The following is a 53,120-nucleotide window of genomic DNA, read 5'->3' as shown; positions in this document are numbered from 1 at the left end:
GGTAACGCCTTTAATCGCTTCGGTGATGCTTTTCAGCGCTTCGACGTAGGTGGGCAGAATCGCCGCACTCATTTCCCGATAGGCGTTGGCTTTCTGAGCGAGCAGCTCCAGCTCGACGCCCTGGGCGGTGTTCATGCCTTTGTCGTAGAGCTGGTCGATGCCGTCAGCGCCGGCATTTAGCTTGGCGTTTTTGTGGATTTGCTCGCGTTGCAAATACATCTGTGCGAATAGGTTGGATGCGGTGCGGTTGGAGAAGATGCTGCCAATGCTGTCCAGTACCTGCTTTTTATCCGTGATGCCTTTGGCGGCGAGCTGCGGCAGCAGGATTTTTTCCATCCATTCAAACTGGTTTTCCCGGAATAGCTCGCTGCCCTTGATTGCGCCGACATCGAGAAAGGCAATTTGTCCGGCCTTGTCGTGCTTGACCTTGGCCGGATCGACCAACCCTAATTTCTCCAAATTATTGGCCGCACGCTTGGTGGTTTTTCCCTGGTAGATGTTGGAGTAGGCACTCATCATCGCTGTACCGACGCGGTGGCCACCCATTTCCTGCACCAGCGGTTCCATCTGGTAATAGAACGCCTCGTCCTTGATACCTTTGGCCGCAACGCCACCGGTTTTGATCACGTTCAGCCATTCATTCGGCCCTACACGACCACCCGTGGCGGTGAGGATGCGTTGCACAATATCGGCTTGGTTGATGAACGCCTCTTTGCTTGCCAGGCCACCACGCAGCTCGATCACCTTGAGCATGTCCATGAACTTGCGTTCGTTCTCGGAGCCTTCTTCCTCGCCATATATGGCGTGGTTCGCGAACTTCATTTTTGCCAAAGTCGGGGCAACCATTTCGGCTTCATGCTCATCGGCGAACACAGTCATTGCATCCCGTACCAACGTCAGGTTTTCCGTAACGCTGGTGCCGTAGGTCTTCATGCGCTTGGCAAACTCTATTGCTTTGCCGGTGTCTTCTTTCCCCAGGCCCAATGCGGCGACGCGGTTCTCTTCAAGTGCGAACTGCTTGCCTTCCTGCAAGGGGGCGTACAGCCCACGACCGATGGCATAGCCGGTGCCCATTCCAGCGGCGCCGGCCATCGCAGTATTCCCAGCGAACTGTCTGCGTCTGCTGTAAGTGCTGTCGAGTCGAGCTCGGGCCTTTGCCATTCGTTCCTGAGTGGCGTTCAGCGCACGCAGGCGCCGGCCTTGCTCACTGATGCTGTTATTCGTGGCACTGATCTGGTCGCGCAGCTGACGTTCGTGGGTGCTGAGATTCTTGGTGCTGATGCCGGCGTCTGAAAGCTTGGAACGCAGCCGCTGAAGCTGCTCGCTCTGCTGTTGGTGTTCTTGTTTCAGGCGCTGTGCTTCGCGCACCGCCGCCCGGACGTCCCTGGTCATTGCTTTGGTCGGTACGCCGGTTGCGGCGAATTGCTGGCTGAGGGCCTTAACCCGTTCGCGGGCTGCGTCGAGGGACTGTTTGGTCTCGTCAGCAGCAGTCTTTTGGGAACGCCAGGCGCTCACGTCTTTCTGCTGGGTGTTGAGTTCCTTTAGGCGTCCACGAGCTGCTTTCAATGCGCGGGCGGTTTCAGTGCTGGCCCCTGTGATTTTCTTCAACGGGCCAGTGGCTTTGTCGATGGTGTCAAGCAACACGCGCAGTCTTAAATCATTCGCCATCGACACAGCTCCGAAGTCGCGCCCGTTCGCGCCAGTCCATCAATTCCTGCAGGCCCAGCTGATCCATGTCAGCTGGTGCCCAGTGAAAAACCACGGCCAGATCGGCCATAGCGTCCTCTACGCAACGAGGGATGCATCCGTTTTCACCGACTTCTGCAACAAAAAACCGATGACCTTGCTACCAATGGCGACAAGGTCAGCCGGGTCGAGGCCTGCCGCTTCAACTGCGGTAATACCCGGGTTGCTGATGCGTGGGATGACCTTGATCAGGCTGGCGACATCCAGATTCAAAAGGTCGGACAGGCTCACGCCGCGCAATTCGCCGGAGTTCGGCTTGCGCAGGGTGATGCTCTCGATGCTGTTGGTGCCGCGACGGATTGGAGTGTCGAGGATGACGGTGTTGTCGTCGGCCAGTTGCTGCACATCGGGTTGTTCGGTGGCTGCTTTGGTGGTCATTGAGAAAACTCCGGGTGGTTAAGGTTTGGTGTTTGATCTAAGGCGGGTCAGATGCCCATGGCGGTGCGGTGCTTCTCCAGCATGTCCACGCCGTTGACCTTCTCTACGAAGTTGAGCAGGTCGATTTCGATGATTTCTTCGCCATCCACGGTCAGCTTGTAGTAGCTGCAGGTGGTGGTCATGGAGTGTTCGGTGTCCTCACCGGGCTGGGCATCGCCCATCTCGATGGTTTCGTGGCGACCGCGCACGACCACTTCCACGTTGCTGACTTCACCGGTGTCGTCCTGCTGGTAGGGGCCAGAGAAACGGAGGGCTACGGTGTTGGCGTTGACGGCGCCGAACTGGCGCAGAGAGATCAGATCGAGGCCACCGGTCTTCCATTCGAACTGGATGCCGTCGTCGGACATGCCCAGGTCAGCTTTGACCGGACCATTCATGCCGCCGCCGCGATAGCCTTCCATCTTGCGGCCAAGGGAGGGCAGGGTGAGGGACTTCACCAAGCCAAGGTAGCTGTTGCCGTCATTGAACAGGTTGAGGTTTTTGAGCTTGCGAGGCATTGCCATGGCGGTGTTCTCCGGGATACGTGTTCAGGGTGAACTCCCCTCGCGGGGAGGCCCGGTTTAACTGTTGATGCCCTTGGCGAAGTCGATCAGGTAACGGTCGGTGATTCGCTGGCGGAAGGTGAGGTCTTCAAGCGGTGGCACGGGGGTGTAGTCGTAATCCACCCAGAGCTTGCCGGCCTTGAGGGTGTCTTTGGTGTTGATGTCGTCCGGGTACCAGCAGCTGCCGCCGATCAGGTAGCCCTGGGACTTCAACTCGCGCATCTTGGCGTTCACGCCTTCGACTAGGTCGCGTACCAGGGAGGCGTGCATCGGGCGGTCGATGGCCCACATGTGCGCTTCGGCCATGGTGTCCGCGAGGATCTGCGCGGTGCGGGTGTAGTTTTCGAAGGCGAACAACGGATCATCGCTGCAGGTGCGGCTACCCCAGAAGCGGAAGCCGTTGGCGTTGATCAGGGTGGTGACGTCGTTGCTGTTGAGGTAGTTGGCGTCGGTGGCCGGGTTCTGCAGATCCCAGAACACGTCAGCGCTGATGCCGGTGACGCCGCTTACGGCCACGTTGGACAGGGTTTTGTGCCAACCTGTCTCCTGATCGATCTTGGCGCGCAGGCCCAGCGCACGGGCCACTGCCGAGGCGGTGGTGGTCTTGTTGGCGACGGTGTCCCAGTTCTGGAAGTCCGGCCAGATCACCATCATCTCGCGGGCGCCGAAGTTCTCGCGGTAAGCAACCACCTCTTCCTTGGTTTTGCAGCCCCAGGCGCTGACGTAAGCAAAGGCGCGAAGGTCTTTGGCGATGGCGCCGAGGGCGGTGGCCACCGGCAAACTGTCCAGGCCAGGCACGCCGAGAATGCGCGGCGTCATGCCCACGCGGGACTTGGCGGCGAGCAGGGCTTTCATGCCGGTGTACTGGCCGGTCGGTGTGGTGCCGCCGATCAGGGCGCTGGTGGTGGCCGCTTCGTCGGCGCCTTCCTTGACCCGTACCACGATGACGTAGGGCTTGGTCTGGTCGGCGATGCCTTGCAGGCTGGCGGCCAGGGTGCCCTTTACGCCGGCTTTGCCCACGGCGGTCTGCACGTTGGTGAGCAGGACGGGCGTGTCCAGGGGGAAAACGAGAGGGTCCGCATCTTCAGCCGTGCAAACCATGCCGATAACTGCGGTGGGAATAGTGCGAATGGGGCGGGTGCCGTCGTTGAGTTCGATGACCCGCACGCCGTGGAGATAATCGGCCATGGGTTATGCCTGCGCTGTGATGGAATGACAGTGCAGAGGTTGCCGCGCGCGCGCCGAATCGGCGAGTGCATGAGGTTGTAGGGGAAGCAGCTACAGGGCGCAGATAGAAAAAAGCGCCCCGAAGGACGCTATTGAGTTTGCTCAGTCAGCCACGGTGGTGCTGCCGGCCTGTGATCAATGAGGGGAAACTCCCCGGATTCGGGCCAGTTGCGGAGCGCACGGCGGTACGCCTGAAGCTCGCTATACTGCCTGGCAGCCAATGTGGTTTCTGAGCCTTCTTCCTGCTCGTCGCGATGGCGTGCCACGACACCATCCGTTTCAAATAGGCGCTGATCCCGCCAAGCACGTTCAACAGCAGCCAATACCTCATCACTGGGCGGCGGCGGATCAACCAGCACCGGGAGACCGTCATCACCCCAGGTAATAATCTTGCCTTGCGACTCCCCCGTGAGCAGCTCTGCGTGATACTCAGCAGAGATCTCTATCGCATCGTCAGGAATCAGGCTGGCCCCATGGATCTCGGCATCGTAAAAGCCGCGAGTAGATTTTGATGCAAACATAGATTTTCTCCTTAGCAGCCGAGGGCGAACCAACTGAACGGTTGCCCAGCGAAGGGCGAACCACTGCCCGCCCTGATAGTCATTGAGGACCGGGGCGTATCTGTCGCTTCAAGCGTGAAGGAAAGCCAGCTGGCTGCTGCGCCCGAACCAAATGACCCGCCCCTGGATAAGATCGCTGTGGGAAATACAATTGGGAAAGTTACGGCGTCGGCTGTGTAATTGGTTGATAGCGCGCTGGTAGTTCTGTAGCCCCATTGAAGAATCAGGCCGCTTGGGAGTTTCTGATAGCCGTTGCCCCCCAAAGAAGCGGCAAAAATTGATGCAGTTCGTAGCGTTTCGCTGCCGAAGTGACAACGCCATACGCCGGATTCACGTATAGCGATGAAGTCTCCGCCGGGAGAAAGCGTGTAAGGAACTGTCACGGCCAAGTTGCTCATTGCCAACTGGTCACCAGCGGCAACAGTTACGCGGGAAGTGGTGGACTGTGGCCCCGCAGATATCAACACCGCCGCGCCATTGGGAACGGATTCCGTCGCCGGCAGTGTCACGGTTACGCCGGTCGCTAACTCCAGGCGCTTACCGATATCGCTGACAGTCAGCACCCTACTGACTGTAATGCTGATAGATCCGCCAAAGCTACCTGCCGAACGTGCAACAAACTCAGTCGTCGCGAGCGATTTAGAACTGTCGAACAGTGGTGGTGTGTTGGCTGAGGGATCAACGAGCGCTGGCGAGTTGATCGGTGCAAACCCTTGCGTCACGTTCTGGAAAGTCAGTAGGGTGGTGCCCAGAACAATGGCCCCGTCGGTGATCAACTGCCAGCGTGTGTCCGCCAATGTGGCGCCCTGCTCAACAGAGACCAGCATCGCCGACGTGACCTCTGCGTTCGAGTCCGCATCCGCGGTGCGCGCCCAAGCACCAGCGGAGACAACATACAAACCGTTGTCCTTTGCGCCCGCCTGGTTTTTCACGAGTACACGATCACCCGCTACCAGGGCGACGCCATCGACAGCCTGCAGGCCGGCGAGCGCAATGTTCGCTGTGGTCGCGGCGCGTACAGATTGCTTGCTGTCGAGCTTGTTGATTTCTTCAAGCACCTTGCCGTCAACATAGGCCCGGGTCGCCAAGACGACACTGGGGTCGATTTTCAGCTCAATGTTTGCCGTGTTGCTGACGATCAGGTTCATCCTGATGACTTGCGTTCGGCCAGAACCCTGGCTTAGCAGTGGCTTGAAGCTGGGGGCGCAATTCGCCACGGCTACCAAGTCGCCCGCAGTGTCATAGAGCCCTATTTCACGTATCCACCAGCCGCCGACCTCTTCAGGAATAACCTGCTCGGCAACGATGATGTTGGCGTTGTTTGGGTCAACCTTCACTTGATTCAGCGGGGCGCGTCTGCGTTCTCGGATCAACTGTGTTTGCTGCTCGCTGGGGACCGGTAAGGTGTCATTGGCATCGCCAACCCCCATTTGCGAAAAAGTCCAGGGAATGCCCAAGGCGTCAGCATTGGCCTGCTTGGCCTTACCTACAGCGGTGAGAATGGCGAAGAACTGGCTGTTTTGGTCTGTCATGGGTAGATATCCATGGTGTCGATGTGGTGTTCACGACCGCCCAGGCGAACGTATCCGCTGACCTCGATGTCGCGTTGCATTGGGGGGTACACGTCAATTTCGTCGCCATCGGTGATGCAGACGCCGATATGTACCGGGCCGGTGGTTTCCAGACTGATCGCCAAGCCTGTCAGATGGCGGGTGAGCGGTTTGGCGTCGTCGATCAGCCAGGTCAGTTCCTGGTACATCTCTTCGGTGATACCGGTTTCCAACACCCCGACCTTCAAGGCGAAAGTGGCTGGCACCCCTTCGGGGCTTGTTTGCCACCACTCCAGCACCTCGATCAGGTAACCGAGCGGCTCCACTACGCGGCGCAGAGCGCCGATGGTGCCTTTGCGCGAATGGACGTAGTGCGATGAGCGAATGGCTGCGCGCTTCGCGGCCTCCGTCCATTTGCTGTCCCAGCGATCAACCGAGAAAGCCCAAGCCAGATAGGGCAACAGGTCGACAGGGCAGGTGTCCGGGTTGCAGAGCTGTCGCAAAGGAATGGGGACGCGCTGGATCTGCGCGAGTGCCTGAGCCGCTTGGCGCTCCAGCGGTGTAGCGTTTCCCGGTAACAGCTGCTGCGCACCCATCACTCAACGCCTCGGCTCAATGTGATACCGGTGCAATACGGCGCCTGAGCTTTGGTTGCGACGATGTCCGCCCAGCCCTCAAGCTCGACCTTGCGCACACCTTCGACGTGGAGCGCGGCATGTAGGGCAGATTCCGAAACTTCCATCCCCAAGCGGCGCCGTTGATGAACGTAGGCCAGCAGGCGCTGTTGTGCGGCAGCCAGGATAGGTTCCGACTCCGGGCCGTTCGACAGCAGATAAAGCTTGGCCTTGACCTGGTAATTCAGGATCTGCGCGCCCTGGACAGTGAGACGGTCGGCCACCGGCCGGCGGTCATCGTCGCTCAGGTAAGCGTTGACGACGGCAAGCAGCTCGGGGGGCGCCGTGCCATCGCCCAGCAATGACTGAACCGTGACCACGGCGACGGCAGGCGAGGGGCTTTCGGCGGTGGCGTCGGCTACCCGACCGTCCGCTGCCCTGGCGTGGAAGATGTAGCTGTTGCGCGGGCCGGCAGTGCTCAACCCTTCCCAGGCCATCTGCGCGCGTTCACGCAGGCTTTCGTCGCCTTCCATCAGCTTTGGGATCGGAGGCACAGCGTTGGCTTTGCCTTCCTGTATCACCAGGCGCTTGACGTTGAAGTTTGCGGCTAACTGTTCCAGGTCAGTGCCCCGCGCGGTGGCGAGCAGGTTGGCAAGCGACGCTTCGTTGACCCGCTGACGCCATACGGTCTCGCGGTAGGTGTTTTCCTGCAGCAGCTTGGTGAGCGGCTCCGACTCTATCTCCAGGCGTGCCGCGATCTGGGCCTGCTCGTCGGCCGGCCAGAGGCTGATCATGTACGCCTTTCGCTCGGCCAGGATCTGTTCGAAGTCGATCTGCTCGACGATCTGCGGCGGCGGCAGCTGGCTGAGGTCGATGGCGGCGAAACTGTTCATACACTGCCACCCAGCTGCAGGGGCACGCTGAGGCTCAGCGGCTCATTGGTGTCCACCACGGTGCCCTCCAGATCAATCGAGGCCTGGCCCTGCATGTTCGCTCCCGCGAACTGCACACGGCTCAGGCTGATGCGGGTTTCCCAGCGCATAAGGGCCATGACCGTGGCGGCGTATACGCGCAGACGGTTGACGTCGTTGAAGGGGTGATCCACCAGCTCTGGCACCAAGCTGCCGTATTCGCGGCGCATGACACGCGTGCCAATGCGAGTGGTGAGAATGTCGGTGATCGACTGACTGATGTGCTCGCGCTCGCTGATGGCGCCGCCGGTATGTCGGTTCATGATGGGATGGGCGCCCCGGATTGGTCGCCGCCGGCCTTGACGCCGGTGTGCGGGTGTTTGACCACGCTGACGCCCGCTGCAACCACGTCAATCGACACGTCAACCCGACCGGTGACGGTCTGATTGCCGGTTTGGTTGTAGTCGCCTTTGTGCGTGATGTCGCCGACCAGGTTGATGCCGCCGGTGCTGATCAGGTTGGTGGTGCCGCCGTCGGCCAACGTGGCGTTGAGGTGGTGGGCCACGCTGTCGTATTCGATCACCGTGCCGTCGGAGTAGGTACGACGGTGGAGGCCGGCGCGGTTGCCGTTGGCCGGGATGTGGTCACTGAACACGCCGGTCACGACAATGCCGTTGGCGAGCTGGCCCGATGGGCTGAGTAGGATCACCTGCTCGCCGACGGTGGGCGGATCCCATTCGCGGTCGGCTCCGGCGCGCAATGCGAGCCAGGGAAGCCAGGCCGTGGTCAGTTTTCCGGTTGAAACCTGCACGCGTGGGGGCTCCATCTGCACGGCGGCGATGACGCCGAAGCGGATGAGGTTTTCGAGCAGGCGGGCGAGGGCGGCTAAGTCGTTCATGGCGCCGATGGTGGCGCTACGCGCGTGCGTGCGCAGCTTCCGCGCCTTGTAGGGAGGGGGCTTACAGTGTCAGGTGGGCCAATAAGCTGTCGCGTATCAAATCGAGGTCTTCGTCCGTAAAGCCCAATACTTCACGCTGTTCATAGCGCACTTCGGGCGCGTCGCGCTCCGCGCGGTCCTTCAATCCGAACTGGTGAACCCTGGCGATGCGGGAGATCCGCCCGGTAAATCCCACCGTCACGGCGTTGCTGTCGCCTCGGGCCTTCATATAGGTCGCGGTACGCAGTTTTTTGAACATCTCAACCTTACGCCGGATACGGCCTTGCTTGCCGCGCAAGTCCCGCTTTTTCCGTGGTGCGAACTTGCTGCCATCCGGGTTTTGCTGTGTCAGTACCCGCATTTGTTGGCTGCGCCGCAGTTCCTGGCCGATGGAGCGGGCGAGCTGATTGCGGGCGCCTGGCTGGAGCTGCTCCAACAGGCCGGACGCCCAGGTCTCCAGTGCTTCCAGCTTATTTGTCATCGGGCACCATCCATTCGCTGGCGTTGCCTTGGGAACCCGGTATCCAATTCGAATCGAGATAACCAGCCACTCGTTGTGGCTCTCCGACATGGCGAACAGTGGTTTTACCTTGCTCATCCGTGCCTACCACCACCCGTTCCGTCAGGCGCAATGTAAGGCCGAGATCGACTTTCTCTTTATCAAGAATGTCGGCTTCGAACTGAATACCGGTTTGCATTTTTTCGTAGTTTTCCAGCAGCTCCGGTTGGTTGACGCTGATCCAACCCAGTACGGGCAGCATCACGCTGTCAGGGTGACCCGCGAAGGCGGTCAAGATGATCTGCAGATCGTAGCTGTATTCAAAGGAAAGGGTCGCCGCAGCGGTGCAGCGCACCTTGCCGTTGTCGATGAAGATCAGCAACAGGTCAGGGTTGTGCCGTAACTCGGCTACGGTGGCCAACAGGTGAGCGCGCAGGCTCTCGTGCTTATTCATGGTTGAGCCTGCTGGTGTTTGTAGACCATGTCGACCTGTGCGGCGCAGTCGGCCCAAGCGGCTTCGGCGCGGTCCTCGTCGGTGAGCAGGTCACCGTTGCTGGCTGGGTTTGTCGCCGGCAGCTGACACGGCACCACGGCCGGACAGCCAGTCACGGTAAGCTGCGGCGCCGGTGAGGGCGGGGCGTTCACGCAGCTGGCGAGCAGCGTCAGGCAGAGGCTGAATAGCCCAGTTGCGTAGTTCGTCGTTTTCAAGTTTCAGCTCCTCTATGGTTCGTGCGCGCTTTGCCAAGGCCTGGCGCAGTTGATCCTGCTGGGCGCGCAGAGTTGACTGGTTTTCGCGCTCTTGCTTCAGGGTGGCGGTGAGCGTGTTGGCGGTCGCCAGATTGCGGTCGGCGTCTTCGCGGGCCGTCTTGGCCGCACTCTTTGCCAGGTCTGTTTGGCTTTGGGCGGTGTTAATGCGCTGTTGCTGGCCCCAGATCAGCAGCGCCAGGGCACCGAGCAGGGCAATGCCGTACAGGGCCTGGCGCAGGGTGTTCATGACAGGAACTCGCCCAAGATAAATGCGCGGAACTCCTCGGGGGTGTAGGTGGCTCTGCACTCAGCCAACCAACTGTCTGGCTTCAGACCGAAAAACCAGAAGTGCCGTTGAAAGTGCAGGTTATTGAGTTCTATCAGTCTCAGCAGCAAGTCATTTTCCGGGGTGTCGACCCCGAGCTGTCTTACCTTCTTTGCAGTTGTTGCGTAGTAAGCTCCGGCCCGAATCTTGATTGACTTCAGCCAGTCGAACTCGTCATAAAACCAGACTGCGCGCCCGATATCGGTACCGGGAGGAGGGTTTTTACCATCTGAAAGAACAATGACACCCGGTGCCAAGCCAAGCTCACAGTTAGCAAGGGGAGTGACAAAAATTACAGTCCTACCCTGACCATAAAGTTCGTTAGCAAACTGGACCAGGCGTTTGGTTTTGCCTGTTTGGCGAGGTGATATTTCGAGGTAGGCGGGTTTTTGGTTCATGCGCGGTACCAGCCGAGTTTGTTCATGGTAGCGGTGTCGAGCTGTTTAATCGGGCCGCGTACGATTACTGCCCTTGCGTTGTTCATCAGCTGGATGCACTCGGCCAGCCGCACCATGTCTTCCTGTTCGGTCGATTCCGGCACCACCAAAAGGTCACCGTCCTGCACCCTCAGTTTTTGAACCGCTTCGAAGTCGATCATGCTGCCACCCCTTTCCCGCACTCGCAGCTGGCGTGCCGCTCATAGGCGCGCTGGAGCTTGGTGTCATAAAGATTTCTCAGGTAGTCAGGCCCGTTGTAGAGCCGGGCAAACTCGGCCCATTTGCGGGCTTTCAGCGCCTTGTGCAGCACCGGGTCGGTTTCAATGAAACGGGTGAAGGCGTCGAACTGCTGAGATTCGCCGGCACTCATCGCCGCCACGAAGGCGTGCACGCTCGCGTAGCCAAGGCGCTCCCAGTGATAACCCATGATCTGGAAAGCGCCCCAGGATGCGGATTCAAGTGCGGCCGTGTCGTCGATCAGGCGGGCCATGGCTAGGCGTTGGTGCTCGGCGGTACCGCCGATATAGCCACCGGCCTTCGGGTTGACCAGGGCGGGGTTGGTCGCGGCGAGTTCGTCGGCATGGCGTTTGATCTCTGCGGGGTCATCACCCGTCTGTCGAACCTTGGCGAGCTGGCGGTACATGACATGCCGTTCGAACAGGATCACCGGCTTGCCGTTGTTGAGGAAACCTTTGCCCTTTGACTCTACTTCATTGACCGCGTAGATGCTTGCCAGCGGCACGCCCAGGCGTTCGGCAGCGGCTACGAGGTCGCTATTGCGAAGCAACTCGGCGCAGTCGCCACCGGCCAGGCTGGTCTGGGTCTTGGTTCCGGCAACGCCATCGGCTACCAGACCAACTTTCACCTGGTACGCACGGACGGCCGTCTCTGTAGCGTCACCATAGTGGCCGTCGGGCACCAGTTTGGCGCCGTGCCTGTTGAGGTTCTTTTGCAGGATAAGCACCGCCTGCGAGCGGTCGCCGTGGCGAAGGGTGGTGGTCATGCACTGGGCCTCAACAGGGCGGCGACGTTGCCGCGTGAACGGAAAATCAGGGTGCAAAGCAATACGATGGAGACGGCTTGCCAGAGGCTGGTGGGCTGGCGGTACAGCAGTATTTCCAGGCCGCAGATGCACAGTGCCGAGCCGAAAAGGCTGGCGAGTAGTGAGATGCTGCGCCGATACCTGGATGCGCCTCGGGTGTAGCAGGCCAACCGGAAGGCGCTCAGCAAGTAGGCGATTGCCGTGATCAGTTGCACGGCCAGTTCGATGTTTGGCATGTCAGCTGCCCCCTCGGATGCGACGCCAGATGTCCCAGATGTCCGCTTTTTCCACCCACACCATCAGCTTGATGCTGATCGGGATGACCACCAGGGCGCAGAGGAACGCGCCGCCGCCACTGGTGATGAACGGGATGGCCTGCAAGGCCATCGGCGCGAACAGATAGCCCACGCCGGCCGACAGAAACAGCGAGCCCAACCGCTGCCAGACCTTGAGGTCATGCTTGGTACTGGTCACCAGCCACGCGCCGAGAATTGCGCCGAACAGCGCCTCGCCGTCGATTATCGGCGTTACGGTTGCCAGGCCCAGGCCCATAAGCAGGCCGGTCACGGCGCTGGAAGTCGGATCAGCCATGGTGTGGGTTTCCTTGGTTGCAGGGAGTCAGTCCCATAGGTTCACCATCTGCCGCTGGGGCGCGCTGGTTTGGGCTTCGGGCATGTTGACGGGTAGGCCGTGCGGCAAGACGGGGCCGTGGTCAGCCAAGCCTGGATTCGCCTGTAGCACCGCTTCGGTGACGCCCGCGGTTCTGCCGTAATACCGCCAGCACAGCGCGTCGACGGTCTCGTTTTGATTGGCGCGGATGGTGACTGGCATCAGATCAGCTCCACGGTGGTGCGGTTTTTTTCGAGAAAATCACGGACTGCCCAGCGCAGGTCGCGGCGGTAGTCGTCGATGGTGGGTGCAGTCTCTTCGGCTTTGGCATTGCCGGAGTTGGTGGCGCTGTAGTCGCGGTAACGCTCGCACACCTCGGCACCGGTAGCGGCTTCGATGGCGCGACGGTAGAGGTGGGCCTTTACCGATACGTCCTCGATGCGGTCACCTGGGACGGAGTCCAGCGTTGTGTAACCAGCCGCTTGTTGAATGGCGCGCCAGTCGCTTAACTCGCGGTTGAGATTGATGGCGGCAGCGATCACGGCGGTTTCCAGGCGGGCCGGGGTGACACTGGAGTCGATGCGCAGAGTAGCGCGCAGGTTGTCCAGATCAATCGACGGCCAGAACGGGTCGGTGTTTATGTGGCCGCTGGCGACGGTGCCGCTGGCAACAAATGCGCTCATGAGACTGCACTCGAAAATAGATCGCCGGTGGTCGGGGCTTCACGTTCAGGAGGAGCGGCCTGGCCGATCCGCCCCGAGCCGGCGGGGTGCGTGGGGACGCTCAGTTAGCTGCAGGAGCAGCGTATTTTTTGAGGAGACGCTCGACGCGCTCCAAATCCTTCTTGCCACCGCAGTTGGTGTTCAGCTCGATAGCTCGGGACAGATATTTTTTCGAGGACTCCAGGTGACACAGGGCGGCCACTTTGCTTTCCGACGTGTCGTCGTCGGAAACCATCTCCGCGAAAGCCTTGCCCAGGGCCAGATGCAGCTTGGCTTTAGCCTGGTCGGGCATGTCTTCTTCACCCGCGATTTGCTCAGTGCGCAGCAGCAGCTTCACGTCGAACGTGCCACCGGCCTTCTGCGCCTTCAGGGCGACTTCGGCAATTTCTTCGGCAACGATGGTGCCGGTAGTGCGTTCGAAGCGGTCAGGCATGAGCAATGCGTGCTGGATGACGTACTCGGCAATGTCCAGGGCGCCGGCAAAGTCGCCGGCATCCATTCGCCAAACCATCAAAGTGGTTAGCACCTGGTCCTGCGCGCCTTTGCCGCCTGCCAGCACGCCTTCCACGTATGGGACGTATTCGGGCAGCAGTTGCTTTTTCAGCTCTGCTTTGCCCTCGGTGGACTGCACCTGTTTCAGACGCAAGTAATCCTGCTGGAGCTTCGCCAGGTGCAGTTCGTAAACAGTGGAACCTTCCATGGTCATGGCTGGGCCGGCCACAGCAGCCGCTGCAACGGCTGCTGTGACGCGCTGGAAGTGACGACGGCAAGGGTTGGTCATGGTTGCTCGCCTTAGCTCAGGGTGATGTTTTCGGCCATGGCTGCGCAGCCAAGGTCTTCGATCACGTAGGCTTCGTTGACCGACTCGTAGTTTTCAATACGGTCGCGTTTGGCGTTATCCACCACCGTGCGGCGGCGGGTGCCTTCCTGCCAGTAGATCGACAGGTTGTCGAGGCGGGTAACCAGCAGGCCGTTCGGCGGGAAGTGAGGCACTCGCACTGCTGGCAGGTTGCCGATGCGCTTCTGGCTGGTGACGATATCGGCCGCAAGCATTTCGGTCGGCGCTTGGGTTTTGTTGATGATCGGGAAGTACTTGTCGGCCAGCAGCTGGCGACCGCAGATCACCACCAGGTCAGTGTCTTCCTGGTACCAGGGCTCGATGAACTCGTTGACCATGCTCACGACCAGGGCGTCGATGTTTTCGAAGTCTTTGCCCGCGCCGATCTGGATCTTGCCGCTGCCGTCGACCACTTCTTTCATTACGCGTGCAGGGTTCTCCAGGCGCATCTTTTGCAGCCATCCGACGTTAACGTCCTGCAGCAGCTTGTTGATGTCCGGTTTAGAGGTCGCCGCACGGCTGGTACCGTTCCAGCCAATCATGATCCGGTTGAGCGCCTGGGCCCGGATGATGGCGTCACGGATACGCGCCTGGAAGTCTTTGAACTTGGCCCATTGATCCAGCTTCTGGTAACGCAGGCCCGTATCGAAGTTGGTTTGGGTGCAGGTGTAACTACGGTTGTCGAGGCCGGTAGGGTCACGTGGCTCGCGGTCTTGCTGGGTGGTATCGGTTGTGCCGGCAATAGTACCGTCGATACCGATGCCGATTTTTTCGCCCGACTGCTCAGCCACGCCGTAGACGTTGATCGAGCTGAGAAACGCGCTCGACTCTTGCATCCGGGTTTCCAACGTCTGTGCAACGGACGGAGCAGCTGTGAATTTGGTGGTGACGTCGCTCACGCCGTGCAATTGGGCGAGTTGTTGCAGGTAAGCGTTGAAAAGAACGCGAGTATCGTTACGCATGGTGTTCTCCGATGTTCCTTGGCTGGGTGTTGTCCGTGATCTGGATTAGCAGTCGGTGACGAGTGCGCCGTCACCGCCCGTAGCCGGCGGGCGAACGGAGTACTGCGGTTTCTGGCCGGTGGTGTCCGGGGTTTTTTCGAGCTGTTGAACCAACGCAGTGAAGTCGGCAGACAGCTTCTCGTGAGCGGTCTGCAGCTTTTCGCGGGCGGTTTTTTCGGCGGTAAAGGCTTCGCCCTGACCGGCGACATGCTCGGCCATGGCCTCAACAGCCTGGCCGAGTTCAGTGAATAGGGCGGCATCCTTGCCTTCCTTGTCCTTGCTCTTGCCGATTAGGTCGAGAACGCGACTGAAAAGCCCTGCGACTTTGCCGCCTTCGTCCTCGACTTCTTCGAATTCAAGTTCAATCTCGACGACCTCTGAGAAGAGGTTGCCGGGATCGCGTTTGCGACTGGTCAGCGGGTTCATGTCCGGATGCTGGGCGCTGAACGTCAGCATCTCAGTGCCCAGGCTGGCCGGGGTATCGGTAACGGCGATGCCGTCCAAATAGGCGCGGCCGGTGTCGGCGAATTTCGGCCGAATCTCGATGCTGGTGTACAGCTTCTGCCGTGCTTTGTTCATGGCGATCAGGTCGGAGGTCGGTTCGATTTGCGCGAACAAGGCCAGTTTTTTGGCCCCGGCAATCTCGACCTCTTCCGTCTTCAGCGCGACGACATCGCCGTAAGCGCGGAAGGGACTATCCGGCAGCAAGCTGCGCATGTGCTCAATCCAAACCCGCGCACCGTAGGTGTTCTGGCTGTAGGTCTCGGCAGCGTCGACCAGCCATTGGCGTTCGATCTGGCGACCATCGGTGGTGGCGCCTTCAACGGCGACGCGGAAGAACTTGGAACGTTGTTTCTTGGCTGGGTTGTCGGTTTTGCCGGCCATGCGTGAATCCCTCAGTGCGGTGGCAGTCTGCCTTGGCGATGAGCGCATGTTGTTGAGCGCGGGCGCGACGGGCAACGAGGCGCTGTTGTAGATCGTTGATCTACAAGGGGCGGAGGGGGAACTGTTCGCGCGCGGGCGGCAGCATCTGCGCCATGAATGCCATCGTCGAACTACCTACCGATCACCGCCGCCACGCCAAGCACCTGTATTGGCAGGGCTACCGCGTGTGCGAGATCGCTGAGTTGATCGGGGAGAAGGAAAAAACGCTGCACAGCTGGAAGGCGCGGGACGAATGGGACCGCGCGACACCGCTGGAGCGTATCCAGGCGGCGACCGAAGCCCGTCTGGTGCAGCTGATCCTGAAAGACCCGAAGTCAGGGTCCGACTACAAGGAAATTGACCTCTTGCACCGCCAGCTGGAGCGGCAAGCCCGTATCCAGCGCTTCAACGACGGCGGTACCGAAACCGAGTTGAATCCGAACTTGGCGAAGCGCAACGAGGGACCGAAAAAAGCGCCGAAACGCAACGAGTTCGACGAAGAACACATTGAAAAACTGACGGAAGCGTTCATCGACGGCTGTTTCGGGTACCAGTTGGATTGGTACAAGGCCGGCAATCAGCGAACCCGCGCAATCCTCAAGTCACGGCAGATCGGCGCGACCTACTATTTCGCCCGTGAAGCGCTGATCGATGCGCTGACGACAGGCCGTAACCAGATTTTCCTGTCGGCCTCAAAAAATCAGGCGCACATTTTCAAGGCCTACATTCAGGCCTTTGCCCGTGAGGTAGTCGGCGTTGAGCTGACGGGCGATCCCATTATTCTGGGCAATGGCGCCGAGCTGCACTTCTTGGGTACCAACGCCCGGACGGCCCAGGGCTATCACGGCAACTTCTACTTCGACGAATTTTTCTGGACGTTCAAGTTCAAGGAACTGAACAAGGTCGCCAGCGGCATGGCGATGCAGAAGCAATACCGCCGAACGTACTTTTCGACGCCCTCCAGCATGGCCCATGAGGCCTATACGTTCTGGACCGGTGAGCGGTTCAACAAAGGCAAGCCGGCGGCGCAACGGGTCAAAATCGACGTCTCTCATGATGTTCTGCAGCAGGGCCGACTCTGTGAAGACCGGGTATGGCGACAGATCGTCACCATCCTGGACGCGGAGGACCGTGGCTGCGACTTGTTCGACCTGGACGAACTGCGCCAGGAATACGATGCCGAGGCTTTCCAGAACCTGCTGATGTGCCAGTTCATCGACGACGGGGCCAGTATTTTCCCGCTTGCGATGCTTCAGCCTTGCATGGTGGACAGCTGGGATCTATGGGCCGAAGACTACAAGCCATTTGCAGCGCGTCCGTTTGGGGACCGTCAGGTCTGGGTTGGCTATGACCCGGCGGAGAACGGTGACAGCGCCGCACTGGTGGTAATCGCTCCACCAACGGTTCCCGGCGGCAAGTTCCGAATTCTGGAGAGGCACCAATTCAGGGGCATGGACTTCGCCGCTCAGGCGGAAGCGATCCGCCAAGTCACCAGACGTTACTGGGTGACCTACATCGGTATCGACATCACGGGCATGGGGTCCGGCGTGGCGCAGCTGGTCAAGCAGTTCTTCCCGAACATCACCACGTTCAGCTACTCGCCCGAAGTCAAAACGCGCCTTGTGTTGAAGGCGTACGACGTCATCAAGAACGGTCGCCTGGAGTTCGATGCTGGATGGACGGATATGGCGCAGTCGTTGATGGCTATCCGCAAAACAGTCACCGCCTCCGGGCGCCAGTTCACTTATACGGCCGGTCGCACCGACGAGACAGGCCATGCCGACTTGGCGTGGGCGACCTTCCACGCCCTGCATAACGAGCCTCTTGAAGGGCAGACCACGGCGAATACCGGATTTATGGAGTCCTATTGATGAGCAGACGTAAGCGCGAAACCCAACTGACTACTGTTCTGCCAGCTGCTGAAGGGGAGGTACTCCCGCCGGAATCCGGCCCGGTCGAGGCATTCACCTTCGGTGACCCGGCGCCTGTGCTCGATAGCAGGGAGATCCTCGACTATCTGGAGTGCTGGGCCAATGGGCGTTGGTTCGAAACACCTATGTCCATGGATGGGTTAGCCAAAACGACCCGCGCCAGTGTGTACCTGCAGTCCGGCCTCAATTTCAAGCGCAACATGCTGGCCCGCACGTTCGTTCCTCACCGGCTGCTGAGCCGTCAGGCCTTTGAGCAGTTCGCCCTGGACTGGCTTTGGTGCGGCAACTGCTACTTGGAAAAGCGCAACAACATGCTGCGCAACACCATGGGCTTGTTGCCGCCGTTGGCGAAGTACATGCGTCGAGGCGTCGACATGGAAACCTATTACCAGGTGCGCGGCTGGAAGGATGAGCACGAGTTTGCACCAGGTTCGATTTGCCACCTACGTGAGGCCGATATCAATCAAGAAATTTATGGGTTGCCGGAGTGGCTGGCTGCGCTGCAGAGCGCGCTGCTCAACGAAAGCGCCACGCTATTCCGTCGCAAGTACTACAACAACGGCAGTCACGCCGGATTCATCCTGTACATGACCGACGCGGCGCAGAAGGAAGAGGACATCGACTCATTGCGCACCGCGTTGAAGAACTCGAAAGGGCCTGGCAACTTCCGAAACCTGTTCGTGTACGCGCCCGCTGGCAAGAAGGATGGCATCCAGCTCATTCCGGTGAGCGAGGTGGCCGCAAAGGACGAATTCAGCTCGATCAAGAACATCAGCCGCGACGATCTGCTCGCGGCGTTGCGCATTCCACCCCAGTTGATGGGCATCGTGCCGCAGAACGCGGGCGGTTTCGGGTCGTTGCGGGAGGCTGCTGAAGTTTGGGCGGTGAACGAACTGGAGCCGTTGCAGGCCAGGTTGGCCCAGGTGAACGAGTGGCTGGGTGAAGAGGTTGTCAGCTTCAAAGAATTTGAGCTTCCAACGGGGGGAAAGTAGTACCCCCGCGCAGTAAACGAGGCGACGAGCTGGTGCGCTAACACCCGCTCGACGCTGAATCACTCGAACACTCCGAGTGCTCCAACCAAGGCCTCGCCCCACTGCGCAGGGGGTGCGAAGCCTAAGCGAATCCAATTTCCAAAACAAGGATCACTTATGAGCACACCTATTATCCCGTGGATGGGCGGCAAGCGCCGCCTGGCAGATCGTCTAATTCCACTGTTTCCGCCACATGAATGCTATGTCGAGGTCTTTGCTGGCGGCGCCGCGCTTTACTTCATGCGTCCACAGGCTGCGCCGGTTGAAGTTCTCAACGACATTAACGGCGACCTGGTGACGCTGTACCGTGTCGTGCAGAACCACCTGGAAGAGTTCGTACGCCAGTTCAAGTGGGCGCTCAGCTCCAGGCAGGTGTTCGAATGGCAGAAGATGACCCGGCCGGAAACCCTTACCGATATTCAGCGCGCAGCTCGGTTTTTCTACCTGCAGCACCACGCTTTTGCTGGCAAGGTCAGTGGGCAAACCTTCGGTACCGCCACCACTGGCCCAGCCATCAACCTGTTGCGGATCGAGGAGAACCTGTCTGCTGCCTGGCAACGGCTATCGGGTACCTATGTCGAGAACCTGGGCTGGCTTGAGTGCGCCGAACGCTATGACCGACCGCACACCTTCCATTACATGGACCCGCCTTACTGGCAGACCGCCGGCTATGGCGTGGACTTCCCCTTCGAAAACTATGAGCGGATGGCCGAGTTCATGCGGCGTTGCAAGGGCAAGGTGATGGTGAGCATCAACGATCACCCCGATATCAGGCGGGTGTTTGAGGGGTTCCACTTCGAGACGGTGGACATTCGCTACAGCACGACGAATCAGCGGCAGGGGAAGGCTGATGTCAGCGGAGAGCTGGTCATCATGAACTGGGAGCCGGCGGCATTGGGAGGGCTGTTCTGACCAGGCAGTATTGGTAGAGCATCGTGACTTGCGCATACGGGTCATAGACCCCGGCTGGCACTCGCGCGGCAGGCTTTAACTGCACATCGCCTCGATACTCTCCGATACCTTCTATGCATAACATTGAGCCGCCTCATGAGGCGGCTTTTTGCTGCTTGTGAAAGGGGTCTTTGGGGTAGAAAAATCCTGCCCGGATAAATGAAGTTCCGCCGTTCTTCAGCATGAAAAAACCCAGCTCAACATAGCATTTGAACACTGTCACGGCAAGGTTAGATGGCTGTTCGGGCCAGTAAATGCTGGGCTTTCATGGGGGAGAGTCTGCCACCAGTGGCGTCGGAGAGGGGCGATGGCCTGGCGCTGGGGACCTGGCGTGCCACAAATCTGAATGTGGGGGACTGGCGTGCTACACGGCGAGCCAGTGACGTGGTCCTGCACCTGGCGCGCGCCGTCGTCCCCCCACCTCGCCTGCGGGCTAAATGGGTCGTTTTTTCTGCGACCCTGCGGACCGCTCAACACGGCACCGGCTGGGGGGCTGCTCAGGGTAGTGGGGTGGTCAAAAGCCTGCGGAACCCTGCACCGAGGGGGTATTTCGTTGAAGGCTTCTGGAGGCTCTGCTGTTGAGGGGGAGGGGGGGAGTTTCAAAAAGAGTAATTTCAGTAATCTCCCCAAAGAAACGGTCTGGAGGCCACGTATTCCGTGGGGGTTGAGATTACAAAAAGGAGTAACAGAGAAGTAATGGAAAAGGTAATTTTCTATCAACCTATTGATTTTAAAGGGTTTTATTAAAGTAGAGAATTACATTTATAAAGAGTAATCAGATTACTTCAATATTACTTAAAGATTACCTTTTGCTCGTAATACAAAATCCTTTAATTTCAACGGCTTGAGCGTAAAAAATGGTCAAGATTACTTATGTTACTCTTTTTTTTGCCCCCCTCAAGGTTGGGGATGTCCCTTCCTGGCCTCAGCCAAGGGTACGATCATCAGATGCGACTTTTTTCGTCCTCAGGAGATAGATATGGACATGTTTGAGGCGTTGGGGAAGATCCGCGACGGCGTCATTACTGGCACCAGGGGATTGGACCATGACGATTACGGGCTTATCTGCAATTTGGTGGGTGAGGAGTTGGTTGGAGGGATGAAGACAAACAAGGGCTATGTGGGACTCAAATTGACCAAGAAGGGCGAGGCCTACCTCGCTTTTGGCAGCACGCCTTTATCCGATTTCACAACGCGGAAAGCACCCTGGTGGATGAAATGGATACTGGCCGTAATTATTCCTCTCGCGATTGGGCTGCTCGTGAATTACCTCTCCAAACTCTCTGGTTGGACCTAACAAGATCGAAGCAACAGTGGGTGGAGTGGATTGGAGCGAACGCCAATGACGTAACTGATCACGCCACTCCTGAGCCTTCGTCCAATCGAGATTCATATAAGGGTGGTACGAAAGTGGTACGGAAAGTTTTGAGTTGGTCTGCAGGCCCCGTAGTTAAAGGTGTGCAGGATTAAACGTTCCAATCCATCATGGGGGCGACGGAGAAGCGGCGGGAGAGTGGGGCGGTTTGTAGGGACATGGGGGATCTGAGTCAGCGAGGCGAATGGCTCGCAGTTTATCAGGAACGGCTCTTGGGTGCCGGAGAGGCAAGTTTTGCGTGCATTACCACTTCGAACGAGGGCGTTGCCGTGTGTGGAATACGCCAAGGATCTGCAGTCGATCACCCCGCACTCTATACGGGATCAGATAGGACCAGTTGGGAACTGCCCATTCGCGAGTATGTTTCACCCGACCTTCGCGTCCCATGGAAGGAAACTGAGCCAGCCTGTCGACACTGGTGAAAATGGCATCCGAGAAGTCGTCGGCGGCTTTTGGATTTTCGAGAGCGATATAGTTCGCTTCGTCTTCCAGATTTTTGAGCGCTTTTTCAAGCCACTCAACCCGCATTCCTGCTCCAGCGCCTGGCGCGCATGGCCGCCACTTGGTCATCGGTGGCGAATTTGCCTTCGTCGGCTTCCTTTACTGCCAGCTCGATTTGGGCGGTCAGCGTTTTTTCGTGCTCGATATAGTCGCGAAGAACGTCCATCGCCAGGTAACTAGCTGTCTGGCCGTTGGTTTTGGCCAGGTCGGCGAGAGAGTTGGACAGGTCTTCCGGCAGGTTTAGGGATATCCCAGTCATAGCGGCCTCGATGGTGGACGGTTGTGGGGCATCTTACACCTTGGTGTGCTTGGTTGACTCAGCAGTCCGTCGTGAGGTGTATCTGGAAGTGAATTGCTTTTCGCGGCCTACTCAAAATTAGGTACCGTGGTCTGGCTTCGATATCTGCCCATAGGAGTGACGCGGTTCACGTCATCGGCTTTCGTAACGCCAACAAACTAGGAGGGCAAAAATAATGACCAGAAACTCCCGTTCTGAAAGGGTTGACGCAGTGAACCCGGAATGGCCGGCTGAGGACTTTTCTAAGGCCAAACCAGCGAGCGAGGTGCTTGTGGGATTGTTTGGTAAAGCTCAGGCGAAGGAAATGCTCAAGCCCAAGCGGGGCAATCGGCAGTAACCAAAGAGCACTTCAAAGTTCGTTCTGATGCTGACGTGCTGGAGCGATTCTGGGCTTTCGGGCTAGGCTGGCAAAACGCGAATGAATGCCGCTTGGCCGATTGGCTCAAGACGCACACGCCAGATGAACTGAAGGCCTAAGGTAATAAGCCACGAATTTGGCTTATTGCTGTCTCGTGATTAGCTTTTTTCAGCGATAGCATAAATAAATCTGTCCCTTTTTTGTTTAGGTGCCTGATCAAGTTTGAGACCGTTTTATTGCGTTGGCGAGCTGTTCGGCGTTGTTGCGCAATTCAATGAATTTTTCGTTTAGCTCGACATGACCTGGATTCCAAGAAAGGACGCCATCGACATAGCTTTGACCAAGAATGAGATCATTTAATGAGCCCATTCCGCCATAGGCTGACAGTAGATACTCAATCCCAGAGTAATCAGAATCCAGCAATAGTGCCCTTGCCTTACGCATCCAAAAGCTCCAGTGGGTGTCTCCATCGCTTTCGAGCACGATTGCAAGCTGATCAAGAATGCAGGTCAACTCTTCAGTTTTCGGTCCCATTTCTCGACATCGTCCAAAGTGAAACGCGGCATGGGCGGGATGATCCGCTGTTGAGTGTTTCTCGCCCGCTAGCAACATAAGCTACTGTTTCGCCATTAGAGTGTCCACGGGCTGCTTTCGGCCGTTATCTGCCTAATGCCGAAGGCGGCTAGTCAGGGCGGAGGTATGGATCGAAAGGAGTCCAGTGGTACATAAGTGGTGCGAGCTAAAGCTGGGTTAGCTGTAGGCCTTTGTTTTAAAGGCTCTTTGGCTTAGTAGTTCCAATCCATCATCGGTGTAACGGATAAAGCAATCTCCTGGAACAGGTCCAAACTTCTAGGAAATATCCCACACTTTTCTCAGCTTGCCCCTCAGACCACCCCTAGCTAACCTCCTTAAGCCGCTGCCAATCCAGCGGCCGGATGTGGAAGTCCGACCAAGCTGAAGGCGCTCAATCGCCCATAAACACCTACCGGCGTTTTTTTACGTCTGTATGATTGCTTATGGCGGCTGTGCGCGGGGCACTTCGGTGCGCCGGGTCCTTTAGCCCTGGTCTTCCACACCTGCGTACAGCTGCCACCCCTCATGTGGAAGTGAGATAGGCAGTTCCTTAAACGCTAAAGGAGCTTCGCCATGTACAAGGTCACACCTAATCCGCCTTATGCTTCAAACGCTGCATCTTCTGATCCAAAGCTTCAAGCCGCAGCCCAGCGCGCAATCAACCATCACTTGCCCCCATCCGACGACGCTGCTCCCACCGAGCGCCCAAGCGACAACCTATTCCTCGTAAACCCAACCATCGACCCCGAAACCCTCCTGGCCAACGCCGCCGAAAACCTCGCATCCGCCAACGAAATGGCCGCCACCTTGGCGTTCGATCTCGACGACTCCCAGCGCGCCGTCGCCCTGGGCATCCAGCAGTTAATCGAGTTGAGCTCGCTGCTCGTTGACCGAGCCCAGGAACAAGTTGCGCCTGTGACCGTCTCAGTCAAAGCCTGACAACCAACCCTGCCGCCTTACCCAAGGCGGCAACCTGAACTCATGCTGTCCCACAGCAAAGTTTCATAATTCCCTGCACCGTTGAGGTCTACGATCCCCTACTGAGAGAGGACCCCAGCGCCTCCAGCCCATAGGGAACTGAAACCATGATCTCGAACCTCGTCAAAGTTGTAATGATCACCGGCACGTTGCTGTTGAGCGCTTGTTCATCTTCATCGAGCGTGAACAGTGACCCGTGCTTTTCAGGCGGGTGCCAGGCATTTGGCGACCATAGCCCCAACAAAGCCGCGAAGATGAATTTTGGTGGCAGTGGGCTGGGGAGTAGTTATGGGGAGTATGGTTCGGGGCTGTTGCATGATGATTGATGGGGTCGGGGCAACCTGCCAGTTAAGCGTCATCGCCTTCTGTAGGAGCGAGCTTGCTCGCGAAAAACGTCAACGATAACGCTGGCTTCCTGAAGAAACGCGGCGTCTGTGAGTTTTTCGCGAGCAAGCTCGCTCCTACAAAAAGCTTCAACTGGCTGGAAGCCCCACCTACAGTTTGATCCAGTAGGGCGTTATTGACCGCCTTTCATCCGCCGGGCAATCAGGTAGAGGCCCAGCCCCACCAGCGCTGTAGCAGCACCGATGTAGCCGGTACTGGTCCAACCCAACCCTGCCGTAATCGCCATCCCACCAAACCACGGCCCCAGCGCATTCGCCAGGTTAAACGCCGCATGGTTGGACGCTGCCGCCAGGCTCGGCGCTTCGTGAGCGATGTCCATCAACCGAATCTGCAACGGTGCCGCCAACGCGACCATGGTGCCCACCAGCCCCATGCTCACCAGTACGCCCCACAGCGACGCCGCGGCGAAGGGGAAGAACAACAACACCGCCATCGACCACACCAATATCAAGCCCACCGCCCGGAACTGCATGCGATCAAACAGTTTGCCACCGGCAATGTTGCCGATGATGCCGCCCACGCCAAACGCGGCGAGACCGAAGGGGATCCACTGCGGTGAAACCTGGGTCACTTCGAGCATGGTCGGCGCCAGGTAGCTGAATACGCAGAACATCCCGGCAAAGCCAATCGCGCCGATGGACAGGGCCATCCATACCTGGGGTTTGGTGAAGGCGCGCAGTTCCTTGCGCGGGTCGCTGCGTTGTTCGTCGTGGCGGTGGGGCACGAATTGCCAGACCAGGGCGATGGTGAGCAGGGCGATCACGCTGACCAGGGCGAATGCCGAGCGCCAGCCCAGGTGTTGGCCGAGGAAGGTGGCGATGGGGTTGCCGAGCAGCATGGCCAGGGTCAGGCCCATCATCACGCGGGCTACGGCGCCGGCGCGTTTGTCGGTGGGCACCATGCTGGAGGCGACCACGGCGGCGATGCCGAAGTAGGCGCCGTGGGGCAGGCCGCTGATAAAGCGGAAGGCCACCAGCGAGCCGAAGGTGGGGGTGAAGGCGGTGGCGAAGTTGCCCAGGGCGTACAGGCCCATCAGCAACAGCAGCATGTGTTTGCGCAGCAGCTTGGCGCCGAGGATGGCCAGCAGTGGGGCGCCGACCATGACGCCCAGGGCGTAGGCGCTGATGGCGTGGCCCACCTGGGGTTCGCTCAGGCCCAGGTTCTGGGCGATGTCGGGCATCAGGCCCATTATGGCGAATTCGCCGGTGCCGATCGCGAAGGCGCCCACGGCCATGGCCGCTTCCATTTTGGCGGCGCTGCGCGCGGGCAGTACCTGCCCGGGTGTTTGCTGGATAGTCATGGGTAACTCTGTGTGAAAGGTGTGCACGAAGGACAGTCGCCGATGCTACGCAAGCCGCGACGAAGGTGTCTAGAACCGTCATTTTCGGCAGAGTTCCACGCCTGTGACCGCAGGTCGCGGCTGCCAGGCTTGACAGGGGCGCATTAAAAGCCGCGATTTAGGCCTGTCAATTGGCCAAACGGCGCATAAACGCTGTTTAGCGTGATATTCTGCGCGCCGTCTGGGCTAGTCTTTCCCTGGTGCGTACACCCGTATACGTCCCAGCGGTTGGCTGTCGCCCAGGTAGCTGAAGCCAATAATGATAAGAAGTCAGCGCAGAAGGGACATAACAGTGAGGTCGATCCATCGGCCTTGTGTGCCCACCCTGCAGCCTTTATGTGACTGTGCAGACCCCGCGGTACGTTGCCTGACGTAGCGTGAACGAGGGTTACTCATGATCGGGGGCGGTAGGGCGGATGGCGTTTTATCATAGGTGCTACTGATGTTTAAAAAAGTAAACACTGCCCTGCTGGGGCTGGCTTTGTCGATGGGGATCACGTCCGTTCACGCGGAAGAGGCAAAGAAAGTCGATGTGCTGCTGATCGGCGGCGGCATCATGAGTGCAACCCTGGGTGTCTGGCTCAATGAGCTGGAACCGGATTGGTCGATGGAGATGGTCGAGCGCCTCGATGGCGTGGCCGAAGAAAGCTCCAACGGCTGGAACAACGCCGGTACCGGTCACTCGGCCCTGGCTGAGCTGAACTACACCCCGGAAGACAAGAACGGCAACGTTGAGATCCCGAAAGCGGTCGAGATCAACGAAGCGTTCCAGATCTCCCGTCAGTTCTGGTCCTGGCAGGTTCAGCAGGGCGTGTTGAAGAACCCGCGTTCGTTCATCAACTCCACTCCGCACATGAGCTTTGTGTGGGGCGATGACAACATCAAGTTCCTGAAAAAACGCTACGAAGCCCTGAAGGCCAGCCCGCTGTTCGCCGGCATGCAGTACTCCGAAGACCCGGCGCAGATCGCCAAGTGGGTTCCGTTGATGATGGAAGGGCGTGACCCGAGCCAGAAAATCGCGGCCACCTGGAGCCCGATCGGTACCGACGTAAACTTCGGCGAGATCACCCGCCAGTTCGTCGCTCACCTGCAAACCACGCCGAAGTTTGACCTGAAGCTGTCGAGCGAAGTGCAGGACATCACCAAGAACGCCGACGGTTCGTGGCGTGTGAGCTACAAAAACCTCAAAGACGGCACCAAGACTGAAACCGACGCCAAGTTCGTGTTCATCGGCGCCGGCGGCGGTGCCCTGCACTTGCTGCAGAAGTCGGGCATTCCTGAAGGCAAGGAATACGCAGGCTTCCCAGTCGGTGGTTCGTTCCTGGTGACCGAGAACCCGACCATCGCCGAGCAGCACCTGGCCAAGGCCTACGGTAAGGCTTCGGTAGGTTCGCCACCGATGTCGGTTCCGCACCTGGACACCCGCGTGCTGGATGGCAAGCGTGTGATTCTGTTTGGCCCATTCGCCACCTTCTCGACCAAGTTCCTGAAAGAAGGCTCGTACCTGGACCTGCTGACCAGCACCACCACCCACAACATCTGGCCTATGACCAAAGTCGGTATTCGTGAATACCCACTGGTCGAGTACCTCGCCGGCCAACTGATGCTGTCTGATGATGACCGTTTCAAGGCGCTGCAAGAGTACTTCCCGAACGCCAAGCAGTCCGACTGGCGCCTGTGGCAAGCCGGCCAGCGCGTGCAGATCATCAAGCGTGACGAAGAGCAAGGCGGCGTGCTGAAGCTCGGTACCGAAGTGGTCAGCTCTGCCGACAACACCATCGCCGGCCTGTTGGGTGCATCGCCAGGCGCGTCCACCGCGGCTCCGATCATGCTGACCGTGCTGCAAAAAGTGTTCAAGGACAAGGTAGCAAGCCCGGCCTGGCAGGAAAAACTGCACCAGATCGTGCCAAGCTACGGCACCAAGCTGAACGACAGCCCTGAAGCGGTTGCCAAGGAATGGGCCTACACTGCCGGTGTGCTGCAACTGACACCACCGCCAGCGATCCCGCAATTGGCCGCTCCACAGGCTACCGAGGCTGCCAAGCCTGCGGCTGAGCCAAGCAAGCCGGTTTCTGACCTGGCGCTGTAAGCCTCACCCACGAAAAAGCCCGCTGAACCGGTGACGGTCAGCGGGCTTTTTTGTGGGGAAATGTTCAGGAGAGCGGCGGGTGTCGCTCCACCGGGGGCAGCTCAACCGCACGCTCGGCCGCCGCCAGCGCAGCCTTCAAGCCAGCCTGGTCCAGGCGCACGCAGTACGCCGGTTTGGCCCGCTCGAATCGCCAGCTTTCATCCAGCTCACCAGCGTCGACGGCATCGAACCCCAACTCATCGAGCAGCTGGGTCACGACGGCCTTCGCGGTGGCGTCATCCGCCGCGACGGGCAGCGCCCGCCGATCAGGTGCACCGTGAGGGCGGGCGTCTTGCGTCAGGTCGGGGGCGAAGATCGCGTTAAACACTTTCACCACGTGTGAATGTGTCAAATGGTCGGCCAGCAAGCGGCTGGTAGTCGTTTCAAAGCGGTCCAGCTCTGGGATATGCCCATCGCGGTCGGGGTAGTAATTGTTGGCATCCATCACCGTTTTACCCTCCAGCCATTGCGCGGGCACGCTGCGGTAGTGTTGAAAGGGAATCGCCACTAGCACCACATCGCCGAACCGTGCGGCATCGTCTGCGCTGCCAACTTGCACACCGAGTATGCCGCTTACCACGCTGCTCATGGTGTGCGGGCCGCGGGAATTGCTCAGCATCACCTCATGCCCGGCGGCCAAGGCCAGTTGTGCCACAGCACGCCCAATGAAACCTGCTCCAATTACGCCAATCTTCATGTGCTTGCTCCGATGGAAGTACGAAGTGGCTATGATGATTGGCAACCATTTGGCGATAAATCGCAGTAGTGGCGCGGCTGTTGTTACTGGGGGTAGGGAATGATGGATCGTTTATCAAGCATGAATGCCTTTGTGATGGCTGCTGAGCTCGGTTCCTACGTGCGTGCCGCTGAGCGCTTGAATATGTCACCGCAAATGGTTGCCAAGCATGTCACCGCCTTGGAACAACGCTTGGGCGCGCGCTTGCTTAACCGTACTACGCGAAGGCAAAGCCTTACGGAGTTGGGGAGCGCTTACTACGAACGTTGCAAGCACATCCTGACGGAGACTGAGGCGGCGGATTCCCTTGCGCAAATCATGAACGACACCCCGCGTGGCAAGCTGAAAATCACCGCCCCGGTGACGTTCGGCTCCTACAGCCTGATGCCGTTGATCACCGGATTCTTGCGTGACAACCCGGATGTGCAAATCGATCTGCACCTTACGGATCGTTTCGTCGACCTGGTGGAGGAGGGCTATGAGGCGGCCTTTCGTATCGGCCCCTTGGGGACCACCGGCCTGACCGCCCGGCCGCTGGCGCCGTATCGCCTGGTTGTCTGTGCGGCACCGGCCTATTTGCAGGCGCGGGGCACACCGATGACGCCGGCAGACCTTGAGCATCACGAATGCCTGGGCTATGCCTTCTGGTCACGCCCGGCAGATCGTGAATGGGTGTTTTACCAAGGTGCGGTCCCGCACAGGGTGCAGGTAAGCAGCCGTTTGCAGATCAACGAAAGCAGGGCGCTGATGTCGGCGGCGCTGGATGGTTTCGGTATCGTGCTCGGCCCTGAAGACTTCTTGCGCAGGGCACTGGCCGAGGGCCAGTTAGTGCGGGTGCTGCCGGACTTTGACGCGCCAAGTCGATCAATGCATTTGGTCTACACCGCGAATCGGCAGCGCACGGCTAAGTTGCGGCGGTTTGTCGACGCCGTATTACAACGTTTTGGCTCGGTTTAAACGCGCGAGCTCTCTCACCTGTTCATGCAGATGCAGCGCCAGCAGTGCCCGTTCGACTTGAGGCCGGTGGGTTCAGCAATCTGACAGACATTTCCTGTTAAAAATAATCAAAGCCCATGCAGGAGCCCGGCTGGAATAAAGGCGGATTACTTTCTGATGCAGGTGCAGGGCGTTCGCGCCCGAGGGTTTTGTATGTTGTTACGTTATGCAGCATTGGCCGCCATGGTGGTGGCGGCGTCCGGGTGTGTACAAGAGCGTGTAGTACATGAACGCAGGCCGGTGCAACGTGAGTATGTTGAGGTGGTGGCGCCGCAGCCGCCTCCGGTGCAGGTGATAGAAGTCGAACCGGCGGTACGCGAGGGTTATATCTGGTCACGCGGTTACTGGCGTTGGGAAGGCGGGCGCTATGTGGCGGTGCACGGCCATTGGGAGCCGGTGCGCCAGGGCTATCGTTATGTACACCCGCACTGGGTGCAGCGTAATGATGGCTACCACTGGCAGATCGGCGGCTGGATACGCTGACCTAACCTCCTTCTCTGTAGGAGTGAGCTTGCTCGCGAAAAACGTCAACGGTTACGCGGGCATTCAGGTTGCACGCGGTGCCTGTGATTTTTTCGCGAGCAAGCTCGCTCCTACACAAACAAAGCGGGCTAGCCGAGCCGTTTCATTCCCGCTGCCTTGGCCGCGTTCAGATCAAAGGTGGCGGTGTACTCGCAGCCCGCCGCATGGCCACAGCGTTCAACCAGGCAGTCGGCAAAGTCGGCTTTGCCTGCGGTGAACTTGCGCAATGCCTGCCAGATGATATCGGCGTGCTCGACGGTCAGCTCCCGCGTGTGCAGCAAGGTTTCCAGCACCATCACCACCTCGCTTTTGGCCGACTGGTAGCAGCACTGCAACACCCACACCAGCTTCGTAAGCGTCACCAGACTGACAAAGCCTGGCGAGGTGGCGGTGAGCGATTCGATGAGCTGGGACGCCTTGGCTGATTGAACCGGGTCGTCCTGGGTCACGTAACGCACCAGCACGTTGGTATCCAGGCCGATCATCCAGCTGTTGCTCCCTGGGCCGCGATGGCGCGGTTCATGTCTTCGATAGACACGGCATGGGCAGGCTTGCGGATCAAACCTTTGAGGTCCTTGACGGTTTTGCTTGCGGCAATCATGGAAAACTTGCCGTCTTCCATTTCAACGAATTCCACCCGGTCGCCTGTTTCCAGGCCCAGGGCCGTCCTGACCTGGACAGGGATGGTGATTTGCCCTTTTGAAGTGAGTGTGGCGGTGGCCATAGTGAAGATCTCCATCGTGATATTCCTTACCTTAGGGTAAGGGATGACAGAGGACAATATCCGTTGGTCCATAGGTCGCTCGCTGAGGTGGGTGAGTCTGAGTAATAAAACCCTAGTCCGAACACTCGCACCTCACACGCCGGGACATGCCCCAAACAGATACAAACTATGACCGACCGCCGCTAGCTCATTGCACCACGCGGTAGCACGGTACATACGCCGCGCCGCCTGGCAACTTCATGCGGTGCTGGGCCACGAATGCCTTCAGCAGCTCATCCAACGGTTTCATGATCGCCGGGTCGCCGTGGATCTCATACGGGCCGTTCTCCTCGATCAGGCGAATACCCTTGTCCTTGACGTTACCCGCCACGATCCCCGAGAACGCCCGGCGCAGGTTGGCCGCCAATTCATGGGGCGGCAGTGCGTGGCTCAGTTGCAGGCTGGCCATGTTTTCGTGGGTGGGGTCGAACGGGCGCTGGAAGCCTTCGTCGATCTTCAGCAGCCAGTTGAAGTGGAACGCGTCGTTACGCTCGCGGCGGAATTGCTTCACCGCCTTGAGGCCGGTGGTCATCTGGCGGGCCACTTCAGCCGGGTCGTCGATGATGATCTGGTAATGCTTCTGCGCCGCTTCGCCCAAGGTGGCGCCGACGAACGCGTGCAATTGTTCCAGGTAAGGCGCGGCATGTTTCGGCCCGGTGAGCACCACCGGGAACGGCAGGTCGCGGTTGTCCGGGTGCATGAGGATGCCGAGCAGGTACAGGAACTCCTCGGCCGTGCCTGCGCCGCCGGGGAAGATGATGATGCCGTGGCCGACACGCACGAAGGCTTCCAGGCGCTTTTCGATGTCCGGCAAAATCACCAGCTCGTTGACGATGGGGTTCGGCGCTTCGGCAGCGATGATGCCTGGTTCGGTCAAGCCCAGGTAACGGCCATTGGTGATGCGCTGCTTGGCGTGGGAAATGGTTGCGCCCTTCATCGGGCCTTTCATCACGCCGGGGCCGCAACCGGTGCACACGTCGAGGCTGCGCAGGCCCAGTTCGTGCCCGACTTTTTTGGTGTATTTGTATTCTTCGGTGTTGATCGAATGGCCGCCCCAGCACACCACGATCTTCGGCTCGACACCCGGGCGCAGCGTACGGGCGTTACGCAGCAGGTGGAACACGTAATCGGTGATGCCTTGGGAGTTGCTCAGGTCGATACGCTGGCTATCCAGCTCGTTCTCGGTGTAGACGATGTCGCGCAGGGCGCTGAACAGCATTTCGCGGGTGCTGGCAATCATTTCGCCATCGACGAAGGCATCGGCGGGGGCGTTGAGCAGTTCCAGACGTACGCCGCGGTCCTGCTGGTGAATACGCACTTCAAAGTCTTTGTAGGCGTCGAGGATGGTCTTGGCGTTGTCGATATGCGCGCCGGTATTGAGAATCGCCAGGGCGCATTGGCGGAACAGGGTGTAGATGCTGCCGGTACCGGCTTCGCTCAGTTGCTGCACTTCACGTTGGGACAGGGTTTCGAGGCTGCCCTTGGGGCTGACGGAGGCGTTGATGACTTGACGTTGGGGCATTCTGATTCCTTGAAAGCATAGCCACCGCGCCCGCTAGGGGGCGATGGCTTGAGAATGGTGAGCGCCAATTAAGGTCGCACGAGACGGTTATTTACCTCAGGCGCAAGGCCCAGCGCAAATGCCGTCCAACACCATCATGCCGCAGAACTTACTGAATCAGCTTCCAGTTTTTGTAGAAAACCCGACGCAGGGTAAAGACCAGGCCGGCAAACCCTGCGATCACGGCGTTGAGCACCGAGGGCAGCAGGGTCGGGCGCACAATATCAATGAACAGGCAGTAGCGTTTGGCGTCGTTTTTGTTGAAGGAGGCGTGCATCAGCGTGTCATCGAAGATAAACAGCGGGTCGTCGTGCCAGTAGTGCTTGTGCTTGCCCACCTGGATGTACACGCCCTCATGGTGCGGTGCCGGCGCCATGTTGTAGAGCACACGGAACATCATGCGCAGGGGGCCGAAGTGGAACGAGGTCGAGCGGTTCTCGTTGAACACCGAGACGCCGATGGTTTTCACGAACGGCAGTTTCTTGCGCAGCTGCGGGATATCCAGGGTGGTTTCGATCGGGCGACCGTACCACTGGAAGAACAACATGCCGCGTTTCTTCTCGGCCATGCGCTCGTCCAGGTAGCTGATGATTTCATCCTTGCGGGCCATGGCGTCGTCGATCACCTGTTGCAGGTCTTCGCGCCAGGCCGGTGGCAGGTCGTTCATGGTGTAGACATGCCGGTTGCGGCTGCTGAGCAGGTCGAGCAGGGTGTTGAACGGTGCCAGCACCCAGGTATTACGACCGTTGCCGATAAAATACTTCTTGATGGTGTCGCGGTCGTACAGGCCGTTACGCAGGAAGTCATAAACGCCGCAGCACACCACCAACAGCAGAAACACCAGGCAACTGCGCGGGAAACAATAGATCAATAGCAGAACGCCGAGTACCCACGCCAGGGATACCAGCTTCTTGCCGACAGCATTTTTGCTCATGAAACGAGGCTCCAAAGCCGAAACATATTGAAACAATCTCGTCATCATAGGGGTTTATGGGGCCGGCAGGCGTTTTTAAATAGGGTGAAATTGTGAAGCTGCTGCACAATTTGTAACCGTTGCCGTGCAGGCTCCGACGTTTTGTGGATTGAATTTTGAGAACAGAAGATTTGCGACTATCGTGACGCTTCGGTTTTTCAGGCGTCATAGACCGGTACGATTGAAGTTGAATGGCCACTATTGGCCTTCGGCACCTTGGAAGAGGCAGAAATTTTTATGATCATCAAACCGCGGGTTCGTGGCTTTATCTGTGTGACCGCTCACCCTGTTGGCTGTGAAGCGAACGTCAAAGAGCAGATTGACTACGTAACCAAAAACGGCGTCATCGAGGGCGGCCCTAAAAAGGTACTGGTCCTCGGTGCCTCCACCGGCTACGGCCTGGCCGCGCGCATCAGTGCTGCGTTTGGCTGCGGCGCCGACACCCTGGGCGTGTTTTTTGAGAAAGAAGGCGAAGAAGGCAAGCTGAGCTCCGCCGGCTGGTACAACAGCGCGGCGTTCGAGAAGTTTGCCGTGGAAAAAGGTCTGTACGCCAAGAGCATCAACGGCGACGCGTTCTCCGACGAGATCAAGCGCCTGACCATCGAGACCATCAAGAAAGACCTGGGCAAGATCGACCTGGTGGTCTACAGCCTGGCCGCGCCACGCCGTACCGACCCGCAAGGCGTGGTGCACAACTCCACCCTCAAGCCAATCGGCAAGGCCGTGACCCTGCGCGGGATCAACACCGACAAGGGCGTGGTGGTCGACACCACGCTTGAGCCTGCGACCCAGGAAGAAATCGACGGTACCGTGAAGGTCATGGGCGGCGAAGACTGGCAGCTGTGGATCGACGCCCTGCGTGACGCCGATGTATTGGCCGAAGGCGCCAAGACCACCGCGTTCACCTACCTCGGTGAGAAGCTGACCCAGGACATCTACTGGAACGGCTCCATCGGCGAAGCCAAGAAAGACCTGGACAAAAAAGTTTTGACCCTGCGCGAGAACCTCGCTGCGCTCAAGGGCGACGCCCGTGTGTCGGTGCTCAAGGCGGTGGTCACCCAGGCCAGCTCGGCGATCCCGATCATGCCGCTGTATCTGTCGCTGCTGTTCAAGGTGATGAAAGAGCAGGGCACCCATGAAGGCTGCATCGAGCAGGTCTACGGCCTGTTCAAGGACAGCCTGTACGGCAGCGAGCCGAAACTCGACGCCGATGGCCGCCTGCGTGCCGACCTGGCCGAGCTGGAACCGAAGGTCCAGGATGCCGTGGCCGCGCTGTGGAACCAGGTGACCGACGACAACGTCAACGAGATCAGCGATTTTGCCGGTTACAAGGCCGAGTTCCTGCGCTTGTTTGGCTTTGAGGTCGACGGCGTGGATTACGACGCGGATGTGAACCCGACCGTCAAAATCAACGGCCTGATCCAGGCTTAAAACGCGGTCAATAAGGTGGGAACTGGCTTGCCCTGATGCCAGTCAGTTAACGCAAATCCCCTGTGGGAGCGGGCTTGCCCGCGAAGGCGGTGTGTCAGTCGCAGCATCTGAGGCTGTACGACCGCTTTCGCAGGCAAGCCAGCTCCCACATTTGATCTTCGTTGTTTTGAGCATTGCGTTCGCTCAATGAGGCCATGCCTCCTCCCACCTGTCTTTTCAGACACTTCTTACACCTCGGCGCGCGCCTCCCTCTTGTAGATCTGTCAGACTCCAGCAGCTATCAAGCCATGCTAACGGAGGATCTGATGACGATTCGTGCAGTAGTTTTTGATTTCGGCGGTGTCCTGTTCGACTGGAGCCCGCAGCACCTGTACCGCAAGCTGATTGCCGACGACGTTGAGCGCCAGTGGTTCCTCGACACCATCTGTACCCAGGACTGGAACACCGAGCAAGATGCCGGTCGCTCCCTGGCTGAAGCCACCCGCACCCTGGTTGCCCAATACCCCGAACACACGACCCTGATCCAGGCTTATTACGAGCGCTGGCCCGAAATGCTGCGGGCTGAATTACCCGAGGGCGTGGCGATTCTCGAAGCGTTACATCAGGTTGAGATGCCGCTGTTCGGGCTTACCAACTGGTCGGCTGAAACCTTCCCTTACGCCCGGGCCAACTATCCATTCCTGACGCGTTTTCGCGACATTCTGGTGTCCGGCGAGGTGAAGTTGATCAAGCCTGACCCGGCGATCTACCACGCCAGCCTCACCCAGGTGCGTGCGCACCTGCCGGATGTCCAGGCCAGTGAAGTGGTGTTTGTCGACGACGTCGCCGGCAACATCGAGGCTGCCATTGCGTTGGGCTGGCAGGGCATTCATCACGTATCGGCCGAGCGCACCGCTGCGCGTTTGCGTGAGTTGGGCGTGGCGTTCTAGCGCGCCCATTTCTCCATTACAAAGTCGACGAACGCCCGCAGCTTGGGCAGGCGGTAGCGGTCTTGGCGATACATCAGGTGCATGGGGCGGCTGGGCAGTTTGTAGGTGGTCAGCAAGGCCACCAGCTTGCCGCTCTCCAGGTCCGGTTGCACCAGGGCATCGGCCAACATGCTGATGCCCATGCCGTTGATGGCGGCCTGGCGCAAGCCTTGGGAGCTGTTGATGGTCAATGAGCCAGACACCGGCACCTCCACTTCACCTTCATCGCCGGTCATGCGCCAGAGTTTATCGGTGTCGCGCCAGTTGTCGTTCGCGGGGTAGGCGAATGCCAGGCAGTCATGCTGCTGCAGGTCATCCGGGGTTTGCGGTGTGCCGCGTCGCGCCAGGTAGGCAGGGGAGGCGCAAAGGGTGAGGGTATAGGCCTGCAGAGGCCGGGCGATCAGGCTGGAGCTTTCCAGTTCGCCGAGACGGATCGCCACGTCAAAACCGCTGTCGACCAGGTCCATGCGCTCATTGCTCATCACCACGTACAGGTCGATAAGTGGGTAGCGCTGGGAAAACTCACTCAAGGCCGGCACCAGGCGTTCGGTGCCGAACACGGGGGGCGCGGTGATGCGCAGGCTGCCTTTGGGGGTTTCGCTGTGGACCTGCTCGGCCAGCAGCTCGGAGTCGGCCACCAGCCCCAGCACTTCCAGGCAGCGCTGATAATACTGCCCGCCAAATTCGGTGAGGTTTTGTTTGCGCGTGGTGCGTTTGAGCAAGCTGACGCCAAGCCGTTGTTCCAGCGCTCGCAGATGGTTGCCCACCATGGTGGTCGAAATCCCGCATTCCTGCGCGGCGGCGGTCATGCTGCCGGCCTCGACGACTTTCACGTACACCGACATTGCCTGGAACAGATCCATTATCAAGCCCTGGTTTAAAGTTATTGCAGCAATTCTGCGTTTATCCAGCGAGGGTGGTTAACCATACTTGATCCACCCCAACGATGCACTGGAGCCGCCACCATGACCGCCGCCTGCCTGATGAGCACTTATCAACCCCTGGCCCTGAGCTTCACCCGCGGCCTAGGCACGCGCCTGTGGGACCAACAGGGCCGCGAATACCTGGACGCCGTGGCCGGCGTAGCGGTGACCAATGTTGGCCATTCCCACCCAAGGTTAGTGGCCGCCATCAGCGAACAGGCCGGCTTGCTGCTGCACACCTCCAACCTCTACAGCATCGACTGGCAACAACAATTGGCCCGGCGCCTGGCCCAACTGTCCGGGCTGGACCGCGTGTTCTTCAACAATTCCGGCGCGGAGGCCAACGAGACGGCGCTGAAGTTGGCGCGTTTGCATGGCTGGAAAAAAGGCATCGAACAGCCGTTGGTGGTCGTGATGGAGAACGCCTTCCACGGCCGCACGCTAGGCACCATGGCTGCCAGCGACGGGCCTTCGGTGCGCCTGGGGTTCCAGCGATTGCCCGGCGATTTCATCAAGATTGGGTTTGGCGACATGGCGGCTCTGGAGGCGGTCACCGCGCAGTTCGGTACACGCATCGCGGCGGTACTGCTTGAACCAATCCAAGGTGAAAGTGGTGTGTTGGTGGCGCCACCAGGCTACCTGAAAGCCATGCGCGATCACTGCACGCGCCACGGCTGGCTGATGATGCTCGACGAAATCCAGACCGGCATCGGGCGCACCGGCACCTGGTTTGCCTTCCAGCACGAAGGCATCGTGCCGGACGTGATGACCCTGGCCAAAGGCCTGGGCAATGGCGTGCCCATCGGCGCCTGCCTGGCCCGCGCTGCCGTCGCTGAGCTGTTCACCCCAGGCAGCCATGGCAGCACCTTTGGCGGCAACCCGCTGGCGTGTCGCGTCGGGTGTACGGTGCTGGAGATTATCCAGGAGCAAGGCTTGCTCGAGAACGCTGCGCGCCAGGGAGAACACTTACTGGCCCGGTTGCGGATGGAGTTGGAGGACCACCCGCAGGTGCGGGCGATTCGTGGCAAGGGCTTGATGATCGGCATTGAACTGGCCAGCCCTTACCGCGACCTGGCCCAACGGGCAGCGCAGGAGCATGGGCTGTTGATCAACGTCACGCGTGGCAAGATCATTCGCCTGTTGCCGCCACTGACGCTGGAGCGCAAGGAAGTGGAGATGATCGTGCGAGCCATCACCCGCCTACTGGACTGAAATACGATGCTCGTTCCCACGCTATGCGTGGGAACGCCTGCTGTGACGCTCTGCGTCACGCGTTAAGAGCGGACGCGGAGCGTCCAGGGCAGCATTCCCACGCAGAGCGTGGGAACGATCAGCAGCGTGGGAGCGATCAGAAACACTTACTGGCGCGGTTGCGGATGGAGTTGGAGGAGCATCCGCGCGCAGGAGCATGGGCTGTTGATCAACGTCACGCGGGGCAAGGTCATTCGCCTGTTGCCGCCACTGACGCTGGAGCGCAAGGAAGTGGAGATGATCGTGCGAGCCATCACCCGCCTACTGGACTGAAAGACGATGCTCGTTCCCACGCTCTGCGTGGGAACGCCTCCTGTGACGCTCCGCGTCACGCGTTAAGAGCGGACGCGGAGCGTCCAGGGCAGCATTCCCACGCAGAGCGTGGGAACGATCAGCAGCGTGGGAGTGATCAGAAAGAGGGGCCATTCAGCCATTCCTGGTTCATCGTTTCGGTGTCCCCCAAGTACTCCAACAACCACGCCATGGCCGGCGACAGTTTGTTCTGCGCCCACGCCACACACGACGGGCTGGCCGGAAATGGCCGGCTCAATTGCAGCGCCACCAACTCCCCGCGCTCGATCCATGGCAATACCTGATGGGCCGGCGCCATCCCTACACACAGGCCATCGCGCAGGCAATCCAGGGCCGACGCCCAGTTGGGCACCACCAGGCGGCGCTGGTTATCCAGGGTCCAGGTGTCGCGCTTGGGCAGGTTGCGGGAGGTGTCGGTCATGCACAGCGAGGCAAAGGGGCGCAGTTGGTCATCACTGAGCAAACCTTCCACCGCAGCCAGCGGGTGCCGGGCGCTGACCACGCACAGCCAGTTCAACAGGCCCATGTCGCGGAAGCTGAAGTGGCTGGCCACCGGCACCGCGCTGGTGGCGCCGATCACGATGTCGGTGCGTTCATCGGCCAACGCATCCCACACGCCGTTGTACACCTCGTATTCGAGCAGCAATTCCACTTCGGGAAACTGCCGATAGAAGTCGAGCACCAATTGCCGGCAGCGCTGGGGTTTGACGATGGAGTCCACGGCCACCTTCAATTGGCCGCTCCAACCATTGGCCACCTGTTGGCACAGGCGCCGGGTGCCGAGCATTTTTTTCATCACGCCGCGGGCTTCGTCGATAAACAGGCGGCCGGCAGGGGTCAGTTCCACGTCGCGATGCCGGCGCACAAACAGCGGCACGGCCAACCATTCTTCGAGCTGACGCACGGTGTAGCTGATGGCCGACGGTACGCGGTGCAGTTCCTGGGCGGCGGCGCTGAAGCTGCCGTGACGGGCGACGGCGTCGACTACATCCAGGGAATATTCCGACCACATAGGTACTGCCTTCAAAATTATTGATGAGAGTGTCCAATTATTATCGCTTCACACAGATATTGTCAGCTTCATAATGGGCGCCAGTCAGCAAATAGTTTGATGGCAGTATCTACAAGGCTTCGATGAAAAATTCTTTTGGTTTTACCTGGTATCTGGCGGGGCTGAGCATGCTCGGTTATCTCGCCATGGACATGTACTTGCCGGCGTTTGGCGCCATGGGCGAGCAGTTGAACATTGGTGCTGGCGCGGTGGGCGCCAGCTTGAGTATTTTCCTTGCCGGCTTTGCGCTGGGGCAGTTGCTGTGGGGGCCGCTCTCGGACCGCCTGGGGCGCAAGCCCATCCTGCTCGCCGGCCTGAGCCTGTTTGTGCTCGGTTGCCTGGGCATGTTCTGGGTTCAGAGCGCGCCGCAACTGCTGGCCCTGCGCTTTATGCAGGCGATTGGCGTGTGTGCCGCCGCCGTCAGTTGGCAGGCCTTGGTGATTGATCGCTACCCGGCCGACAAGGCTCACCGCGTCTTCGCCAGCATCATGCCGTTGATGTCGCTATCGCCGGCCCTGGCACCGCTGTTGGGCGCCATGGTGCTGAATCACTTTGGCTGGCAAGCGATCTTCGGCGTGTTGCTGGTGGTATCGTTGTTGCTGTTGTTGCCGACCTTGTTCCTGCGCAATGTGCCCAAGCGTTCGGAGCACAAGGGCAGCCCGGTGCGCCTGGGGTATGGGCAATTGCTCACTTCTCGGGTGTTTACCGGCAATGTGATGATCTTCGCCGCCTGTTCGGCCAGCTTCTTCGCTTGGCTGACCGCCTCGCCGTTCATCCTCGGTGGCATGGGTTACAGCCCGAATGACATTGGCCTCAGCTACGTGCTGCCGACCCTGGCGTTTCTCGTTGGCGGCTACAGTTGCCGCAGCGCCTTGCAGCGCCTGCCGGGTAAAACCCTGCTGCCGTGGTTGCTGGTCGCCTATTGCTTGAGCATGGTGGCGTTGTACCTGGTGGCCACCTTGAGTGTGCCGACCCTGACCACCTTGTTGATCCCGTTCTGTCTGATGGCGCTGTGCAACGGCGCCAGCTACCCGATTGTGGTGGCGAATGCGCTGATGCCCTTTGCGGAAAATTCCGGCAAGGCGGCGGCCCTGCAAAATACCCTGCAATTGGGCTTGTGCTTCCTGGCCAGCCTGTTGGTGTCGTCGATGATCGAGCAGCCGCTGTTGATCACGGTGATTGTGATGCTGGCGACGGCACCACTGGCGGTGTTGGGCTATTGGCTGGCACGGCCGAAGGGCAACTCTTCCGAACTGGCCAACGCCTGAGCTGACAATACGATCAAACTGGTAGGAGCGAGCTTGCTCGCGAAAAACGTCAACGATAACGCGGGCTTTCTGAATGAACGCGGCGTCGGTGAGTTTTTCGCGAGCAAGCTCGCTCCAACAAAAAGCCTGCTTCTTCAGTCAGAACGTCACTTCCATGTTCAGCGTCGGTGTTGAGGTGCGGCTGCCACGGCCGCCGTCCACCCCGAACTTGTTATGCCAGTACTCATACCCCACCCCCAGATACAGGTTCGGCTTCACGCTTTTACCTGGTCGCACCGCCACCATCAGCGCTGTACGCATCAAGGCCTCCGCTGCCGTATCGCGGCCATGGTAGTCCTCGCCTTTCTCCCCGACGTAATTGATAAACCCCTGGAATTTCGCCGCATGGTTGCCCACCTCGAACGGTCGCATCCAGGTCAGGTTGAGCATGTAGGTAGCGTCGAAGGTGTGGTTCGACTCTTGCGCGCCGGGAATGCCGGTGTGGTTCTTTTCCTTGTAGTACATCAGGCTCAGGTCCAGCACGCCGACAGTGTTGAACTTCAACGTAGGGCCAATCACCAAGGCGCGCTTCTTGGCGGATGCGAAGTTGTTGTTGCGGTTGGCGTCGAAGCCCAGGGTCAGCGCGTAATCCTTGATCAGCCCCGTGCCCGGCGGCAAGTCGAACACGCGTGAGGCATACAGCTGATGCCGGTACACGGCGTACACCTCGCTGCCACCGTGGTCGGTGCCTTTGCGCGGGTCGCTGCTGTCGGACAGGAATACGTCGAGGTTGAGGAAATTGCTGCCGTAACGGTAGCCGCTGGCGTGGGTAAAACTGTAGATGCGCTTGCTGAAGTCGTCGGGGTTGTTCGGGTTGGTGAAGTGCTGCCCGTAGCGGAACCCGACGCTGTTGTTCATCCATTCCACCGCAACAGCCTCCCCGCCGCCGAGAAGGGTCAATGCGACGGTGGCGCCCTGTAGTGCCTTTTTCATTATTTTTGTCCTTTGGCGTTCTGGCTCGTGACGGCCGGATTGTTTTTGTAACGCCGTTGGAGGGTATCTTGTTCGATTGATTGTATACAACTCTATGGACATACAGTCTGAACATTGCATACAGTGAGCGCACAACAAAAACAGAGAACCCCTCACCATGACTATCCCGAAGGCGTCACCGCAGCGGCCCGAAGATGAAAATCTGGGCGTCGCCGCCAACATGGCTTACGGCCTGCAGCATGTGCTCACCATGTATGGCGGCATCGTCGCCGTGCCGTTGATCGTCGGCCAGGCAGCCGGGTTGTCGCCGGCGGATATCGGTCTGCTGATCGCTGCATCGCTGTTTGCCGGTGGCCTGGCCACGCTTTTGCAAACCCTGGGCCTGCCGTTCTTCGGCTGTCAGTTGCCGCTGGTGCAGGGCGTGTCGTTCGCGGGTGTGGCGACCATGGTGGCGATTGTCGGCAGCGACGGTGCCGGTGGTGTGCCAGCGATTCTCGGGGCGGTGATGGCCGCGTCCTTTATCGGTTTGTTGATTACCCCGGTGTTCTCAAGGATCACCAAGTTTTTTCCGCCGCTGGTGACGGGCATTGTGATTACCACCATCGGCCTGACCCTGATGCCTGTAGCGGCGCGCTGGGCCATGGGTGGCAACAGCCGGGCGGCAGATTTTGGCAGCATGTCCAACATCGGCCTGGCCGCGCTGACCCTGGTGCTGGTGCTGCTGCTGAGCAAGATCGGCAGCGCAACCATCTCTCGCTTGTCGATCCTGCTGGCCATGGTGATCGGCACGGTCATCGCGGTGCTGCTCGGCATGGCGGACTTCTCTGGCGTCATGCAGGGGCCGATGTTCGGTTTCCCCACACCCTTTCACTTCGGCATGCCCACCTTCCATGTGGCGGCGATCATTTCCATGTGCATCGTGGTGATGGTGACGCTGGTGGAAACGTCGGCGGACATCCTGGCGGTGGGTGAGATCATCGACACCAAGGTGGACTCCAAGCGCCTGGGCAACGGCCTGCGTGCCGACATGTTGTCGAGCATGTTTGCGCCGATCTTCGGTTCGTTTACCCAGAGCGCATTCGCCCAGAACGTCGGCCTGGTGGCGGTGACAGGGGTCAAGAGTCGGTTTGTGGTGGCCACTGGCGGGGTGTTCCTGGTGGTGCTCGGCCTGTTGCCGTTCATGGGGCGGGTGATCGCGGCCGTGCCCACCTCCGTGTTGGGCGGCGCCGGGATTGTGTTGTTCGGCACAGTGGCGGCCAGTGGGATTCGCACGCTGTCGAAGGTGGATTACCGCAACAACATGAACCTGATCATCGTTGCCACGTCTATCGGCTTCGGCATGATCCCCATCGCCGCGCCGAGCTTCTACGATCAGTTTCCAAGCTGGTTCGCGACCATCTTCCACTCGGGCATCAGCTCGTCGGCAATCATGGCGATATTGCTGAACCTGGCGTTCAACCACTTCACCGCCGGCAACTCGGACCAGCAGTCAGTGTTTGTGGCGGGGACTGAGCGCAGCTTGTGCTTTCGCGACGTGGCTGCGTTGCGCGATGGGGATTACTACCGGGGTGGGAAGTTGTTTGATGCCGAGGGCAAGGAAATTCCCCTGGTAGCAGATACCTCAAAGAAAGCCGCAAAACCCGAAACCACTGAGGTTTAAACAGGTAGGAGCGAGCTTGCTCGCGAAAAACGTCAACGATGACGCGTGCTTCCTGAATAAACACGGCGTCTGATAGTTTTTCGCGAGCAAGCTCGCTCCTACAGAGGGCGGATTTCAGCCGGCCTTGAGGGCTTTGTGCGGCAACGAACACGCCTCATCCAGAAACTTCACCACCGTCCCCATGCACGCCTGGCGCTCTTCCACATGCGGCATATGGCTGGAGTCTTCAAACAGTGCCCAGCGCACGTCCGATATCTCATCCAGGAATGGCTTGACCACCAACGGTGTGGCTTCGTCATGTCGACCGGAAATCACCAGGGTTGGCACCTTGATGGCTGACAGGCGGCCGATCACATTCCAGTCCTTCAAGCTGCCAATCACGTGGAATTCGGTCGGGCCGCTCATGGCGTGGTACACCGTCGGGTCGGCATCCACCTGGGCGAAGGTGCGTGCCACTTCTTCGGGCCACGGGTTGACCCGGCACACATGCTGGTCATAGAAAATCCGTGAGGCCGCCAGGTATTGCGGGTCTTGGTAGGTGCCGGCCTGCTCGTGCTTTAGCAGGGTTTCATGCACGCCTTCAGGCAACAGCTTGCGCAGGCGGTTGGCTTCGCTGACCCAGGTGCGCATGCAGGTGGGGGAGTTGGCAGGGATAAACGCGCGCAGGCCCTTGGGTTGCAAGATTGCGTGTTCGCTGCCCAGCATGCCGCCCCAGGATTGACCGAGGATCGCGTAGTTCTCACTGATTTGCAGGTGGTCCAGCAGGTTGTTCAACTCGTCGAGGAACAGGCCGATGGTCCAGAACGACGGGTCTTTTTCCGGTAAGTGCGTGGAGCGGCCGTTGCCCAACTGGTCGTAGTGGATGACCGCGTGGCCGCTGGCGGCGACGTCCTTGAAGGCGTCGACGTAATCGTGGGTGCAGCCCGGGCCGCCATGGATGATCACCAAGGGCGTACGGCCTGTGGTCAGGTCGCCGGTGACGCGATACCAGGTCTGATAGGCGCCAAAGGGCGCGTAGCCTTCGCGAACTTTTTCGATGAATTCCATTTCGTACCCTGCTCTGAAAAAAAGGATCAGGGTTACGATAGTCTGAACAAAAAGTTTAGGTAACTAGCAAAACAGATAGGTTTTTGCCGAAAGCTCAACCTTCCAGCAAGCGGTAGTGGGTGGCGCGAACCACGGCCTGAACACGGTTCTTGGCGCCCAGTTTGTGCATGGCCGAGGCCAGGTGCAGAGTGACCACCGCCAGGGAGCGGCTCAATTGCGAGGCGATTTCGGCGGCGGTCAGGCCTTCAGCCGCCCATTTCAGGCATTCGCGCTCGCGCTTGGTCAGGCGTATGTGCGGATAAGCCCGCACCTCCTTGCTGAACAGCGGGTACGCCGCTTCCTGGAGGGCATGGGTAATCAGGCTGAAATCGGCCAGCGTATGTTGGGCGTCCTTCAATACCGTGCGCGCCTTGCCGGTGCGCAACCCGGTCAGCGAGGCGAAGCCGCCCCGGGGCAGATGAATCGGCACGCTGACGCCGCAGGTCAGCTGACGCTCATGCAGATAAGAAGAAACGGGGGCGTGGCAGGGGTCGATGATCTTTTGCAGGGCTGTCTCAGTCTTGGCCTCATAGGACCAGACAAACGGCGACACTGTGCTCAGCGCCAGGTGTTGCACCGGGTCGATCTGGTAAAACCCTTCGCTGCACCATAAGGCGTGCCAATCGCTCGGTGTGTTGCGCAGTTGCAACAGCGAGGGCGTGATCAGTGCGCCGTTGAGGTCGATGGGCACCGGGGTGTAGTCATACACCAGGGCATCGAAGCCCAGTTGTTGGGCAAGGATAAACGTATTGTCCATCTGTTCATCCAGGCTCCTGCCCGGTATGAGGCGATTATTGAAGGCGGTCAGCTTGGCCAGCATCCGTTCTGCTCCCGAATTCATTTGAATCTCGACTTGCTGCAAGTAGAATGCCACGCCCCGGCGAAGGACTGCCAGGCCAAACCTATAAGAAATACTAGGTTATGGACGCACGGCATCCTCGGTAGTGTTGACCTGATAAACGGCCGCTACCCGCCAGGCCGATACAACACAAGGAATGTATGCATGTGGCGTGAAATTGCCCCCGACCAGCAGTACAACGTGCAAGTCGACGGCCATAACCTCGTGGTCTACAGCTTTGGCGAAGGCGATGAGGTGCTGCTGTGTCTCAACGGCGGGCCGGGCCTGCCGTGTGACTATCTGCGCGACGCCCATGGCTGGCTCAAAGCACATAACCTGCGAGTTGTTGCATTCGACCAGCTTGGCACGGGCGCATCAGCCAGACCGACCGATGCCTCACTGTGGGAAATCCGCCGTTATGTCGAAGAAGTCGAGACCGTGCGCCAGGCGCTGGGCCTGGGCCGCGTGCATCTGCTCGGGCATTCCTGGGGCGGTTGGCTGGGGATCGAATATGCCGTGCATTATCCCGGTGCGCTCAAAAGCCTGATCCTGGAAAACACCGTCGGCGACATTCCCCACCTGTCCCAGGAACTGGAGCGTCTGCGCGGCGCCCTGGGCAGCGAAACCGTGGCCATGATGCAACGCCACGAAGCCATGGGCACCCTCGACCACCCGCAGTACCAGGCCGCCATCACCTTGCTCAACTACCGCCACGTGTGCCGGCTCGACGAATGGCCAGAGCCGGTCAAGCGCTCCCTGGGCGACTGGAACATGGGGCCGTACGAAACCATGCAAGGTCCCAACGAGTTCCTCTATATCGGTAACCTCAAGGACTGGAACCGCCTCAAGGAAATGGCCGAGTTCACGATGCCGATCCTGATCACCACCGGCCAGCATGATGAACTCACCCCCGCCTGTGCGATGCGCATGAAACTTGCAGCCCCCCACGCCGAGTTGCATGTGTTCCCCAACAGCAGTCATATGCCTTTTTACGAGGAGCCACAGGCGTACTTCCCGGTGCTGCTGGACTTTCTCGCTCGCCACCGAGGCTGACGCATGAACCTGGCGCGCTACCGTTTTGTGTTGTCCCGGCCCCTGCAATTGCTGCCGGTGCTGCTGGGCATCAGCCTGATCACCTTCGTGTTGGTGCGCTCGATTCCTGGCGACCCGGCGCGTGCCTTGCTGGGTTCGCGCAGCACGCCGGATGCGCTGCTGAAGATCCGCGCCCAGTTCGGCCTCGACCAGCCCTTGTGGCTGCAATACTTTTACTTCCTGAAAAACCTGCTCAAGGGCGACCTCGGCCAATCGCTGCTGTACAAGGTCGACGCCCTCAAACTGATCGTCACCCGCATCGAGCCGACGCTGGTGCTGGTGCTGGGCAGCGTGGTGCTCGCTTTGTTGATAGCGGTGCCACTGGCAACGATTGCGGCGCGCCAGCAAGGCCGTTGGGCGGACAAGCTGATCCGCGTGTTCACCACGGTCGGCCTGGGCATGCCGGCGTTCTGGCTGGGGTTGATGCTGATCCTGCTGCTCAGCGTGAAATGGGGCTTGTTCCCGGTGTCCGGTTACGGGCGCACTTGGCTGGATAAGGCGCACCACATGCTTTTGCCATGCCTGACCATCGCCCTGGCGCTGTCGGCGGTGCTGGTGCGCAACCTGCGGGCGAGCATGTTGATGGAGTTGCAGGCGGATCACGTCACCGCCGCACGTGCACGCGGGCTGGCGGAAGGCGCGGTGTTTCGCCGGCATGTACTGCCCAACGCTCTGGTGCCGGCGGTCAACCTGCTGGCGGTCAACATCGGTTGGCTGATCAGCGGCACGGTGGTCATCGAAAGCCTGTTCGCGATTCCAGGCATCGGCCAGTTGCTGGTGCGCGGCATTTTCACCCGTGACTACATGGTGGTGCAGGGTGTGGCGATGGTGCTGGCCTGTGCCACGGTGGTGGTCAACTTCCTGGCCGACCTGGTGACAGTGGCCCTCGACCCACGGGTAAAGATGCAATGAGCAACCGCCCATTGATTGCCCCGTGGCGCTTGCGCCTGCGCTTTGGTTTTCGCAATGGCCGGCTGACCGCCGCATGGGGTTTGTTGATCCTGTTCGCGTGGTTGGCCCTGGCGCTGTTTGCGCCGTGGGTCGCGCCCTATGACCCTATCGCGCAGGACACCAGCATGAGTTTGCTGGCCCCCAGCCTTGCCCATCCGTTGGGTACGGACAATTACGGCAGGGACATCCTGTCGAGGGTGATCTGGGGTGCGCGCATCGACCTGCAGTTGGCGGTTATCGGGGTGATATTCCCGTTCACCATTGGCACCTTTATCGGTGCGGTCTCGGGTTATATCGGCGGGCGTTTCGACAGTGTCTGCATGCGTGTGATCGACGTGGTGCTGGCGTTCCCGTTCCTGGTGCTGATGCTGGCGATCATGGCCATCCTCGGGCCGGGCTTGCAGAGTTTTTATATCGCCATGGCGCTGGTGGGCTGGGTGTCGTACGCGCGCCTGATTCGCTCGCAGATCCTGGTGCTCAAGGAAAGCGAGTTCGCCCTTGCCGCCAAGAGCCTGGGCTTTGGCCATGGGCGCATTCTGTTCCGGCATTTGCTGCCTAATGCGCTGTTTGGCTCCATTGTGTTTTCCATGTCCGACGCGGTGCTGGTGCTGCTCAACGGCGCCGCCGTCAGTTACCTGGGCCTGGGGGTGCAACCACCGACCGCCGAATGGGGGACGATGGTGGCCGAGGGGCAAGCCTTTATCACCACCGCCTGGTGGATCTGCACCTTTCCGGGCCTGGCCATCGTGACCTTGGCCATGGGCTTCAGCCTGTTGGCCGATGGTGTTGCGCAGGTATTGGGAGAGCGCTCATGAGCCTGTTGCAGGTGCGCGACCTCAGTGTGATCGCCAACAACGCCGGGCGTGAGGTCACGTTGGTGGATCGGGTGTCCTTCGACCTGGCCGAAGGTGAAATCCTTGGCCTGGTGGGCGAGAGCGGTTCGGGCAAGACCATGGCCTGTCGCGGCCTGATGCGTCTGTTGCCATCGCCCAATCTGCGCGTGCAGGGCGGCGCTGTGCAGTTGGCCGGCCAGGACCTGTTGGCACTGGATGATGCCGGCATGCGTGCCGTGCGCGGCGGGCAGTTGGGCATGGTCTTCCAGAACCCCAGCAGCCACCTGGACCCGTTGATGCGCATCGGTGAGCAGATCGCCGAGGGCATCCGCCTGCACCAAGGCGCGTCGAAAAAAGACGCGCGCTTGCAGGCGATCGAGGTATTGCGTCAGGTCGGGATTCCCGACCCGCAGGCGCGGGTCGACAACTACCCCCATGAGTTTTCCGGTGGCATGCGCCAGCGCGCAATGATCGCCGTGGCCCTGGGCTGCAACCCGAAGGTGTTGATCGCCGACGAACCGACCACGGCCCTGGATGTGACGGTGCAGGCGCAAATCCTGCGGCTGTTGCTCGACCTGCGCGACCAGCGTGGCCTGTCTATCATCATGATCACCCATGACCTGGGCGTGGTGGCGCAAACCTGCGATGCCATCGCCGTGATGTATGCCGGGCGCCTGTGCGAGCACGGCAGCAAATATGAACTGCTGGCCCAACCGCAACATCCGTATACCGCAGGCCTGATCGACTGCCAGCCGGCCCACAGCAGCGGGCATGCGTTGTTGCGCACCATTGCTGGTCAGCCGCCGTTGCTCGATGCATTGCCCGACGGCTGCCGCTTCCACCCGCGCTGCCCGCAGGCCGGCGCCTTGTGCATCGAGTTGCTACCCCAGGGCGCACGCGTGGCCTGTCACTACCCGTTGGGAGCGCGCCCATGAGCTTGTTACAGGTCAAGGATCTGGAAGTACGCTTTGCCGCGTCCGGCAGCGGCCTGTTTGGCCTCAACCGCCAGTGGGTGAGGGCGGTGAACGGGGTGTCGCTGAGCCTCGCCGCCGGTGAAACCCTGGGTTTGGTGGGCGAGTCCGGCAGTGGCAAGAGCACCCTGGGCCGGGCAATTCTGCACCTCAACCCGATCAGCGCCGGGCAGGTGTTGTTCGACGGTATCGACATGGCCCATGGCAGTGCCATCGACATCGCCCGGCTGCGGCATGAGACCGCGATGATTTTCCAGGACCCCTACGCCGCGCTCAATCCACGGCACAGCATTGGCGAAACCATCGCCGAGGTACTGCGTGTGCAGCGTAAGGTGGCGGCGCAGCAGATTCCTGATCGTGTGAATGAGTTGCTCGAACTGGTCGGCTTGCGTCCTGAGCTGGCTTCACGCAAGCCCGGCTCGCTCAGTGGTGGCCAGTGCCAGCGCGTGGGTATCGCCCGGGCGCTGGCAGTGGAGCCGCGCCTGATCATTGCCGATGAATGTGTGGCCGCGCTGGATGTGTCTATCCAGGGCCAGATCATCAACCTGCTGCTGGAACTGCAACAGCGTATGAACCTGGCGATCCTGTTTATCGCCCATGACCTGGCCATTGTAAGGCGCCTATGCGACCGCGTGGCGGTGATGTACCTGGGCAAGATCGTCGAAGAGGGCCCGGTGGAAGCGGTGTTCACCGCGCCCCGTCACCCGTACACGGCGGCGCTGATCCAGGCCATCCCGGAGATCGATCCGCACCGGCCATTGCCTGCGCAGCCATTGCCCGGCGAACCGCCGAGCCCGATGAATCTGCCGACAGGCTGTGCCTTTCACCCGCGTTGCCGGTATGCGCAAGCCATGTGTTCCTCGGTATTGCCCCCCACCCATTTCCAGCACGAGCATCGGTACAGTTGCGTGCTTGAAGACCCTTTGCTTTGACCCTCTGCCATTCATTAACAAGGAGTTGTGATATGCACTCGCGCCACTTGAAATTGCTCGCCGCCGCTACCCTCACGGCCTGGTCGCTGACCGCCGGCCTGGCCCATGCCGCCGGTGTGCTCACCATCGGCTGCCGTGAAGACAGCACCACTTTCGACCCGATCAAAAGCGCGCAAAACCGCGACACCTGGGTATTTGCCAACGTCTACGACACCTTGGTGCGCGTGGATAACCTGGGCACCAAGATGGAACCGGGCCTCGCCGAAAGCTGGGACATTTCCAAGGATGGCCTGACCTACACCTTCAAGCTGCGCGAGGCGAAGTTCTCTGACGGCTCGCCGATCACTGCCGCCGACGCCGCGTTCAGCCTGCTGCGCATCCGCGACAACAAGGCCTCGTTGTGGAGCGACCCGTTCAGCCTGATCAACACCGCCACGGCCAGCGATGCCAAGACCCTGGTGGTCACCCTGAAAACCCCGGCGGTGGCCTTCCTCTCGCAACTGGCGTCGCCGACGGTGTCGATCCTGTCGGAAAAAGCCATGACCAAGATGGGCGAAGACGCCTACTCGGAAAACCCGGTGACGTCCGGCGCGTTTACCGTGGACGAGTGGCGCAAGGGCGACCGCGTGATCCTGAAGAAAAACCCGAATTTCTGGCAGGCCGGCAGCGTGAGCCTGGACGGCGTGGAATGGGTGTCGGTGACCGATGACAACACGCGCATGCGCATGGTGCAGAACAACGAACTCGACACGGCGATCTTTGTACCGTTCTCCCGCGTGGAAGAGCTGAAGAAAGACCAGAGCGTGGTGATCCACGCCGACCCGTCCACCCGTGAAGATCACCTGTTGATCAACCACGAGCACGGCTTGTTGGCCAAGCCGCAAGTGCGCCAGGCCCTGGACATGGCCATCGACAAGCAATCGCTGGTCAAAGCCGTCACTTACGGTCAAGGCACCGTGGCTTATTCCTACATTCCAAAGGGCTCGCTGTACCACTACGCCAACAACCTGCAACGCCCGTACGACCCGGCCGAAGCCAAGAAGCTGCTGGCCGCTGCGGGTGCCCAGGACTTGAAGCTCAACTACGTGGTCAACGCCGGCAACGAGGCCGACGAGCAGATCGCGGTGATCATCAAGGACCAGCTAGCCAAGGTCGGCGTGACCGCCAACCTGCAGAAAGTCGACCCCACCCAAAGCTGGCAGATGCTGGTGGACGGTGAATACGATATTTCGGTGATGTACTGGACCAACGACATCCTCGACCCCGACCAGAAAACCACCTTCGTACTGGGCCACGACACCAACCAGAACTACATGACCCGCTACAAGAACGACCAGGTCAAGGCGTTGGTGGCGGCCGCGCGGATCGAGGCAGACCCGGCCAAGCGTGAGCAAATGTATGTGGAGTTGCAGAAGCTGGCCAAACAGGATGTGAACTGGATTGACCTGTACTACAGCCCGTACATCAACTTCTCACGCAAGAACATAAGCAACTTCCTGCAGAACCCGTTGGGGCGCTTCACCCTTGAGGAAGTGGTCAAAAACTGAGTTTTTAACTACACCACAAAGCAATGTGGGAGCTGGCTTGCCTGCGATGCAGACACCTCGGTGCTTCAGTTGCACCGCGGTGATGCTATCGCAGGCAAGCCAGCTCCCACCTTTGTTTTGCGGTGTGTCAGGGTTTTGCGGTGTGTCAGGGCTTATTGCGCATCGAAGGCCTGGCCATTGATGCCGGCACTGTCGGGCCCCATCAGGTACAGGTACACCGGCATGATCTCTTCCGGCGCCGGCCTTTCCATCGGGTTTTCCCCTGGGTACGCCTGGGCGCGCATGCTGGTGCGGGTGCCGCCCGGGTTGATGCTGTTGGCGCGCACTGCGGCCACATCTTCCAGCTCATCGGCCAGGGTTTGCATCAGCCCCTCGGTGGCGAACTTGGACACGCCATAGGCACCCCAATAAGCACGGCCCTTGCGCCCGACACTGCTGGAGGTGAACACCACCGACGCGTCCTGGGACAGCTTGAGCAGCGGCAGCAAAGTGCTGGTCAGCATGAACATCGCGTTGACGTTGACGTGCATCACCCGCATGAAGTTCTCGCCGGACAACTGCTCGATGGGCGTGCGCGGGCCGATGATCGAGGCGTTGTGTAACAAGCCGTCGAGGTGGCCGAATGCCTTTTCGATCATCGCTGCCAGCTCATCGTATTGATGGGGCAGGGCGGTCTCCAGGTTGAACGGGATTACCACCGGCTGTGGGTGGCCCGCGGCTTCGATCTCGTCATACACCTGGGCCAGGTTGGCTTCGGTCTTGCCCAGCAACAGCACGGTGGCGCCATGGGCGGCATAGGTCTTCGCCGCTGCCGCGCCAATCCCGCGACCGGCGCCGGTTACCAGGATGGTCCGGCCTTTGAGCAGTTCTGGCGGTGCAGAGTAATCAAACATAAATAGCCTCGACAAAATTCAAGGTGATACACCACTTGAAGTGGAATCCATTTCCCGTGGGAGCTGGCTTGCCTGCGATGGCGGACTAACTGCCGCCAGATGTGCTGGCTGGCAGGCCGCTATCGCAGGCAAGCCAGCTCCCACATTGATCTCAGCGTTGTTGAGATCTTCGAACAATCAGCAACTGCACAGCGCGTTATCCAGCACCTTGCGCAATTCCAGCGGGTGATCCACCACCACATCCGCGCCCCAGTGACGTGGGTTGTCATCCGGGTGGATATAGCCATAGGTGACCGCCGCCGTGCGCGTACCGGCGTCGCGGCCGGATTCGATGTCGCGCAGGTCATCGCCCACGAACAGCACGCTGGCCGGGTCCAGGTCGAGCATTTTGCACGCCAGGATCATCGGCTCCGGGTCCGGCTTGCTGTTTTTCACATGGTCCGGGCAGATCAGCACGGCCGAGCGTTCGGCCAGGCCCAGGCGCTGCATGATCGGTTCGGCAAAGCGCACCGGCTTGTTGGTGACCACGCCCCAGATCAGCTTGGCTTTCTCGATGTCTTCCAGCAGTTCGGCCATGCCGTCGAACAGTTTGCTGTGCACCGCGCAGTCCTTGAGGTAGCGCTCCAGGAATTCCTGGCGCAGCTCTTCAAAGCCTGGGGATTCAGGATCCATCGAGAAGGTCACGGCAACCATCGCTCGGGCACCGCCGGAGATTTCATCGCGGATGTGCTGCGGGTTGATCGGCGCCAGGCCTCGGTCGGCGCGCATGGCCTGGCAGATGGCGATAAAGTCCGGCGCGGTGTCCAGCAGGGTACCGTCCATGTCGAAGAGAACCGCTCGCAACTTCACAGGCTTACTCCTCGCGCAGGGTCTGGATCATGTAGTTGACGTCAACGTCGTTGGCCAGCTTGTAGTGCTTGGTCAGCGGGTTGTAGGTCAGGCCGATGATGTCCTTGACGGTCAGCCCGGCCTGGCGGCTCCACGCACCCAGCTCGGAAGGGCGGATGAATTTCTTGAAATCATGGGTGCCGCGCGGCAGCAGCTTCATGATGT

The 53,120-nt window shown here is 59.7% G+C and carries 62 protein-coding genes and 2 pseudogenes (2 of these 64 cut by a window edge); 22 read left to right on the top strand and 42 right to left on the bottom strand.

Annotation, left to right across the window (positions count from 1 at the left end; genetic code table 11):
• The 25 genes and pseudogenes from HBO10_RS01630 to HBO10_RS01515 all read right to left on the bottom strand — a co-directional run.
• A protein-coding gene (locus HBO10_RS01630; RefSeq protein WP_169921903.1) for a phage tail protein crosses the window boundary here: on the bottom strand, nucleotides 1-1,668 show its 5' portion. It extends 1,356 nt beyond the left edge of the window; only the first 1,668 of its 3,024 coding nucleotides appear in the window; the start codon lies at nucleotides 1,666-1,668; the stop codon falls past the left edge of the window.
• Nucleotides 1,658-1,777 (bottom strand): GpE family phage tail protein, encoded by a 120-nt coding sequence (locus HBO10_RS01625; RefSeq protein ID WP_169921902.1) that lies wholly within the window; start codon nucleotides 1,775-1,777, stop codon nucleotides 1,658-1,660. Before HBO10_RS01625 ends, HBO10_RS01630 begins: the two co-directional genes overlap by 11 nt.
• Nucleotides 1,778-1,785: 8 nt before the next feature.
• Entirely contained in the window at nucleotides 1,786-2,124 is a 339-nt protein-coding gene (locus tag HBO10_RS01620) for a phage tail assembly protein (RefSeq protein WP_169921901.1), read from the bottom strand.
• A 47-nt stretch (nucleotides 2,125-2,171) separates the two neighbouring features.
• Nucleotides 2,172-2,687, bottom strand: a complete 516-nt coding sequence (locus tag HBO10_RS01615; RefSeq protein ID WP_169921900.1) for a phage major tail tube protein — start codon at nucleotides 2,685-2,687, stop codon at nucleotides 2,172-2,174.
• Between the two features lie 57 nt (nucleotides 2,688-2,744).
• Nucleotides 2,745-3,914, bottom strand: a complete 1,170-nt coding sequence (locus HBO10_RS01610; RefSeq protein WP_169921899.1) for a phage tail sheath protein — start codon at nucleotides 3,912-3,914, stop codon at nucleotides 2,745-2,747.
• A gap of 128 nt (nucleotides 3,915-4,042) precedes the next feature.
• Entirely contained in the window at nucleotides 4,043-4,474 is a 432-nt protein-coding gene (locus HBO10_RS01605; protein ID WP_169921898.1) for a phage tail assembly chaperone, read from the bottom strand.
• Nucleotides 4,475-4,485: 11 nt separating this feature from the next.
• Nucleotides 4,486-6,045 (bottom strand): phage tail protein, encoded by a 1,560-nt coding sequence (locus tag HBO10_RS01600; RefSeq protein WP_169921897.1) that lies wholly within the window; start codon nucleotides 6,043-6,045, stop codon nucleotides 4,486-4,488.
• The gene (locus HBO10_RS01595) at nucleotides 6,042-6,659 is read right to left on the bottom strand and encodes a phage tail protein I (protein WP_169921896.1); all 618 of its coding nucleotides are present in this window, start codon (nucleotides 6,657-6,659) and stop codon (nucleotides 6,042-6,044) included. The genes HBO10_RS01600 and HBO10_RS01595 overlap by 4 nt, the downstream gene beginning before the upstream one ends.
• Entirely contained in the window at nucleotides 6,659-7,570 is a 912-nt protein-coding gene (locus HBO10_RS01590; protein WP_169921895.1) for a baseplate assembly protein, read from the bottom strand. Before HBO10_RS01590 ends, HBO10_RS01595 begins: the two co-directional genes overlap by 1 nt.
• The gene (locus HBO10_RS01585; protein WP_127882326.1) at nucleotides 7,567-7,911 is read right to left on the bottom strand and encodes a GPW/gp25 family protein; all 345 of its coding nucleotides are present in this window, start codon (nucleotides 7,909-7,911) and stop codon (nucleotides 7,567-7,569) included. The genes HBO10_RS01590 and HBO10_RS01585 overlap by 4 nt, the downstream gene beginning before the upstream one ends.
• Nucleotides 7,908-8,486 (bottom strand): phage baseplate assembly protein V, encoded by a 579-nt coding sequence (locus tag HBO10_RS01580; RefSeq protein ID WP_169921894.1) that lies wholly within the window; start codon nucleotides 8,484-8,486, stop codon nucleotides 7,908-7,910. Before HBO10_RS01580 ends, HBO10_RS01585 begins: the two co-directional genes overlap by 4 nt.
• Nucleotides 8,487-8,547: 61 nt before the next feature.
• A complete protein-coding gene (locus tag HBO10_RS01575) occupies nucleotides 8,548-9,006 on the bottom strand; it encodes a phage virion morphogenesis protein (protein ID WP_169921893.1) in 459 nt (152 codons plus the stop codon).
• The gene (locus HBO10_RS01570; RefSeq protein WP_169921892.1) at nucleotides 8,996-9,478 is read right to left on the bottom strand and encodes a phage tail protein; all 483 of its coding nucleotides are present in this window, start codon (nucleotides 9,476-9,478) and stop codon (nucleotides 8,996-8,998) included. Before HBO10_RS01570 ends, HBO10_RS01575 begins: the two co-directional genes overlap by 11 nt.
• Nucleotides 9,475-9,732, bottom strand: a complete 258-nt coding sequence (gene lysC, locus HBO10_RS31095; protein ID WP_222937086.1) for an Rz1-like lysis system protein LysC — start codon at nucleotides 9,730-9,732, stop codon at nucleotides 9,475-9,477. The genes HBO10_RS01570 and lysC overlap by 4 nt, the downstream gene beginning before the upstream one ends.
• Nucleotides 9,653-10,018 (bottom strand): annotated as a pseudogene (locus HBO10_RS31185) (LysB family phage lysis regulatory protein); the annotation flags it as partial. The pseudogene HBO10_RS31185 and the gene lysC, both read right to left, overlap by 80 nt.
• Entirely contained in the window at nucleotides 10,015-10,494 is a 480-nt protein-coding gene (locus HBO10_RS01560) for a hypothetical protein (RefSeq protein WP_169921890.1), read from the bottom strand. The gene HBO10_RS01560 and the pseudogene HBO10_RS31185, both read right to left, overlap by 4 nt.
• Nucleotides 10,491-10,694 (bottom strand): hypothetical protein, encoded by a 204-nt coding sequence (locus tag HBO10_RS01555; protein WP_169921889.1) that lies wholly within the window; start codon nucleotides 10,692-10,694, stop codon nucleotides 10,491-10,493. The genes HBO10_RS01560 and HBO10_RS01555 overlap by 4 nt, the downstream gene beginning before the upstream one ends.
• A complete protein-coding gene (locus tag HBO10_RS01550; protein WP_169921888.1) occupies nucleotides 10,691-11,536 on the bottom strand; it encodes an N-acetylmuramidase family protein in 846 nt (281 codons plus the stop codon). The genes HBO10_RS01555 and HBO10_RS01550 overlap by 4 nt, the downstream gene beginning before the upstream one ends.
• Nucleotides 11,533-11,811, bottom strand: coding sequence for a phage holin family protein (locus tag HBO10_RS01545; RefSeq protein ID WP_014717567.1), 279 nt, complete (start codon nucleotides 11,809-11,811; stop codon nucleotides 11,533-11,535). Before HBO10_RS01545 ends, HBO10_RS01550 begins: the two co-directional genes overlap by 4 nt.
• A gap of 1 nt (nucleotide 11,812) precedes the next feature.
• Nucleotides 11,813-12,166, bottom strand: a complete 354-nt coding sequence (locus HBO10_RS01540; protein WP_014717568.1) for a putative holin — start codon at nucleotides 12,164-12,166, stop codon at nucleotides 11,813-11,815.
• A 27-nt stretch (nucleotides 12,167-12,193) separates the two neighbouring features.
• On the bottom strand, nucleotides 12,194-12,406 hold the full coding sequence (locus HBO10_RS01535) for a tail protein X (RefSeq protein WP_103451534.1): 213 nt from the start codon (nucleotides 12,404-12,406) through the stop codon (nucleotides 12,194-12,196).
• Nucleotides 12,406-12,867 carry a head completion/stabilization protein gene (locus HBO10_RS01530; protein WP_169921887.1) on the bottom strand — a complete coding sequence of 154 codons (462 nt, stop codon included), beginning with the start codon at nucleotides 12,865-12,867 and terminating at the stop codon, nucleotides 12,406-12,408. The genes HBO10_RS01535 and HBO10_RS01530 overlap by 1 nt, the downstream gene beginning before the upstream one ends.
• A 100-nt stretch (nucleotides 12,868-12,967) precedes the next feature.
• Entirely contained in the window at nucleotides 12,968-13,687 is a 720-nt protein-coding gene (gene gpM / locus HBO10_RS01525; RefSeq protein ID WP_124414150.1) for a phage terminase small subunit, read from the bottom strand.
• A gap of 11 nt (nucleotides 13,688-13,698) precedes the next feature.
• Nucleotides 13,699-14,706, bottom strand: coding sequence for a phage major capsid protein, P2 family (locus HBO10_RS01520; RefSeq protein WP_015372702.1), 1,008 nt, complete (start codon nucleotides 14,704-14,706; stop codon nucleotides 13,699-13,701).
• A 45-nt stretch (nucleotides 14,707-14,751) separates the two neighbouring features.
• Nucleotides 14,752-15,630, bottom strand: coding sequence for a GPO family capsid scaffolding protein (locus HBO10_RS01515; protein WP_019818190.1), 879 nt, complete (start codon nucleotides 15,628-15,630; stop codon nucleotides 14,752-14,754).
• A 152-nt stretch (nucleotides 15,631-15,782) separates the two neighbouring features.
• On the opposite strand from HBO10_RS01515, the gene HBO10_RS01510 reads away from it, so the two are divergent.
• The 4 genes from HBO10_RS01510 (at nucleotide 15,783) to HBO10_RS01495 (ending at nucleotide 20,879) form a co-directional block, all read left to right on the top strand.
• Nucleotides 15,783-17,540 carry a terminase ATPase subunit family protein gene (locus HBO10_RS01510; protein ID WP_169921886.1) on the top strand — a complete coding sequence of 586 codons (1,758 nt, stop codon included), beginning with the start codon at nucleotides 15,783-15,785 and terminating at the stop codon, nucleotides 17,538-17,540.
• Nucleotides 17,540-18,592, top strand: coding sequence for a phage portal protein (locus HBO10_RS01505; protein ID WP_169921885.1), 1,053 nt, complete (start codon nucleotides 17,540-17,542; stop codon nucleotides 18,590-18,592). Before HBO10_RS01510 ends, HBO10_RS01505 begins: the two co-directional genes overlap by 1 nt.
• A gap of 156 nt (nucleotides 18,593-18,748) precedes the next feature.
• A complete protein-coding gene (locus tag HBO10_RS01500; RefSeq protein WP_169921884.1) occupies nucleotides 18,749-19,543 on the top strand; it encodes a DNA adenine methylase in 795 nt (264 codons plus the stop codon).
• A 1,018-nt stretch (nucleotides 19,544-20,561) separates the two neighbouring features.
• On the top strand, nucleotides 20,562-20,879 hold the full coding sequence (locus tag HBO10_RS01495) for a hypothetical protein (protein ID WP_169921883.1): 318 nt from the start codon (nucleotides 20,562-20,564) through the stop codon (nucleotides 20,877-20,879).
• Between the two features lie 321 nt (nucleotides 20,880-21,200).
• Here HBO10_RS01495 and HBO10_RS01490 read toward each other — a convergent pair whose 3' ends face one another.
• Together HBO10_RS01490 and HBO10_RS01485 are read right to left on the bottom strand one after the other, a co-directional pair.
• Nucleotides 21,201-21,485, bottom strand: coding sequence for a type II toxin-antitoxin system RelE/ParE family toxin (locus HBO10_RS01490; RefSeq protein ID WP_034126662.1), 285 nt, complete (start codon nucleotides 21,483-21,485; stop codon nucleotides 21,201-21,203).
• Entirely contained in the window at nucleotides 21,475-21,717 is a 243-nt protein-coding gene (locus HBO10_RS01485; RefSeq protein WP_032902648.1) for a hypothetical protein, read from the bottom strand. The genes HBO10_RS01490 and HBO10_RS01485 overlap by 11 nt, the downstream gene beginning before the upstream one ends.
• Before the next feature lie 214 nt (nucleotides 21,718-21,931).
• Here HBO10_RS01485 and HBO10_RS31090 point away from each other — a divergent pair, with 214 nt between their 5' ends.
• A complete protein-coding gene (locus HBO10_RS31090) occupies nucleotides 21,932-22,093 on the top strand; it encodes a hypothetical protein (RefSeq protein ID WP_200887905.1) in 162 nt (53 codons plus the stop codon).
• A gap of 237 nt (nucleotides 22,094-22,330) precedes the next feature.
• On the opposite strand, the gene HBO10_RS01475 is transcribed toward HBO10_RS31090, so the two are convergent.
• Complete coding sequence (locus tag HBO10_RS01475) at nucleotides 22,331-22,648, bottom strand: hypothetical protein (RefSeq protein ID WP_034126663.1); 318 nt, start codon at nucleotides 22,646-22,648, stop codon at nucleotides 22,331-22,333.
• 612 nt (nucleotides 22,649-23,260) lie between these two features.
• On the opposite strand from HBO10_RS01475, the gene HBO10_RS01470 reads away from it, so the two are divergent.
• Nucleotides 23,261-23,626, top strand: a complete 366-nt coding sequence (locus HBO10_RS01470) for a DUF6124 family protein (protein WP_034126664.1) — start codon at nucleotides 23,261-23,263, stop codon at nucleotides 23,624-23,626.
• Between the two features lie 146 nt (nucleotides 23,627-23,772).
• Nucleotides 23,773-23,991 carry a hypothetical protein gene (locus HBO10_RS01465; protein WP_080757698.1) on the top strand — a complete coding sequence of 73 codons (219 nt, stop codon included), beginning with the start codon at nucleotides 23,773-23,775 and terminating at the stop codon, nucleotides 23,989-23,991.
• Between the two features lie 191 nt (nucleotides 23,992-24,182).
• Here HBO10_RS01465 and HBO10_RS01460 read toward each other — a convergent pair whose 3' ends face one another.
• Entirely contained in the window at nucleotides 24,183-25,370 is a 1,188-nt protein-coding gene (locus HBO10_RS01460; RefSeq protein WP_034126665.1) for an MFS transporter, read from the bottom strand.
• Between the two features lie 481 nt (nucleotides 25,371-25,851).
• Between HBO10_RS01460 and mqo the strand changes: the two genes are divergently transcribed.
• Nucleotides 25,852-27,498: a malate dehydrogenase (quinone) gene (mqo, locus tag HBO10_RS01455; protein ID WP_034126666.1), complete on the top strand. Its 1,647-nt coding sequence runs from the start codon at nucleotides 25,852-25,854 to the stop codon at nucleotides 27,496-27,498.
• A 64-nt stretch (nucleotides 27,499-27,562) separates the two neighbouring features.
• On the opposite strand, the gene HBO10_RS01450 is transcribed toward mqo, so the two are convergent.
• Nucleotides 27,563-28,267, bottom strand: a complete 705-nt coding sequence (locus HBO10_RS01450) for an NADPH-dependent F420 reductase (RefSeq protein WP_254914269.1) — start codon at nucleotides 28,265-28,267, stop codon at nucleotides 27,563-27,565.
• A 66-nt stretch (nucleotides 28,268-28,333) separates the two neighbouring features.
• On the opposite strand from HBO10_RS01450, the gene HBO10_RS01445 reads away from it, so the two are divergent.
• Nucleotides 28,334-29,230, top strand: coding sequence for a LysR family transcriptional regulator (locus tag HBO10_RS01445; protein WP_034126668.1), 897 nt, complete (start codon nucleotides 28,334-28,336; stop codon nucleotides 29,228-29,230).
• A 192-nt stretch (nucleotides 29,231-29,422) separates the two neighbouring features.
• Complete coding sequence (locus HBO10_RS01440; protein ID WP_034127032.1) at nucleotides 29,423-29,752, top strand: YXWGXW repeat-containing protein; 330 nt, start codon at nucleotides 29,423-29,425, stop codon at nucleotides 29,750-29,752.
• Nucleotides 29,753-29,880: 128 nt separating this feature from the next.
• Here the strand turns inward: HBO10_RS01440 and HBO10_RS01435 are convergent, their stop codons facing one another.
• The 4 genes from HBO10_RS01435 to HBO10_RS01420 form a co-directional block, all read right to left on the bottom strand.
• Entirely contained in the window at nucleotides 29,881-30,276 is a 396-nt protein-coding gene (locus HBO10_RS01435) for a type II toxin-antitoxin system VapC family toxin (protein ID WP_034126669.1), read from the bottom strand.
• Nucleotides 30,273-30,530 carry an AbrB/MazE/SpoVT family DNA-binding domain-containing protein gene (locus tag HBO10_RS01430; RefSeq protein WP_032892812.1) on the bottom strand — a complete coding sequence of 86 codons (258 nt, stop codon included), beginning with the start codon at nucleotides 30,528-30,530 and terminating at the stop codon, nucleotides 30,273-30,275. Before HBO10_RS01430 ends, HBO10_RS01435 begins: the two co-directional genes overlap by 4 nt.
• Before the next feature lie 172 nt (nucleotides 30,531-30,702).
• Nucleotides 30,703-32,076, bottom strand: a complete 1,374-nt coding sequence (gene ppnN, locus HBO10_RS01425) for a nucleotide 5'-monophosphate nucleosidase PpnN (RefSeq protein WP_014717596.1) — start codon at nucleotides 32,074-32,076, stop codon at nucleotides 30,703-30,705.
• A gap of 148 nt (nucleotides 32,077-32,224) precedes the next feature.
• The gene (locus HBO10_RS01420) at nucleotides 32,225-33,049 is read right to left on the bottom strand and encodes an aspartyl/asparaginyl beta-hydroxylase domain-containing protein (protein ID WP_032900476.1); all 825 of its coding nucleotides are present in this window, start codon (nucleotides 33,047-33,049) and stop codon (nucleotides 32,225-32,227) included.
• Between the two features lie 276 nt (nucleotides 33,050-33,325).
• On the opposite strand from HBO10_RS01420, the gene fabV reads away from it, so the two are divergent.
• Together fabV and HBO10_RS01410 are read left to right on the top strand one after the other, a co-directional pair.
• The gene (gene fabV / locus HBO10_RS01415; protein WP_032902674.1) at nucleotides 33,326-34,519 is read left to right on the top strand and encodes an enoyl-ACP reductase FabV; all 1,194 of its coding nucleotides are present in this window, start codon (nucleotides 33,326-33,328) and stop codon (nucleotides 34,517-34,519) included.
• 305 nt (nucleotides 34,520-34,824) lie between these two features.
• Nucleotides 34,825-35,448, top strand: a complete 624-nt coding sequence (locus tag HBO10_RS01410) for an HAD family phosphatase (RefSeq protein WP_034126670.1) — start codon at nucleotides 34,825-34,827, stop codon at nucleotides 35,446-35,448.
• On the opposite strand, the gene HBO10_RS01405 is transcribed toward HBO10_RS01410, so the two are convergent.
• A complete protein-coding gene (locus tag HBO10_RS01405; RefSeq protein WP_034126671.1) occupies nucleotides 35,445-36,350 on the bottom strand; it encodes a LysR family transcriptional regulator in 906 nt (301 codons plus the stop codon). The two genes, HBO10_RS01410 and HBO10_RS01405, sit on opposite strands and share 4 nt — an antisense overlap.
• A 102-nt stretch (nucleotides 36,351-36,452) precedes the next feature.
• Between HBO10_RS01405 and HBO10_RS01400 the strand changes: the two genes are divergently transcribed.
• Both HBO10_RS01400 and HBO10_RS31180 read left to right on the top strand, forming a co-directional pair.
• Nucleotides 36,453-37,622, top strand: a complete 1,170-nt coding sequence (locus tag HBO10_RS01400) for an acetylornithine transaminase (RefSeq protein ID WP_034129680.1) — start codon at nucleotides 36,453-36,455, stop codon at nucleotides 37,620-37,622.
• 140 nt (nucleotides 37,623-37,762) lie between these two features.
• A pseudogene (locus HBO10_RS31180) lies at nucleotides 37,763-37,934 on the top strand (aspartate aminotransferase family protein); the annotation flags it as partial.
• A gap of 136 nt (nucleotides 37,935-38,070) precedes the next feature.
• Here the strand turns inward: HBO10_RS31180 and punR are convergent.
• Complete coding sequence (gene punR, locus HBO10_RS01395; RefSeq protein ID WP_034126673.1) at nucleotides 38,071-38,985, bottom strand: DNA-binding transcriptional activator PunR; 915 nt, start codon at nucleotides 38,983-38,985, stop codon at nucleotides 38,071-38,073.
• Nucleotides 38,986-39,107: 122 nt separating this feature from the next.
• On the opposite strand from punR, the gene punC reads away from it, so the two are divergent.
• Nucleotides 39,108-40,292 carry a purine nucleoside transporter PunC gene (gene punC / locus HBO10_RS01390; protein ID WP_034126674.1) on the top strand — a complete coding sequence of 395 codons (1,185 nt, stop codon included), beginning with the start codon at nucleotides 39,108-39,110 and terminating at the stop codon, nucleotides 40,290-40,292.
• 138 nt (nucleotides 40,293-40,430) lie between these two features.
• On the opposite strand, the gene HBO10_RS01385 is transcribed toward punC, so the two are convergent.
• Nucleotides 40,431-41,264, bottom strand: coding sequence for a hypothetical protein (locus tag HBO10_RS01385; protein WP_034126675.1), 834 nt, complete (start codon nucleotides 41,262-41,264; stop codon nucleotides 40,431-40,433).
• Between the two features lie 157 nt (nucleotides 41,265-41,421).
• Between HBO10_RS01385 and HBO10_RS01380 the strand changes: the two genes are divergently transcribed.
• The gene (locus HBO10_RS01380; protein WP_032892803.1) at nucleotides 41,422-42,924 is read left to right on the top strand and encodes a nucleobase:cation symporter-2 family protein; all 1,503 of its coding nucleotides are present in this window, start codon (nucleotides 41,422-41,424) and stop codon (nucleotides 42,922-42,924) included.
• Between the two features lie 114 nt (nucleotides 42,925-43,038).
• On the opposite strand, the gene HBO10_RS01375 is transcribed toward HBO10_RS01380, so the two are convergent.
• Entirely contained in the window at nucleotides 43,039-43,971 is a 933-nt protein-coding gene (locus tag HBO10_RS01375; RefSeq protein WP_034126676.1) for a proline iminopeptidase-family hydrolase, read from the bottom strand.
• A gap of 94 nt (nucleotides 43,972-44,065) precedes the next feature.
• Nucleotides 44,066-44,830, bottom strand: coding sequence for a LuxR family transcriptional regulator (locus HBO10_RS01370; protein ID WP_034126677.1), 765 nt, complete (start codon nucleotides 44,828-44,830; stop codon nucleotides 44,066-44,068).
• Nucleotides 44,831-45,013: 183 nt separating this feature from the next.
• On the opposite strand from HBO10_RS01370, the gene HBO10_RS01365 reads away from it, so the two are divergent.
• Genes HBO10_RS01365 through HBO10_RS01340 form a run of 6 tightly spaced genes read left to right on the top strand, consistent with a single transcriptional unit; the run spans nucleotide 45,014 to nucleotide 51,174 of the window.
• A complete protein-coding gene (locus tag HBO10_RS01365) occupies nucleotides 45,014-45,901 on the top strand; it encodes a proline iminopeptidase-family hydrolase (protein WP_034126678.1) in 888 nt (295 codons plus the stop codon).
• Nucleotides 45,902-45,904: 3 nt separating this feature from the next.
• Nucleotides 45,905-46,852: an ABC transporter permease gene (locus HBO10_RS01360; protein ID WP_034126679.1), complete on the top strand. Its 948-nt coding sequence runs from the start codon at nucleotides 45,905-45,907 to the stop codon at nucleotides 46,850-46,852.
• Nucleotides 46,849-47,706, top strand: coding sequence for an ABC transporter permease (locus HBO10_RS01355; RefSeq protein ID WP_034126680.1), 858 nt, complete (start codon nucleotides 46,849-46,851; stop codon nucleotides 47,704-47,706). Before HBO10_RS01360 ends, HBO10_RS01355 begins: the two co-directional genes overlap by 4 nt.
• The gene (locus HBO10_RS01350) at nucleotides 47,703-48,659 is read left to right on the top strand and encodes an ABC transporter ATP-binding protein (protein ID WP_034126681.1); all 957 of its coding nucleotides are present in this window, start codon (nucleotides 47,703-47,705) and stop codon (nucleotides 48,657-48,659) included. The genes HBO10_RS01355 and HBO10_RS01350 overlap by 4 nt, the downstream gene beginning before the upstream one ends.
• Nucleotides 48,656-49,627, top strand: coding sequence for an ABC transporter ATP-binding protein (locus tag HBO10_RS01345; RefSeq protein WP_034126682.1), 972 nt, complete (start codon nucleotides 48,656-48,658; stop codon nucleotides 49,625-49,627). Before HBO10_RS01350 ends, HBO10_RS01345 begins: the two co-directional genes overlap by 4 nt.
• Before the next feature lie 32 nt (nucleotides 49,628-49,659).
• Entirely contained in the window at nucleotides 49,660-51,174 is a 1,515-nt protein-coding gene (locus tag HBO10_RS01340; RefSeq protein ID WP_034126683.1) for an ABC transporter substrate-binding protein, read from the top strand.
• A gap of 152 nt (nucleotides 51,175-51,326) precedes the next feature.
• On the opposite strand, the gene HBO10_RS01335 is transcribed toward HBO10_RS01340, so the two are convergent.
• The 3 genes from HBO10_RS01335 to ubiG all read right to left on the bottom strand — a co-directional run.
• Nucleotides 51,327-52,067, bottom strand: a complete 741-nt coding sequence (locus tag HBO10_RS01335) for a YciK family oxidoreductase (RefSeq protein ID WP_003189758.1) — start codon at nucleotides 52,065-52,067, stop codon at nucleotides 51,327-51,329.
• Between the two features lie 177 nt (nucleotides 52,068-52,244).
• Complete coding sequence (gene mupP, locus HBO10_RS01330) at nucleotides 52,245-52,916, bottom strand: N-acetylmuramic acid 6-phosphate phosphatase MupP (RefSeq protein WP_003189759.1); 672 nt, start codon at nucleotides 52,914-52,916, stop codon at nucleotides 52,245-52,247.
• A 4-nt stretch (nucleotides 52,917-52,920) separates the two neighbouring features.
• Nucleotides 52,921-53,120 carry the 3' portion of a bifunctional 2-polyprenyl-6-hydroxyphenol methylase/3-demethylubiquinol 3-O-methyltransferase UbiG gene (ubiG, locus tag HBO10_RS01325; protein ID WP_003189760.1) on the bottom strand. Its footprint extends 499 nt past the window's final position, so only the last 200 of its 699 coding nucleotides appear in the window; the start codon falls outside the window, past its right edge — the gene reads right to left on this strand; its stop codon occupies nucleotides 52,921-52,923.

It is taken from the genome of Pseudomonas sp. WS 5503, from assembly GCF_012985385.1.
Lineage (GTDB): Bacteria > Pseudomonadota > Gammaproteobacteria > Pseudomonadales > Pseudomonadaceae > Aquipseudomonas > Aquipseudomonas paracarnis.
The sequence above is the reverse complement of the archived record's forward strand: the minus strand, read 5'-3'. Positions and strand labels throughout refer to the sequence as shown.

Excerpts from the sequence above, each read along its gene's own strand:
- HBO10_RS01625 (WP_169921902.1), bottom strand. The coding sequence starts at position 1,777 with ATGGCCGATCTGGCCGTGGTTTTTCACTGGGCACCAGCTGACATGGAT.
- HBO10_RS01620 (WP_169921901.1), bottom strand. The coding sequence starts at position 2,124 with ATGACCACCAAAGCAGCCACCGAACAACCCGATGTGCAGCAACTGGCC.
- HBO10_RS01615 (WP_169921900.1), bottom strand. The coding sequence starts at position 2,687 with ATGGCAATGCCTCGCAAGCTCAAAAACCTCAACCTGTTCAATGACGGC.
- HBO10_RS01610 (WP_169921899.1), bottom strand. The coding sequence starts at position 3,914 with ATGGCCGATTATCTCCACGGCGTGCGGGTCATCGAACTCAACGACGGC.
- HBO10_RS01605 (WP_169921898.1), bottom strand. The coding sequence starts at position 4,474 with ATGTTTGCATCAAAATCTACTCGCGGCTTTTACGATGCCGAGATCCAT.
- HBO10_RS01600 (WP_169921897.1), bottom strand. The coding sequence starts at position 6,045 with ATGACAGACCAAAACAGCCAGTTCTTCGCCATTCTCACCGCTGTAGGT.
- HBO10_RS01595 (WP_169921896.1), bottom strand. The coding sequence starts at position 6,659 with ATGGGTGCGCAGCAGCTGTTACCGGGAAACGCTACACCGCTGGAGCGC.
- HBO10_RS01590 (WP_169921895.1), bottom strand. The coding sequence starts at position 7,570 with ATGAACAGTTTCGCCGCCATCGACCTCAGCCAGCTGCCGCCGCCGCAG.
- HBO10_RS01585 (WP_127882326.1), bottom strand. The coding sequence starts at position 7,911 with ATGAACCGACATACCGGCGGCGCCATCAGCGAGCGCGAGCACATCAGT.
- HBO10_RS01580 (WP_169921894.1), bottom strand. The coding sequence starts at position 8,486 with ATGAACGACTTAGCCGCCCTCGCCCGCCTGCTCGAAAACCTCATCCGC.
- HBO10_RS01575 (WP_169921893.1), bottom strand. The coding sequence starts at position 9,006 with ATGACAAATAAGCTGGAAGCACTGGAGACCTGGGCGTCCGGCCTGTTG.
- HBO10_RS01570 (WP_169921892.1), bottom strand. The coding sequence starts at position 9,478 with ATGAATAAGCACGAGAGCCTGCGCGCTCACCTGTTGGCCACCGTAGCC.
- HBO10_RS01560 (WP_169921890.1), bottom strand. The coding sequence starts at position 10,494 with ATGAACCAAAAACCCGCCTACCTCGAAATATCACCTCGCCAAACAGGC.
- HBO10_RS01555 (WP_169921889.1), bottom strand. The coding sequence starts at position 10,694 with ATGATCGACTTCGAAGCGGTTCAAAAACTGAGGGTGCAGGACGGTGAC.
- HBO10_RS01550 (WP_169921888.1), bottom strand. The coding sequence starts at position 11,536 with ATGACCACCACCCTTCGCCACGGCGACCGCTCGCAGGCGGTGCTTATC.
- HBO10_RS01545 (WP_014717567.1), bottom strand. The coding sequence starts at position 11,811 with ATGCCAAACATCGAACTGGCCGTGCAACTGATCACGGCAATCGCCTAC.
- HBO10_RS01540 (WP_014717568.1), bottom strand. The coding sequence starts at position 12,166 with ATGGCTGATCCGACTTCCAGCGCCGTGACCGGCCTGCTTATGGGCCTG.
- HBO10_RS01535 (WP_103451534.1), bottom strand. The coding sequence starts at position 12,406 with ATGCCAGTCACCATCCGCGCCAATCAAAACGAGACCGTCGACGCGCTG.
- HBO10_RS01530 (WP_169921887.1), bottom strand. The coding sequence starts at position 12,867 with ATGAGCGCATTTGTTGCCAGCGGCACCGTCGCCAGCGGCCACATAAAC.
- gpM (WP_124414150.1), bottom strand. The coding sequence starts at position 13,687 with ATGACCAACCCTTGCCGTCGTCACTTCCAGCGCGTCACAGCAGCCGTT.
- HBO10_RS01520 (WP_015372702.1), bottom strand. The coding sequence starts at position 14,706 with ATGCGTAACGATACTCGCGTTCTTTTCAACGCTTACCTGCAACAACTC.
- HBO10_RS01515 (WP_019818190.1), bottom strand. The coding sequence starts at position 15,630 with ATGGCCGGCAAAACCGACAACCCAGCCAAGAAACAACGTTCCAAGTTC.
- HBO10_RS01510 (WP_169921886.1), top strand. The coding sequence starts at position 15,783 with ATGAATGCCATCGTCGAACTACCTACCGATCACCGCCGCCACGCCAAG.
- HBO10_RS01505 (WP_169921885.1), top strand. The coding sequence starts at position 17,540 with ATGAGCAGACGTAAGCGCGAAACCCAACTGACTACTGTTCTGCCAGCT.
- HBO10_RS01500 (WP_169921884.1), top strand. The coding sequence starts at position 18,749 with ATGAGCACACCTATTATCCCGTGGATGGGCGGCAAGCGCCGCCTGGCA.
- HBO10_RS01495 (WP_169921883.1), top strand. The coding sequence starts at position 20,562 with ATGGACATGTTTGAGGCGTTGGGGAAGATCCGCGACGGCGTCATTACT.
- HBO10_RS01490 (WP_034126662.1), bottom strand. The coding sequence starts at position 21,485 with ATGCGGGTTGAGTGGCTTGAAAAAGCGCTCAAAAATCTGGAAGACGAA.
- HBO10_RS01485 (WP_032902648.1), bottom strand. The coding sequence starts at position 21,717 with ATGACTGGGATATCCCTAAACCTGCCGGAAGACCTGTCCAACTCTCTC.
- HBO10_RS31090 (WP_200887905.1), top strand. The coding sequence starts at position 21,932 with ATGACCAGAAACTCCCGTTCTGAAAGGGTTGACGCAGTGAACCCGGAA.
- HBO10_RS01475 (WP_034126663.1), bottom strand. The coding sequence starts at position 22,648 with ATGGGACCGAAAACTGAAGAGTTGACCTGCATTCTTGATCAGCTTGCA.
- HBO10_RS01470 (WP_034126664.1), top strand. The coding sequence starts at position 23,261 with ATGTACAAGGTCACACCTAATCCGCCTTATGCTTCAAACGCTGCATCT.
- HBO10_RS01465 (WP_080757698.1), top strand. The coding sequence starts at position 23,773 with ATGATCTCGAACCTCGTCAAAGTTGTAATGATCACCGGCACGTTGCTG.
- HBO10_RS01460 (WP_034126665.1), bottom strand. The coding sequence starts at position 25,370 with ATGACTATCCAGCAAACACCCGGGCAGGTACTGCCCGCGCGCAGCGCC.
- mqo (WP_034126666.1), top strand. The coding sequence starts at position 25,852 with ATGTTTAAAAAAGTAAACACTGCCCTGCTGGGGCTGGCTTTGTCGATG.
- HBO10_RS01445 (WP_034126668.1), top strand. The coding sequence starts at position 28,334 with ATGATGGATCGTTTATCAAGCATGAATGCCTTTGTGATGGCTGCTGAG.
- HBO10_RS01440 (WP_034127032.1), top strand. The coding sequence starts at position 29,423 with ATGTTGTTACGTTATGCAGCATTGGCCGCCATGGTGGTGGCGGCGTCC.
- HBO10_RS01435 (WP_034126669.1), bottom strand. The coding sequence starts at position 30,276 with ATGATCGGCCTGGATACCAACGTGCTGGTGCGTTACGTGACCCAGGAC.
- HBO10_RS01430 (WP_032892812.1), bottom strand. The coding sequence starts at position 30,530 with ATGGAGATCTTCACTATGGCCACCGCCACACTCACTTCAAAAGGGCAA.
- ppnN (WP_014717596.1), bottom strand. The coding sequence starts at position 32,076 with ATGCCCCAACGTCAAGTCATCAACGCCTCCGTCAGCCCCAAGGGCAGC.
- HBO10_RS01420 (WP_032900476.1), bottom strand. The coding sequence starts at position 33,049 with ATGAGCAAAAATGCTGTCGGCAAGAAGCTGGTATCCCTGGCGTGGGTA.
- fabV (WP_032902674.1), top strand. The coding sequence starts at position 33,326 with ATGATCATCAAACCGCGGGTTCGTGGCTTTATCTGTGTGACCGCTCAC.
- HBO10_RS01410 (WP_034126670.1), top strand. The coding sequence starts at position 34,825 with ATGACGATTCGTGCAGTAGTTTTTGATTTCGGCGGTGTCCTGTTCGAC.
- HBO10_RS01405 (WP_034126671.1), bottom strand. The coding sequence starts at position 36,350 with ATGGATCTGTTCCAGGCAATGTCGGTGTACGTGAAAGTCGTCGAGGCC.
- HBO10_RS01400 (WP_034129680.1), top strand. The coding sequence starts at position 36,453 with ATGACCGCCGCCTGCCTGATGAGCACTTATCAACCCCTGGCCCTGAGC.
- punR (WP_034126673.1), bottom strand. The coding sequence starts at position 38,985 with ATGTGGTCGGAATATTCCCTGGATGTAGTCGACGCCGTCGCCCGTCAC.
- punC (WP_034126674.1), top strand. The coding sequence starts at position 39,108 with ATGAAAAATTCTTTTGGTTTTACCTGGTATCTGGCGGGGCTGAGCATG.
- HBO10_RS01385 (WP_034126675.1), bottom strand. The coding sequence starts at position 41,264 with ATGAAAAAGGCACTACAGGGCGCCACCGTCGCATTGACCCTTCTCGGC.
- HBO10_RS01380 (WP_032892803.1), top strand. The coding sequence starts at position 41,422 with ATGACTATCCCGAAGGCGTCACCGCAGCGGCCCGAAGATGAAAATCTG.
- HBO10_RS01375 (WP_034126676.1), bottom strand. The coding sequence starts at position 43,971 with ATGGAATTCATCGAAAAAGTTCGCGAAGGCTACGCGCCCTTTGGCGCC.
- HBO10_RS01370 (WP_034126677.1), bottom strand. The coding sequence starts at position 44,830 with ATGCTGGCCAAGCTGACCGCCTTCAATAATCGCCTCATACCGGGCAGG.
- HBO10_RS01365 (WP_034126678.1), top strand. The coding sequence starts at position 45,014 with ATGTGGCGTGAAATTGCCCCCGACCAGCAGTACAACGTGCAAGTCGAC.
- HBO10_RS01360 (WP_034126679.1), top strand. The coding sequence starts at position 45,905 with ATGAACCTGGCGCGCTACCGTTTTGTGTTGTCCCGGCCCCTGCAATTG.
- HBO10_RS01355 (WP_034126680.1), top strand. The coding sequence starts at position 46,849 with ATGAGCAACCGCCCATTGATTGCCCCGTGGCGCTTGCGCCTGCGCTTT.
- HBO10_RS01350 (WP_034126681.1), top strand. The coding sequence starts at position 47,703 with ATGAGCCTGTTGCAGGTGCGCGACCTCAGTGTGATCGCCAACAACGCC.
- HBO10_RS01345 (WP_034126682.1), top strand. The coding sequence starts at position 48,656 with ATGAGCTTGTTACAGGTCAAGGATCTGGAAGTACGCTTTGCCGCGTCC.
- HBO10_RS01340 (WP_034126683.1), top strand. The coding sequence starts at position 49,660 with ATGCACTCGCGCCACTTGAAATTGCTCGCCGCCGCTACCCTCACGGCC.
- HBO10_RS01335 (WP_003189758.1), bottom strand. The coding sequence starts at position 52,067 with ATGTTTGATTACTCTGCACCGCCAGAACTGCTCAAAGGCCGGACCATC.